43 protein-coding genes and 4 pseudogenes are annotated in these 46,773 nt (G+C 70.0%); 28 read left to right on the top strand and 19 right to left on the bottom strand.

The features are described 5' to 3' along the window. The first annotated feature begins 427 nt into the window (after window positions 1–427). From AB0Q99_RS31660 to AB0Q99_RS31630, 7 genes are all read left to right on the top strand, one after another. A complete protein-coding gene (locus AB0Q99_RS31660) occupies window positions 428–1,537 on the top strand; it encodes a hypothetical protein (protein ID WP_363577243.1) in 1,110 nt (369 codons plus the stop codon). A gap of 178 nt (window positions 1,538–1,715) precedes the next feature. Then, window positions 1,716–2,099, top strand: coding sequence for a hypothetical protein (locus AB0Q99_RS31655; protein ID WP_363577241.1), 384 nt, complete (start codon window positions 1,716–1,718; stop codon window positions 2,097–2,099). 20 nt (window positions 2,100–2,119) lie between these two features. Beyond that, entirely contained in the window at window positions 2,120–3,124 is a 1,005-nt protein-coding gene (locus tag AB0Q99_RS31650) for an IS3 family transposase (RefSeq protein ID WP_363577239.1), read from the top strand. A 22-nt stretch (window positions 3,125–3,146) separates the two neighbouring features. Then, window positions 3,147–6,482 carry a polymorphic toxin-type HINT domain-containing protein gene (locus AB0Q99_RS31645; protein WP_363577237.1) on the top strand — a complete coding sequence of 1,112 codons (3,336 nt, stop codon included), beginning with the start codon at window positions 3,147–3,149 and terminating at the stop codon, window positions 6,480–6,482. 543 nt (window positions 6,483–7,025) lie between these two features. After that, window positions 7,026–7,172, top strand: coding sequence for a hypothetical protein (locus tag AB0Q99_RS31640; protein ID WP_363577235.1), 147 nt, complete (start codon window positions 7,026–7,028; stop codon window positions 7,170–7,172). 220 nt (window positions 7,173–7,392) lie between these two features. Beyond that, on the top strand, window positions 7,393–7,776 hold the full coding sequence (locus AB0Q99_RS31635; RefSeq protein WP_363577233.1) for a GNAT family protein: 384 nt from the start codon (window positions 7,393–7,395) through the stop codon (window positions 7,774–7,776). Between the two features lie 119 nt (window positions 7,777–7,895). Beyond that, window positions 7,896–8,384: a GNAT family N-acetyltransferase gene (locus AB0Q99_RS31630; RefSeq protein ID WP_363577231.1), complete on the top strand. Its 489-nt coding sequence runs from the start codon at window positions 7,896–7,898 to the stop codon at window positions 8,382–8,384. A gap of 693 nt (window positions 8,385–9,077) precedes the next feature. Here the strand turns inward: AB0Q99_RS31630 and AB0Q99_RS31625 are convergent. Further along, window positions 9,078–9,566 (bottom strand): hypothetical protein, encoded by a 489-nt coding sequence (locus AB0Q99_RS31625; RefSeq protein ID WP_363577229.1) that lies wholly within the window; start codon window positions 9,564–9,566, stop codon window positions 9,078–9,080. A 268-nt stretch (window positions 9,567–9,834) separates the two neighbouring features. On the opposite strand from AB0Q99_RS31625, the gene AB0Q99_RS31620 reads away from it, so the two are divergent. Then, a complete protein-coding gene (locus AB0Q99_RS31620; RefSeq protein WP_363577227.1) occupies window positions 9,835–10,830 on the top strand; it encodes a winged helix-turn-helix domain-containing protein in 996 nt (331 codons plus the stop codon). Here AB0Q99_RS31620 and AB0Q99_RS31615 read toward each other — a convergent pair. Both AB0Q99_RS31615 and AB0Q99_RS31610 read right to left on the bottom strand, forming a co-directional pair. Then, window positions 10,776–11,981: an IS256 family transposase gene (locus tag AB0Q99_RS31615; RefSeq protein WP_363577225.1), complete on the bottom strand. Its 1,206-nt coding sequence runs from the start codon at window positions 11,979–11,981 to the stop codon at window positions 10,776–10,778. The two genes, AB0Q99_RS31620 and AB0Q99_RS31615, sit on opposite strands and share 55 nt — an antisense overlap. Window positions 11,982–12,212: 231 nt before the next feature. Further along, a complete protein-coding gene (locus AB0Q99_RS31610; protein ID WP_363577223.1) occupies window positions 12,213–12,350 on the bottom strand; it encodes a hypothetical protein in 138 nt (45 codons plus the stop codon). A 218-nt stretch (window positions 12,351–12,568) separates the two neighbouring features. Here AB0Q99_RS31610 and AB0Q99_RS31605 point away from each other — a divergent pair, with 218 nt between their 5' ends. After that, on the top strand, window positions 12,569–13,174 hold the full coding sequence (locus tag AB0Q99_RS31605; protein ID WP_363577221.1) for an Imm21 family immunity protein: 606 nt from the start codon (window positions 12,569–12,571) through the stop codon (window positions 13,172–13,174). A gap of 15 nt (window positions 13,175–13,189) precedes the next feature. Here AB0Q99_RS31605 and AB0Q99_RS31600 read toward each other — a convergent pair whose 3' ends face one another. After that, window positions 13,190–13,570 carry a hypothetical protein gene (locus tag AB0Q99_RS31600; RefSeq protein ID WP_363577219.1) on the bottom strand — a complete coding sequence of 127 codons (381 nt, stop codon included), beginning with the start codon at window positions 13,568–13,570 and terminating at the stop codon, window positions 13,190–13,192. Window positions 13,571–14,304: 734 nt separating this feature from the next. Between AB0Q99_RS31600 and AB0Q99_RS31595 the strand changes: the two genes are divergently transcribed. The 3 genes and pseudogenes from AB0Q99_RS31595 (at window position 14,305) to AB0Q99_RS31585 (ending at window position 15,772) form a co-directional block, all read left to right on the top strand. Next, on the top strand, window positions 14,305–14,694 hold the full coding sequence (locus AB0Q99_RS31595) for a hypothetical protein (RefSeq protein ID WP_363577217.1): 390 nt from the start codon (window positions 14,305–14,307) through the stop codon (window positions 14,692–14,694). A gap of 228 nt (window positions 14,695–14,922) precedes the next feature. Next, window positions 14,923–15,186, top strand: a pseudogene (locus AB0Q99_RS31590) (transposase); the annotation flags it as partial. Continuing rightward, complete coding sequence (locus tag AB0Q99_RS31585; RefSeq protein WP_363577247.1) at window positions 15,149–15,772, top strand: hypothetical protein; 624 nt, start codon at window positions 15,149–15,151, stop codon at window positions 15,770–15,772. The pseudogene AB0Q99_RS31590 and the gene AB0Q99_RS31585, both read left to right, overlap by 38 nt. Window positions 15,773–15,893: 121 nt before the next feature. Here the strand turns inward: AB0Q99_RS31585 and AB0Q99_RS31580 are convergent, their stop codons facing one another. The 3 genes from AB0Q99_RS31580 to AB0Q99_RS31570 form a co-directional block, all read right to left on the bottom strand. Next, entirely contained in the window at window positions 15,894–16,730 is an 837-nt protein-coding gene (locus tag AB0Q99_RS31580; protein WP_363577215.1) for a class E sortase, read from the bottom strand. Window positions 16,731–16,947: 217 nt separating this feature from the next. Next, entirely contained in the window at window positions 16,948–17,712 is a 765-nt protein-coding gene (locus AB0Q99_RS31575; protein WP_363577213.1) for a VOC family protein, read from the bottom strand. A 179-nt stretch (window positions 17,713–17,891) separates the two neighbouring features. Further along, on the bottom strand, window positions 17,892–18,716 hold the full coding sequence (locus AB0Q99_RS31570; RefSeq protein WP_363577211.1) for an SDR family oxidoreductase: 825 nt from the start codon (window positions 18,714–18,716) through the stop codon (window positions 17,892–17,894). Window positions 18,717–18,831: 115 nt separating this feature from the next. On the opposite strand from AB0Q99_RS31570, the gene AB0Q99_RS31565 reads away from it, so the two are divergent. The 3 genes from AB0Q99_RS31565 (at window position 18,832) to AB0Q99_RS31555 (ending at window position 21,310) form a co-directional block, all read left to right on the top strand. Then, window positions 18,832–19,251 carry a MarR family transcriptional regulator gene (locus tag AB0Q99_RS31565; protein ID WP_363577209.1) on the top strand — a complete coding sequence of 140 codons (420 nt, stop codon included), beginning with the start codon at window positions 18,832–18,834 and terminating at the stop codon, window positions 19,249–19,251. A gap of 77 nt (window positions 19,252–19,328) precedes the next feature. Further along, window positions 19,329–20,372: an SPFH domain-containing protein gene (locus AB0Q99_RS31560; protein ID WP_363577207.1), complete on the top strand. Its 1,044-nt coding sequence runs from the start codon at window positions 19,329–19,331 to the stop codon at window positions 20,370–20,372. Then, entirely contained in the window at window positions 20,369–21,310 is a 942-nt protein-coding gene (locus AB0Q99_RS31555; protein WP_363577205.1) for a hypothetical protein, read from the top strand. The genes AB0Q99_RS31560 and AB0Q99_RS31555 overlap by 4 nt, the downstream gene beginning before the upstream one ends. A gap of 93 nt (window positions 21,311–21,403) precedes the next feature. Here the strand turns inward: AB0Q99_RS31555 and AB0Q99_RS31550 are convergent, their stop codons facing one another. Then, window positions 21,404–21,820 carry a hypothetical protein gene (locus AB0Q99_RS31550; RefSeq protein ID WP_363577203.1) on the bottom strand — a complete coding sequence of 139 codons (417 nt, stop codon included), beginning with the start codon at window positions 21,818–21,820 and terminating at the stop codon, window positions 21,404–21,406. 184 nt (window positions 21,821–22,004) lie between these two features. On the opposite strand from AB0Q99_RS31550, the gene AB0Q99_RS31545 reads away from it, so the two are divergent. Beyond that, the gene (locus tag AB0Q99_RS31545; RefSeq protein WP_363577201.1) at window positions 22,005–22,658 is read left to right on the top strand and encodes a GPP34 family phosphoprotein; all 654 of its coding nucleotides are present in this window, start codon (window positions 22,005–22,007) and stop codon (window positions 22,656–22,658) included. Window positions 22,659–22,725: 67 nt separating this feature from the next. Here the strand turns inward: AB0Q99_RS31545 and AB0Q99_RS31540 are convergent, their stop codons facing one another. Further along, window positions 22,726–23,349, bottom strand: a complete 624-nt coding sequence (locus AB0Q99_RS31540; protein WP_363577199.1) for a DUF4328 domain-containing protein — start codon at window positions 23,347–23,349, stop codon at window positions 22,726–22,728. Between the two features lie 246 nt (window positions 23,350–23,595). Between AB0Q99_RS31540 and AB0Q99_RS31535 the strand changes: the two genes are divergently transcribed. After that, on the top strand, window positions 23,596–23,808 hold the full coding sequence (locus AB0Q99_RS31535; RefSeq protein ID WP_363577197.1) for a cold-shock protein: 213 nt from the start codon (window positions 23,596–23,598) through the stop codon (window positions 23,806–23,808). A 137-nt stretch (window positions 23,809–23,945) separates the two neighbouring features. On the opposite strand, the gene AB0Q99_RS31530 is transcribed toward AB0Q99_RS31535, so the two are convergent. Both AB0Q99_RS31530 and AB0Q99_RS31525 read right to left on the bottom strand, forming a co-directional pair. Next, on the bottom strand, window positions 23,946–24,677 hold the full coding sequence (locus AB0Q99_RS31530; RefSeq protein ID WP_363577196.1) for a VC0807 family protein: 732 nt from the start codon (window positions 24,675–24,677) through the stop codon (window positions 23,946–23,948). Window positions 24,678–24,774: 97 nt separating this feature from the next. After that, window positions 24,775–25,374 (bottom strand): TetR/AcrR family transcriptional regulator, encoded by a 600-nt coding sequence (locus AB0Q99_RS31525; protein ID WP_363577194.1) that lies wholly within the window; start codon window positions 25,372–25,374, stop codon window positions 24,775–24,777. 269 nt (window positions 25,375–25,643) lie between these two features. On the opposite strand from AB0Q99_RS31525, the gene AB0Q99_RS31520 reads away from it, so the two are divergent. Then, window positions 25,644–26,096: a DUF1801 domain-containing protein gene (locus tag AB0Q99_RS31520; RefSeq protein ID WP_363577192.1), complete on the top strand. Its 453-nt coding sequence runs from the start codon at window positions 25,644–25,646 to the stop codon at window positions 26,094–26,096. A gap of 102 nt (window positions 26,097–26,198) precedes the next feature. Here AB0Q99_RS31520 and AB0Q99_RS31515 read toward each other — a convergent pair whose 3' ends face one another. Then, window positions 26,199–27,146, bottom strand: a complete 948-nt coding sequence (locus AB0Q99_RS31515; protein ID WP_363577190.1) for a hypothetical protein — start codon at window positions 27,144–27,146, stop codon at window positions 26,199–26,201. Window positions 27,147–27,428: 282 nt separating this feature from the next. Here AB0Q99_RS31515 and AB0Q99_RS31510 point away from each other — a divergent pair, with 282 nt between their 5' ends. Then, window positions 27,429–28,133, top strand: a complete 705-nt coding sequence (locus AB0Q99_RS31510) for a glycoside hydrolase family 16 protein (RefSeq protein WP_363577188.1) — start codon at window positions 27,429–27,431, stop codon at window positions 28,131–28,133. Window positions 28,134–28,306: 173 nt separating this feature from the next. Here AB0Q99_RS31510 and secG read toward each other — a convergent pair whose 3' ends face one another. Continuing rightward, window positions 28,307–28,543 (bottom strand): preprotein translocase subunit SecG, encoded by a 237-nt coding sequence (secG, locus tag AB0Q99_RS31505; RefSeq protein ID WP_363577245.1) that lies wholly within the window; start codon window positions 28,541–28,543, stop codon window positions 28,307–28,309. A gap of 425 nt (window positions 28,544–28,968) precedes the next feature. Next, complete coding sequence (locus AB0Q99_RS31500) at window positions 28,969–30,210, bottom strand: hypothetical protein (protein WP_363577186.1); 1,242 nt, start codon at window positions 30,208–30,210, stop codon at window positions 28,969–28,971. 547 nt (window positions 30,211–30,757) lie between these two features. Here AB0Q99_RS31500 and AB0Q99_RS31495 point away from each other — a divergent pair. The 4 genes from AB0Q99_RS31495 (at window position 30,758) to secY (ending at window position 36,012) form a co-directional block, all read left to right on the top strand. Next, complete coding sequence (locus AB0Q99_RS31495) at window positions 30,758–31,516, top strand: class E sortase (protein WP_363577184.1); 759 nt, start codon at window positions 30,758–30,760, stop codon at window positions 31,514–31,516. A gap of 335 nt (window positions 31,517–31,851) precedes the next feature. Further along, window positions 31,852–33,564, top strand: coding sequence for a protein translocase subunit SecD (gene secD / locus AB0Q99_RS31490; RefSeq protein ID WP_363577182.1), 1,713 nt, complete (start codon window positions 31,852–31,854; stop codon window positions 33,562–33,564). A 3-nt stretch (window positions 33,565–33,567) separates the two neighbouring features. Next, window positions 33,568–34,569 carry a protein translocase subunit SecF gene (gene secF / locus AB0Q99_RS31485; protein ID WP_363577180.1) on the top strand — a complete coding sequence of 334 codons (1,002 nt, stop codon included), beginning with the start codon at window positions 33,568–33,570 and terminating at the stop codon, window positions 34,567–34,569. A gap of 132 nt (window positions 34,570–34,701) precedes the next feature. Then, window positions 34,702–36,012: a preprotein translocase subunit SecY gene (secY, locus tag AB0Q99_RS31480; RefSeq protein ID WP_363577178.1), complete on the top strand. Its 1,311-nt coding sequence runs from the start codon at window positions 34,702–34,704 to the stop codon at window positions 36,010–36,012. Window positions 36,013–36,326: 314 nt separating this feature from the next. Here secY and AB0Q99_RS31475 read toward each other — a convergent pair whose 3' ends face one another. Further along, the gene (locus AB0Q99_RS31475; protein ID WP_363577176.1) at window positions 36,327–36,920 is read right to left on the bottom strand and encodes a class F sortase; all 594 of its coding nucleotides are present in this window, start codon (window positions 36,918–36,920) and stop codon (window positions 36,327–36,329) included. A gap of 883 nt (window positions 36,921–37,803) precedes the next feature. Further along, window positions 37,804–38,619, bottom strand: a complete 816-nt coding sequence (locus AB0Q99_RS31470; RefSeq protein WP_363577174.1) for a sigma-70 family RNA polymerase sigma factor — start codon at window positions 38,617–38,619, stop codon at window positions 37,804–37,806. Between the two features lie 491 nt (window positions 38,620–39,110). On the opposite strand from AB0Q99_RS31470, the gene AB0Q99_RS31465 reads away from it, so the two are divergent. Both AB0Q99_RS31465 and AB0Q99_RS31460 read left to right on the top strand, forming a co-directional pair. After that, window positions 39,111–40,334, top strand: a complete 1,224-nt coding sequence (locus tag AB0Q99_RS31465; RefSeq protein ID WP_363577172.1) for a hypothetical protein — start codon at window positions 39,111–39,113, stop codon at window positions 40,332–40,334. Then, complete coding sequence (locus AB0Q99_RS31460) at window positions 40,331–40,939, top strand: NlpC/P60 family protein (protein WP_363577170.1); 609 nt, start codon at window positions 40,331–40,333, stop codon at window positions 40,937–40,939. The genes AB0Q99_RS31465 and AB0Q99_RS31460 overlap by 4 nt, the downstream gene beginning before the upstream one ends. A gap of 206 nt (window positions 40,940–41,145) precedes the next feature. Here AB0Q99_RS31460 and secE read toward each other — a convergent pair whose 3' ends face one another. Then, window positions 41,146–41,565 (bottom strand): preprotein translocase subunit SecE, encoded by a 420-nt coding sequence (secE, locus tag AB0Q99_RS31455; RefSeq protein WP_363577168.1) that lies wholly within the window; start codon window positions 41,563–41,565, stop codon window positions 41,146–41,148. A gap of 365 nt (window positions 41,566–41,930) precedes the next feature. Here secE and AB0Q99_RS31450 point away from each other — a divergent pair, with 365 nt between their 5' ends. Further along, window positions 41,931–42,923, top strand: a complete 993-nt coding sequence (locus AB0Q99_RS31450) for a PRC and DUF2382 domain-containing protein (protein WP_363577166.1) — start codon at window positions 41,931–41,933, stop codon at window positions 42,921–42,923. A 76-nt stretch (window positions 42,924–42,999) separates the two neighbouring features. Then, window positions 43,000–43,548: pseudogene (locus AB0Q99_RS31445) on the top strand (IS5 family transposase); the annotation flags it as partial. A 178-nt stretch (window positions 43,549–43,726) separates the two neighbouring features. Here AB0Q99_RS31445 and AB0Q99_RS31440 read toward each other — a convergent pair. Then, window positions 43,727–44,023: pseudogene (locus tag AB0Q99_RS31440) on the bottom strand (IS701 family transposase); the annotation flags it as partial. A gap of 481 nt (window positions 44,024–44,504) precedes the next feature. On the opposite strand from AB0Q99_RS31440, the gene AB0Q99_RS31435 reads away from it, so the two are divergent. After that, on the top strand, window positions 44,505–44,786 hold the full coding sequence (locus AB0Q99_RS31435) for a hypothetical protein (protein ID WP_363577164.1): 282 nt from the start codon (window positions 44,505–44,507) through the stop codon (window positions 44,784–44,786). Window positions 44,787–45,111: 325 nt separating this feature from the next. Here AB0Q99_RS31435 and AB0Q99_RS31430 read toward each other — a convergent pair. Beyond that, window positions 45,112–46,773: pseudogene (locus AB0Q99_RS31430) on the bottom strand (hypothetical protein); the annotation flags it as partial.

Here is a 46,773-nt window from a genome sequence, read left to right as displayed (position 1 = left end):
GGACTTCGAACGCCGGCACCGACAGGAGTCCGCTAGGCTCACGCTAGCCGCATGACAACCCCGAACGCGTGTCCACTTCCGCGGGGGAAGGCCCGGTGTCGTTGTCGGGGAAGTCGTCCACACCCGTCAGCCTAGTGCCGCGCAGTGAGACGAATCCCGAACGGTCAAACTTCGCTGAGACTCGTCTGGCTTTGTTCACGAGAATGGACAGCAGATGTTCACCACTTCGGGAGGCACCTCAGCGCACCGGGAATTCGAACACCGAGTGAGTCGCTTGCTTGCCGGGGTCTGCGGCGGCTGACATCTGCTCGCGCTGCGTTGACACTCCGCGACGGCGACAGGTGCCGTTCCCACAGCAGATGAGAAAACATGTTGGCCGCCCGCCGGCGAGCTGCGACGATGCGTCTGTTTCCCAGGCGGAGGAAGTTTGTTCGTTTTCGTGTGTGCGGGGTGCGGCGCCGAGCTGACCGTCCCGCTGTCCCAGGTCTCACTGCCGGTACACGCCCGTCAGCAGTACGGGAACGGGGCCCAGCTTCCGGTGCTCATGGAATCCGGGACGTTTGCCGTGGACCCGGACCCTTGGGGAGGGCCGTGGCGGCTGTGGGACGAGATTGATCCGAGCGAGGCTGAGGCACGCGGCATCTACGCGCCAGTCCGTGCCCTGTCCGACGGCACCCCCGGGGCCAGTGTCATTGCGCCCGGTGATATCCGTGGAACCCGATTGATTCCCGAGAAGCGTGGCGGTGCCTGCTGTGGCCTCGACGGGGCCGACGGGCCCAACATGGCCTGCGAGGTATGCGACCTCCCCGTGGCGACCAGGGTCGACGATTGCTCGCTCTGGCAGATGGTGAGACTCGGCTCAGACGTCGTGCACCGCGTCCCCGTAGACGGCATCCACGCCGTACCCCTGTCCTGGGCGGAGTTGGCAGAGAAGGGGGAGAAAACGCCCCCGTTCGAGCCGATCGCCACGTGGGGAGGAGGACGGCTGGGGCCGAACCACTACTGGTCGTGGAGTCCGCAGTGGGAGGCGGCAGCCGGCCAGGCGCTCGCCCACCTTCTGATTGCCTCCAAGGGGCAGCGGGTGAAGGTTCCGAACGGCCTGACCGCGGACGTGTTCCAACGCACGCTCGACGCCTTGCTTCCGGCAGGCACCCGGCAGCGGCATGCCGTCCTGGCCGGGCCGGGACAGCCCTCCCCGGACGCGGGCGTCGACATCCTCCTCGTCCCCGTCCATCCGACGACGGGCCGGACCTGGACCCCTGCAGACCCGACCACATCGGCATACCTGGTGCCTCTGCCGCTGGGGGTGTGGCTGTGGCTGGTCTCTCCCGAACCGAACTTGCCGGTTCCCGCGTCGGGCCGCATAGCCCAAGACGTCCTTCGCGACTACCCGCTTCCGCTGCTGCCCAACCACCTGTTCCGGGCCGACCGGGGAACGTTCCAACACACCTTGGTCCGGCTACCAGCCGTGCGCAGCCCGTGGCTGCGCACGATCCTCGAGAACCTCACGCAGAGCACCTCGGCTGGCCTCTTCTAGCCGTCCGGCAATCGAACAGCACCAGACTCTCGCGCCTCCCGAAGTGGTGAACATCTGCTGTTGTCGGCGGCGGCTGAACCGTGACCCACTTTGGGCCCCTCTCTGTCAGCCTTGGGTGAGACATCCCGTTTTGTCGGGTTAGCCTGAGAGGGCCCGAGTAGTAGGAGTTCCACCCCTGATGACCAGCACCAATCCGTCCGCTGCCAACCCAGCCCCCAAGCCGAAACGCCGCACGTTCACCCCCGAGTACAAGCTGCGGATCGTCGCCGAGTACGACGCCGCGCCCGAGGGCGAGAAGGGTGCGGTCCTGCGCCGCGAGCGCCTGTACCACTCGCACGTCACCGAGTGGCGGGCCGCGCGCGATGCCGGGGCCCTGGAAAACCTGGTCGACCGGCGCACGAGCCCGGCCCGCCCGAAGAAGTCCGCCGCCGAGGTCGAGAACGAGAAACTGCGCCGACAGGTGGAACGGCTGGAGAAGGAACTCGCCCGGAACAAGGCCGCGCTGGAGGTCCTGGGAAAAGCGTCGGCGCTCTTGGAAATGATCTCCGAGAGCGCGGACTGACGCACGCCGCCGACCCCGTCGTGGACGAAGCCTTCACCGCCGTCGAACACGCGCCGGGCACCACGGCCGCGTGCCGGCTGACCGGCCGCTCCCGGGCCACCCACTACCGCAGGCTGAAACCGCCGCCCCCGCGCGGGCCCAGGTCCCCGCAGGTCCAGCCGTCGGCCCTGACAGCCGAAGAGCGAGATGCGGTACTGGAGTTGATGAACAGCCCCGAGTACGCCGAACTGCCACCCGCGCAGATCTGGGCCCGCGAGCTGGACACCGGGCGCTACCACTGCTCGGTCTCCACGATGTACCGGATCCTGCGTGAGCGCGGGCAGTCCGGTGAGCGCCGCCGCCAGGCCACCCACCCGGCCAAGACGGTGCCCGAACTGGTCGCCGACGGCCCCTCCCAGGTGTTCACCTGGGACATCACCAAAGCAGCCGGCCCCAGCAAGGGCATCTGGTACCACGCCTACGTCATCATCGACATCTTCAGCCGCTACATCGTCGGCCACACCGTCGAGGCGGCCGAATCAGCCGTACGGGCAGAGGAGTTGATCCGCGAGACCATCGCGCGCAACGGCATCGTCCCCGAAACCGTGCACGCCGACCGCGGCACCTCCATGACGAGCAAGAAGGTCTCCCAACTGCTGATCGACCTCGGCGTCACCAGGAGCCACTCGCGCCCCAAGGTCTCCAACGACAACCCCTACAGCGAGGCCCAGTTCAAGACCACCAAGTACATGTCCGACTACCCCGAGCGGTTCGACTCCCTGGCCCACGCCCGCGAATGGTTCGACGCCTTCATCTCGTACTACAACCACGAGCACAGGCACTCGGGCATCGGACTCCACACGCCCGCCAGCGTCCACTTCGGCACCGCGGAGGAGATCCGTGACCAGCGGGCCGCCACCCTCGCCGAGGCCTACTCGCGCCACCCCGAACGCTTCGGCCGCCGCCCCAGACCACCCGAAATCCCGAAAGCGGCGTGGATCAACGACCCCGCCAAACGCAGGGAACCCACACCACAAACCTCATAGCGTCACGACCGTCTCACTGGACTTGAAATCTTCCGCCTCGGCCGGAGCGTTCGACAGCCTGCGGGTCAGCGTGCCCGAGGAGGGTGACTACATCCTCTCCGGCCAGCTGACCAAGTACACCGACCACGGGATCATCCACTGGGCGATCGACGGCAAGAACGTCGGCCAACCGATCGACACCTACACCGCCACGCCCAGCGTCGTCCCGTTCACGGTCGGCGAGTCGGTGCACCTGGTGCGCGGGGATCACGAGCTCAAGCTCACGGTCACCGGCACCAACACCGCCAGCGGCGGTGAGCGCTTCCACGCGGGCATCGACACCGTCACCCTGACCAAGACGACTGTCAACCCCACTCTCCCAGCAGGCACTTCGGTCGTCGCGCGGGACCACAACACCAACACCTACGACGAAGGGAAGCCCGACGGCCAGGCCTACCACCTGGTCACCACCGCCACCGACGGCGCCCGCATCGACGGCTACGCCGACGACGTCGAACTGCGCGTCACCAAGCACGGGTACGACGCGCCGATCGGCGGCACCTCCGGCTGGACACTGAAGACGGCAACCTCCGTCACCACCGACGCCCTCGGCGCCAAGCTGACCGCGTACGTCAAGTACGACACCTCCGGACACGCCCTGGAATCCCGCAAGCCGGGTTCGAACGGCAACGACGCCGGCACGGTCAAGTCCGTGTTCTACACGGCCACGTCCAACCCGGATGACGCCGCTTGCGGCAACCGGCCCGAGTGGGCCGGCCTGCCCTGCGTCACCATGCCGGGCGGGGCAGTAACCGGAGCGGACGCCACGCGGATGCCCACGACACTGCCCGTGAAGCGGATCACCCGCTACTCGCCTTTCAACGAACCCGAGGAGACGACCGAGACCAACGCGGGCAAATCTCGCAAGACCGTCACCACCTACGACAGCCTGGATCGGATCGTCTCGACCGAGATCACCTCGGATGAAGGCAAGCCGCTCCCGAAGGTCACTACCGAATACGACCCGGCTACCGGCGACGCGGTGAAAACCACCGCCGATGGCAAGTCCCTGACCAAGATCATGGACTCGCTGGGCCGGCTGATCTCCTACACGGACGCCGACGGCGCAACCACCACCACGGAGTTCGACAGGTTCGGCAAGCCCGTGAAGGTGAGCGACCCCACCGGGTCCACCGCCTACACCTACGACCGCGCGAAGGAACCGCGTGGCCTGGTCACCTCGATCAGCGACAGCGTGGGCGGAGAGTTCGCCGCCAAGTACGGCCCGGACGGCCAGCTCGTCGAGCAGACCTACCCCGGCGGCATCGTCCGCAAGGACACCTACAACGCAGTCGGCGAGGCCACCAGTCGCAGCTACACCCGCAGTTCCGACAGCATGGTGATCTGGGCCCAGACGACTGACATCTCCACCCAGGGCCAGGTGGCCAAGGACACCAGTTCCACCGCCACCCGCTCCTACCCGTCCTACCAGTACGACCGGCTCGGCCGACTGGTGAAGGCCGAGCAGACCACGGTCAGCACCGGCTGCGTCACCCGCCAGTACGCCTTCGACGCCCACTCCAACCGCCTGTCCAAGCAGACCTCCCCACGCGGATCGGCCGGCGAGTGCAGTACGGCCGGGGCGACAGCGGAGAACCACACCTACGACAACGCCGACCGGCTCACCGACGCCGGATACGTCTACGACGCCTTCGGACGCACGGTGAAGACCGCCACCGGCGCGACCAACACCTACTGGGCCAACGACCGCGTCGCCGCCCAGGAGAAGGGGGACACCAAGCAGGAGTGGGCCGTCGACGCCGCCCACCGCCTGACGGCGTTCACAACCAGCAAGAAGCAGGCAGATGGCACCTGGGCCAACGCCACCTCAAAGCTGAACCATTACGGGGACGATTCGGACGAGGTCCGTTGGGCGGTCGAGGACACCACCCAGGGAGCCGTGACACGGAACGTCTCCGGGCCCGACGGGGACCTCGTCGCCACGACCAGCAGGACCGGCGACGTCCAGCTGCAGCTGACGAACTTGTTCGGCTCGGTAGTGGTCACCACCGACACCGCGTTGACCAAGCCTGCCGTGCTGGACTTCGACGAGTTCGGCATACCCCAGGACGGCCAGGCTCAGGTCCGCTACGGCTGGCTCGGCGGCAAGCAGCGCTCCGCCGAGGCCCAAGACGGCGACATCCTCATGGGTGCCCGCCTCTACAGCCCGGCCCTCGGCCGCTTCCTCCAGGTCGATCCCGTTCCGGGCGGCAACGCCGGGCCGTACGACTACTGCACCGGCGACCCGATCAACTGCACCGACCTCGACGGCAACTGGGGCATGCCCAAGTGGCTCAAGAAGACGGTCGAAGTCGTCGCCAAGGTGGCAGAAGTCGCATCGGTCATCCCCGGCCCGATCGGAGCCATCGCCGCCACCGTCTCAGCCGTCTCCTACGCGGCGACCGGCAACTGGGAGAAGGCAGCCGAGATGGCGGTCACCGCCGTCGCTGCGACCGTGGGCGCCGGACCAGTAGTCAAGGCCGCCGTCACGGCGGTCAGAGCCACCAGGGCTGCTACCCGGGTCGAACGAGCGGCATCGGCGGCCAGGACCGCCTACCGCAGTACCGCAACTGCGGCGAAGCGGGTCTTCGCCAAGTGCAATTCCTTCGCGCCCGACACGCCTGTGCTCCTCGCCGACGGAAGCTACCGTCCGATCTCCGATATCGAGATCGGCGACCGAGTCGTCGCGAGCGACCCGACCACAGGCGAATCCTTGGCCGAACCCGTTCTCGATGTCATCGTCGGGTACGGAACCAAGCACCTCATCGGGATCGGAACCGGCAGCACCCCCGGCGCGCCAGGGCTGGTGGTCACCGATGAGCACCCGCTCTGGGTCGAGGGACGCGGGTGGACCCCCGCCGCACAGGTGGAACCGGGAGATCTCCTCGTCTCCCCCGAAGGTGTTCGCACCACGGTCACCGTTCGCGTTGACTACGGTCCCCGAACTGACGAGCTCGTCTACAACCTCACCGTCGGTGACCTCCACACCTTCACCGTGCTGAGCGGCGACGACGAGGTTCTGACGCACAACGATGGAGTGACCTGTCCCCACAACCGACCCCCGCATTCGAAATTCACCCGCGCCCAGAAGCTCAAGGTCTGGGCAGCCAATAAGCTGAAGTACGCGGGTTTCAACCGATGCGAGGCATGCAGGATTGTCGTCAAGAAGCCCAAGAAGTCCCAGAAGGGAGTCACTCCGCCCAGGAACGAAGGGCAGGTGGACCACGTATATCCCAAGTCCAAGGGCGGCGTAGGCTGTGGCAGGTGCAATGGTGAACTACTCTGCAGGGTCTGCAACCGCACGAAGAGCAACCACTAGCAGCCCCAGCGGCCGAACGCGGCTATGCCTTGGAGGAATAAGATGAGGTTCCTATTGAGTCGCCACGCCCGGCTGGAAGTGGAAAGCTTGAGCCAGGTAGAAGCGAAACGGAAGGTATACGTATCAGTTTCCGTGTCGCGCGGAAGAGAAGTGGTCAGCGTCTGCAGGGATAGGGACGGGTCATGGCAGTTCTTCTCCGAAGACGACAAATCCGGCCCCGAAGGTCCCGTCCTGATTCATTTCGAACACGTTCCCGGCAGGTCGGAACTAGCCGCGACAGTGCCTGGCCTGAGAAAGGGATACTGGGCGCTCCGCAATAAAGAGGATGATTCCTGGAACGTGGTGCAGGACGACTAACGGCGCCCCGCACGCCGAACGGCCCGCCGGTCAGTCCGACGGGCCGTTCGGCAAGTCCACCGCCCCTCCCAAACCGACTGACAGCCGCCCGCCTCCACGGCTGTCATCCATCACCCACTCGACACGTCCGGCAAGACGAACGCGGACCGCGCCCGCGACCTGGGCGAGCGCCTCGACCTCGCCCTCATGCCGAAGAACATCGAGAGCACCCGGCACAAGCTCAAGCGCCTGGTCAGCCTCGGCGTCCTCACCGAGCCCGAACCCGGCCTGTTCGCCCAGCACCGCCCGAGCAACTCCGCACCACCAGCGCACCCGACCCACGTCGACGGTTGAATCGGTGGCACAACCTGGAAATTGGATTGCCTGGCCACCGTGGAAGGACCGAGAGTCGGCGGATGCGTGATCTGAAGCTGACCGTCGGCGATCTCACCCTGTCGCCCCTGAGCCCGGCCGACGTCAACGCCCACCTGGCCGGCGAGGACGACCTCTTGGCGCGCTGGCTGAACGGGGGCCGGGCACTCGGGCCGGCACCGAGACATACATCCGCCACTGCATGGAACAGTGGGCCACCAAGGGACCGTTGTGTGCCTTCGGAATCCGAGTGGGCGCCGAGCAGACCCTCGCAGGAACGATCGACCTCCGGTTCGAGATGGCCGGCCTTGCCGCTGGGCAGGTGAACATCGCCTACGGGCTCTACCCCGCCTGGCGTGGACGGGGTCTGGCGACCCGCGCGGTCCTCCTGGTCTGCCGATACGCGGCAGGCGAAGGAGCAGATCAGGCGGTGATCCAGGTGGCTCCGGAGAACCCAGGCTCGGCCGCGGTCGCCCTCAGGGCGGGCTTCACCTACGTCAAGCAAGTCCTGGACGCGGACGGCAACCGGTTCGACTGGTACGTCCGCAACCTGCCCCGCGAACCAGCCCATGGTACTGACCACTGACAGCAAGCGGGGGGAACCGGCTCGGGACACACGGCCCTGAGCCGAAACCCCTTGGACGGCACGGGGACCGGCTTGCTGAAATGGCAGACGGCCGCTGTCGGAGTCGAAGGGATGCGGCGATGACCGAGATCAGACTGCACCTGTCGGTGCGTGGCCTTACCGACGCGGACCTGCCGTTCTGCGGCTGGGCCGGCTCCCCCAAGCACGTGCGCGAACTCGTCCACCAGATCCGCCGCGCCGAGGCGGGCGAGATCGACTACCTGGCCGTCTGCACGCCGGTCGGGCTCCCGGTGGCGGTCGGCGGCATCGACTACACGGTCAAACCCGGCGCCGGCACGCTCTGGCAACTCGGCGTCCACCCGGCCCTGCAGTCCTGTGGGATCGGCACACTGCTGATCCGCTCCGCCGAGCAGCGGATCAGCGCCCGGGGCCTGACCCGCGCCGAACTCGGCGTCGAGGAGAGCAACCTGCGCGCCCGCGCCCTCTACGAACGCCTGGGCTACCGGGCCTTCAGCCGCGAGCTCGACTCCTGGGACGTGGAGGCCAAGGATGGCTCGCTGCAGCGGTACGAGACGATATGCACGATGATGCGCAAGGACCTGGCATGACGCTGGATTTCGCGGCGTTCATCGGCGATGCGACGGCCGACCCAGCCGTCATCGGGCACCGCCCCGGGGTCGGCGCGGAGGGGACCGCGGCGCAGCTGGCGGCCTGCGCCGCCCTGTGGGAGCAGTCGGTCCCGGGCGGCCGGGGTCGGGCGTGGGAGCGGCGCTGGCGGTCCTTCCCGCGGCTGCTGGTGGTGCTGGTCGGCACGGCGGCCGCCGGGGTGCGCGGCGCGGTGGCGGATCTGCGGCTGGCCGCCGAGGAGAACCCGGCCGTTGCCGAGCTGCTGGCCGCCGTCCCGGCCGGCGCCGCCCGGATCGAGGACCTGGTCCAGCGCGGCCCGTCCGCACCGGTCTGGCGCCCGCTCAGCATGCGGGGCGGGCCGCCGCGGCGGGGTACGGGGCGGGCGCGGCGGGTGATGTCGGTCATCGCGCGGCGCCTCCGAGAGTCGGGAGCGAGGAGGAGGACGGCCGTTCCGGCCGCCCTCCTCCTCGCTCCTCCTCTTCCCGGCCGGTGGCGCCGCGCAGTGGCGCCACCGGTTCGCGTGGTTCGGTGGGGGGAGCCGTGCTTGCCGCCGATGGAGCTGTTGCAGGTGCAGCAGAGTGTATGGCCGAGCCCACGCCCGTCCTGCGAGATTCCCCGCGAGAGGCCGGCTCCGGCGGGGACGGCGAAGGCACACGCCGCCCCCGCCGATTTTGCTAGGAAATGTACAGGCCCTGTGACCAGGCCCACGGGGAGCCTTGGCCGTTGTTGGTGAGCCGGGCAATGCCCCAGTAGCCCTTGGCGCAGTACGGGGGGTTCACGTGGTAGCTCTCGGTGTAGCCGTAGGTCGGCCAGGCGTGGTTCTGGGTTGAGTCGCCGTTGATGCCGTATGTGACACCGTTGCAGTTGTCGTAGACGCCGGTGTAGAGGCGCACGTCGGTCTGGCCGCCGGACGCGGTGACGGTGCTGTACAGGTATCCGCTGGAGTCGATGTTGACGCAGGGCGTGAGCGTCCAGCCGTACCAGGGCGAGTTCAGGCCGCCGCCCTGCCCGGGTCCGCAGGTGCCGAGGCCGGTTCCGGCGTCGGTGGTGGCATTGGCCGTGCCCGCCCCGGCCACGCCGACCAATGCCACGCCGGCGAGTGCGACAGCGGCGACCTTCCTCCCGACGGCGCCGAGGCGGACGGCGGTGCGCTTCCTGATCATGGGTTGTCTCCTGGTGTTCGGTGGCTGTTTTCCTCGGCCCACCCGTGCGCAGGCCAGAACCGGCCCGGGTGCCTGGACCAGTGCGCGGCCCGGGGCGGTTGCTGACGGCTGGTGGGAGGGACGGGGCCGGTAGGCGCGATCGGCGTCGTGCCGCCCGGTCCGACTCAAGGGAACCGGATGACGGGGCCGCCCTCGAGTGATTCGATCAGGTTCGAACACTCATGACGTCGGCCGCTCGGACGGCCGAGGGCTGATCTCGGAGGGTGTCGTGCTCTACCTCGACATGGACCGCGCCGTACTGGCGAACACCCGGTTCGCGATCTCGCCGCTGAGCACCGCGATCGGCGCGCTGCGTCTCCTGCGCGACAACGAGCGGCCGTGCGGCGGCGGTTGGCGGAGCAGGGTCCAGGAGACCGTCCGTGACCGCAAGCTCGTGCTGCTGGGTTCGCTGTTCAGCGGTTCGTGGGACTACGTGCCGGACTTCCTGACACCGCAGCCGCAGGCCCCGGAGACGGGGTTGGAGGAGGAGCTGCACGCGGTCGCCACCGCGGATCGCGCCCGTCTGCGCTGGGAGTTGCGGGTCATGGCCGAGGGGGTCGACGAGGAGCGCCTGGCGGGGCGGGTGGTCCCCGTCGTCCTGCGCGACGCGCTGGAGCGGGGCGAGCAGGACTTCGCCGAGCGGGTGGCGGCGGAGTTGCAGCGGCTGTGGGAGGGGACCGTCGCCCCGCAGTGGACGGCCCTGCGCACCCGCATGGAGGAGGACATCACCCACCGGGCCCAGACCAGCGCCCGCCACGGCCTGTCCGGCATGCTGGCCACCCTGCATCCCAAGGTGCTGTGGAGCGACGACCGACTGAGTCTGGTCAGCCGGTTCCAGGGCCGGATCGGCGGCAGTGCGGGCCTGGTCCTGACTCCTTCGGTGTTCACCACGGACCTGCGGGTGGTCATCGACTCGATACCGGGGCCCGCCGCGCGCGAGCCCATGTTCGCCTACCCATGCGGACCCGGACCGCAGGTCCGCTCCGGGCCGTCGGTCCACGCCCTGCTCGGGGTGACCCGGGCGCGCCTGCTCTCCGACCTGCACACCGCCCGCACCACCGGGGAGTTGGGCGAGCGGCACTTCCTCTCCACCAGCACCGTCTCCTACCACCTGGGCATCCTGCACCGCAGCGGACTGATCACCCGCACCCGCATCGGACAACACGTCCTCTACCAGCAGACCCCCCGCGCCACCGACCTCCTGGCCACCCCTCGCCCCCACTGACACCGGGGCGGCGGGCCGGACGTCAAGCCACACGTCGCGCTCCGCGGCAGATCCGCGAAGGACCGTTCCGAGCCGTGGATCTGGCGCCATGACGGCGATGCAGGCCGATATGGTGCCGTGGCTTTGTTCACGAGTCGTGAAGTCAGCTCGTCACGGATCTTCTTCCAGTGTCGCTCGGGGAAGGCGGCGAAGGCGGTGAGGTCGTCCTTGGCCTCCAGGAGCATCTGGCTGACCTTGGGGAACTGCTTGCCGAGCATCTCGGCGACGGTGTCCAGCTGGGCCCGGACTGCGGCCTCGGCCGGCTGGGCGAAGATCGTGCGGATCGTCGCGGCGACCGTCTCGGCCGCGTCCTTCGGAATGATCGCGAAGGTGTTGCGCAGGAAGTGGACGCGGCAGCGCTGGTAGGCGGCGCCGAGCATGACCTTGCGGATCGCCTTGACCAGGCCGCTGTGGTGGTCGCCGATGACCAGCCGGACGCCGGCCAAGCCGCGTTCGCGCAGGGAGCGCAGGAACTCGGCCCAGAACACCTCGGTCTCGCTGTCCCCGACCACGAGTCCGAGCACCTCGCGGCCGCCGTCCTCGGTGATGCCGGTGGCGACGACCACGGCCCGGGAGACGATCTGGTGGTTCACCCGCGCCCTGCAGTAGGTGGCGTCGAGGTAGACGTAGGGGAAGCGGGTGTGGCCCAGCGTCCGGGTGCGGAAGGCGGTGAGCTGGCCGTCCAGGTCGGCGCAGATCCTGGAGACCTCGCTCTTGGAGATGCCGGTGTCCGCGCCGAGGGCCTTGACGAGGTCGTCGACGGAGCGGGTGGACACCCCCAGGACGTAGGCCTCCATGATGACCGCGTAGAGCGCCCGGTCGATGCGGCGCCGGCGTTCCAGGAGGCCGGGGAAGAAGCTGCCGGTGCGGACCTTGGGGATGGCCAGGTCCAGGTCGCCGGCCTGCGTGGTGAGCGTCTTGTCGCGGTGGCCGTTGCGCCAGGTGGTGCGGGCCTCGGTTCGCTCGCCCGGCTCGGCTCCGATCCGAGCGGTCGCCTCGGCCTCGATCAGCTCTTGCAGGATCCGCTGGGCCAGGGTCCTGATCAACTCGATTCCGTCTGCCGTACGCAGTGACTCCATGAGGCGGAGAAGGTGAGACTGGGACAAGGCCATCGCGCACCTCTCACTCGACGAGCCTTCCTACTCGGAGAGTTGCGCGATGGCTGCTTCATGAGCAGGGGTTGCACCAAGATCTCTGCCACACCACTCAGCGGGATGCCATCCGACTGCCAGCACAGCCCGGAGGGATGTTGTCCGCGGACAACATCCGCAGCCCCAAAGCGCAAAGGGGCCTGTCTCCCCGGTATCAACACCGGGGGGACAGGCCCTCAGTTGTGCTGTGGATCAGGCCGGAATGGGGAGGTCCGCGCGATCGAGGCCGACCACTCGGCTGACAGTGACGAGAGTGGCGTCCCAGTCGCCGGCGTGGTGAACGGCACGGTCGTCGATGTAGCAGGCCGCGCCGAGCTTGGTGCTGGTCACGAGTGCCGGCCCGCGGGCGGTCCAGTAGGCCCTACCTCCGGCAGGGTCGACGAATGCCTCCAGACCCGAGTACCAGGTGACCCAGTCAGCGATCTCGGGCAGCCAGCGCTCGGGTCGGGCGGTGAAGTTATGGGGGTCTTTCAGTTCGGTCCGTTGCCCGCCGTGCAGGTACTCACCCAGGTTCCCTGCTTGTCACTGATCAGCGGCACACTGCGCACATGAGTACTGATCCACATGCCGTCCGGATGACCCTCGATCTGACCTGGGTCGAATCCATGGGTGGTCCTCTGATCGTCGTCCCGGTGTCCGCACTGCAGTACTGGGGTGGCTGCACTGAGGACGGCGTGATCATCGGTGACAGCGACCAGCCGGACGACTACGACCGGGCCTGCGCGGTCGAGGGCCTGGCCGAGGTGATCGGCCTGCGCGGCCGCAGCGACGTCTCCGCGCTGGTGCTGGGCGACGAGCCCGCCACCACCTGCTACCTGCCCGAGCAGAGGGCCTTCATGCGCTGGCTCGCCGCCGACTCCGACGCTGAGCTGCTCGCCGTTGCCGAAGCGGCGCTGAACGACCCGGCGACGCCGTGGGAGGAGTGCGGTCTCTGGGAGACCGACGGACCGGCGGTCCTCATGGACTCCGCCGAGGCCGGCAAGAACCTCGGCGTGCCATACCCGGACGGCAGAGGCGAGCCGGACCAAGCCCCCGTCCACCTGCCCGCAGAGCGCTGGAGGGTCCGCGCGTTCCAGGAGACCGGCGACTCCCCTTGGATCAGCGTGGTTCAGCTCCTTCCACAGGTCGACGGCCAGTCGACAACGGCTCCTTGACTCGCGCGCCGGTCCTCACGGGTTCGACCTGCGTGCGGTCCGGAAGTCCTGGTACTCGTCGCAGACGATGCTGTCGTTGACCCAGCGTTGCGGGTCTGCCGCGAGTTCACGCTCGGACAGATGCAGGGCCTCCTCGGGGGTGGGCAGGACAGCGATTTCCCGCCCCCAGGTCTCGTCCTCGGGGTCCAGGGACGGGAACTCGGTGATGTCGAGGAAGGCGTCGGTGCCGACGTCTTCGACCTCGCTCAGGTAGATGGTGATGCCCGCACGGCCGGGGCTGAGGACGATCCAGCGGAGCCCGGGCCGGCCGTCGATTTCGATGGCGCCGAGGAACTGCTCGATCTGCTTCCCGCATTGGAGGGCGCTGAGGGCGAAGGCGGGGGTGAGGTGCCGCATGTCAGTTCCTCTGATGGTGCTGGCCGGACAGGCGTTCCGGGCGGTCAGCCTGAAAGGATCCCCACGTTCACCACACAATCGATCGGTCAGGGAGGTGCCCAGCTCTACTCCGGCAGCATCGCCACGCCTACGCCGCAGGCTTTCAACGTGGCCTCCCCACCGGAACAGGAAATCCGGCTTCGGAGTTGACCCACCCGCCCGAAGACGGCCGTGTCACGCACTGCACACCGGCCCGTATCCACCAGATTTGAGCCGGCCACCTGCTTACGGAGCTTCAACCACTGGTTCGCTCTCGCTACACCTTCTGACCTCGCTAGACGGACCCGCACCGTCCGGTAGTCCCGGCACGTCCCGCCGTTGTCGGGGCTGCTTGCCGCCCTCCCCGGCGTTCCCCGGATCAGGCTGCCCCCAGCTTCACCAGACCGCTGCGACGGCCCGGCGGAGAAGGTCTTTCACCTCCACTCGATCGTGTGGTACTTCGTGGCGCACTCCTCTGACAGGCGACCTTGACCGATTGCCAAGCGACTTTGACCGCCCAGCGCCGGGGCGAGATGCACTGCCAAGGTCCGACCGTCAGGCCAGCGGACCCGCCAGCGATTGGATGCCAGGCTGCGCAGTTCGGCCACCAACTCGCAACCGCCCTGTCGCACCGACCAGCAGGCGGGGTGTGGGTCCCGGCTAATGCCTCGCCCCACTCCGCACTAAGTGGCACGTGTCAGCTACTCTCTGCCATCATGCAGAAGATCACACAGCTCGCCGCATCCATATCCGTCATCGGCCTGGCTGTCCTGTCGGCAGGATGTTCATCCGCCCAGCCTGAGGCCACCCGGCCTGCTCCGTCGATGTCCGCACCGGTTTCATCGTCACCCTCCGTGGCAGCCACGCCGGTGGTGGCGGACTGGGTTCAGTCCGCCTACGCTGGCGCCGCCGCTTTCACGGCCATCACCCACCGCGGCCGCCAGCCGTCCGCGGAGACCTGCGCCGCAGAGTGGAACGAACTGTCGCCGTCGAAGCAGGCAAGCCTGGACCGGGCCGGCTTCGACGCGGGCTGCTACGGGGATTCCAAGCCGGAGACCATCACCTTCGGCGCCGGCAGCACCCCCAGCCCCAGCACCACTCCCTGACCTCCATGCCCGGCGCACCAGTCGCAACAGCAGGCGGGCACAGGTCGGCCACACTGCCTCCCCACCCGCCAGTCAAGATCAAGTGACAGAAACCCCTCATCAGCTTGTTGTTTAACCTCGCTGGTCACTCGACCTGCTGATCTGCGGTTCTTTCCGGGACAGCAGAGGCGGCCGTTCTCCACGCTTCGAGATGTCGAGTCAGGAAGCACGAGAGAACGGCCGCTGCCCATGAGTCTTCCCGTCGACGCGCCCGTAGGTGACGCGTTGGGCATCTTGTCCCGCTTTCGGGTTGAGTTCTACGAGTGTCTGTACAAGCGAGCGGATGTGCTCTTCGAGCTGACCGACGCACTGTTGTGCACGGACGGGCCGGTCAGGACACTGGTGGAGTTGTCGCTGGCGGCCGAGCACCGGCGCGGGCACGGTGCGATGTACGCGGCGCTGGACCGGGGCTGGCTTGAGCCGGCCCGGCTTCGTCGCGCGCTGGCGGCCCTCGCTGTCGGTGTCCGACGTGGCCCCCGGCTCCCCGCAGGTGACCTGCCCGGCGACCACGCTCGACCTGGGTGCGTCCACCGTCTGCACCGCCACCTACGTCACCACCGAGGCCGACGTGAAGGCCGGGAAGATCACCGACACGGCGACCGTGACCGGCAAGGGCCCCGACGGCAGCGCCGTCACCGCCACCAGCAACACGGTCACCATCGTGGCCTGCACGCCGTGCGAGGACCACGACCACGGTGGCTGCAACGGCGATCACCCGGAGGGCAAGCCCCAGGGTGAGCACGGTGAGCACAACCCGCCGAAGGGCGAGTCCGGCAACCACGGTCTCCCGAACGGCGAGCACGGCGAGTCCGGCAACCACGGCTTCCCGAACGGCGGGCTCAAGCCCGAGCCGCAGGCTCCCGGTCTTGAGATCAACGCTCCCGCGACCCACCACAACGGCGGGCACAGCGGCGGCAGCCTGGCGGAGACCGGTGCGGACGTCGTCCTGGCCGGTACGGCCACGGGCGGGCTGCTCGGCCTCGGCAGCCTGGCGCTGTTCCTGCGTCGGGCGTACCGCCGGCGCAGTCAGGAGGGCTGAGCGACGGCGCTGAGCGCCTGAACCGGCTGCGTGCACGAGGCGGCTCGGGAACCCCTGGTGGGTTTCCGGGCCGCCTCGGCGTGTGTCCCTCGCGGGGCGGGCGGGCTCGGGTGGGGGCGGCTCAGGTGTGGCGCAGCTCGGGTGGAGGGGTGCGGCGCTGGTTCATGGGGTCGATCCGGGCGAGGCTTCCCCGGACGGCCATCCGGTACCGGGAGGTGTAGACGGGGGTGCAGGTGGTGAGTGTGATGTACCGCCCGGGGGATCCGTAGCCGGATTCCTTGGGGACGGGGGCGGTGATGTCGGTGTCGTACTTGGAGGTCTGGGGCAGGAGGCTGTCCACCCGGTAGACGTACCAGTTGTTCCGGGTCTCGACGACGATGGCGTCGCCGCGTGTGAGGGCGTCGAGGTCGTGGAACTTGGCGCCGTGGCCGTCCCGGTGGGCGGCGAGGGCGAAGTTCCCGTGTTCGTCCCAGGGCATGGCCGATCGGTAGGGTCGTTCGTAGACGCCTGCCACGCCTTGCGAGAGTGTCTCGTTGTCGGTGCCCATGCGGATGAGGACTTGGAAGTCGCGTCCCATGGCCGGGATGTGGAGGAAGCCGATGCCGTCCGGGTCCGCCGGGTCGTTCGTGGTGCCGTCGGCGGCTGTCGCGGTGCCCGGTGTGTCGGTGGGGCCGGCTGTCCATGTTCGGCGGAGTCGGGTGGCGGCTTGGGCGGCCGAGGTGTCGGCCACGATGCCGGTCCACCAGAGGGAGTAGACGATGAACAGGGCGAAGACCAGTCCCAGGGTGAGGAGTAGTTCGCCGGTGATGCCGAGGGCTGCCGATGTGCAGCCGCGCGGGCTGGGTCGGGGGGTGAGGGTGCGGGGGCGTCGGCCGGGGCCGGGCCGGGGGTCTCCTGCGGGTGCTCCGCGGTCGTGGGCCTCACCCGCGGGGTCCGTTCCGTACGCAGCGTGGTCCACACCTGTCTCCTTCCGCCCGGTCACCGGGCATCGTGCGGTGCTGGTTCGGGGTCAGTCCGGCTGGAACCGGGGGTGCGGAATCACAGTCACCCGGAAGCCGGGGTGGCGGCCGGACCGGGGGCGGGTGGGGGTGGGGGGCGGACGAAGGCCGGGACTTCGGGGCGGGGTGCCCCGAGGTCCCGGCCGTGGGAGGCGCCCGGCGGGTGGGCGGGGCGGGTCAGGCGTCGGTGCGGGGGGCGAAGACGCCGAAGGTGGCGCCCTGCGGGTCGCGGATCACCGCGAGCCTCGGGCCGTTCTCCATCTCCGCGTCGACGGGCCCGTGCAGGACCTCGGCGCCCAGGCGGGTCGCGGTCGCGGCGGCCGCGTCCACGTCGGTGACGGTGAAGAACGGGTTCCAGTGGGACGGGACCTCCGGCGGGAAGGAGGCGTCCATCGTCATCACGCCGCCGAACATCCGGCCGGCCAGGCCGACCATCGGGTAGGTGTCGTGCGGCTGGACCTGCCAGCCGAAGACGCCCTGGTAGAAGGTGAGTGCGGCGTCCTTGTCCCGGGTCGACAGGTCGGCCCAGCCGAAGGCGTTCGGCTCGTCCACCACGCCGAAGCCGGCGAACCCGCGGGCCTGCCAGAGGGCGAACGGCGCGCCGGTCGGGTCGCTGAGCAGCGCCCAGCGGCCGAGGTCGCCGATCTCCATCGGCCCCATCCACACCTGGGCGCCGGCTCCCTTGGCGGCCTCGCAGGTGCCGTCGACGTCGTCGGCGGCGAAGGACAGCAGCCACATCACCGGCTGCTGGGGGTTCATCAGCGGGGCCACGGCCGCGGCGGGCGCGCCGTCGTGGGAGAAGGTCGTGTAGCCGCCGTACTGCGGGTCCGGGTCGGTCTCGGCGGTCCAGCCGAACAGTCCGCCGTAGAACTGCTGGGCTGCGGGGAGGTCGTGGGCGCTCAGCTGGGCCCAGCACGGGGAACCCGGGATGGTCTCGGTCACCTTCAACGCACTGCCTTTCGACGCGGTGTCCTGCTGCTGCGGGGGTAGCCGTTCGTTGTTTTCGCTGGTCAGGCGGCTGATGGTGGGCGAGTCTAATCGGCCGGCGGTCCGTCGGGCGGGCGCCTCGCGGGGCGTGGCGCCCGATCGGGCCGGTCGGCCCCGGGGGCCGGGGCGGGGCGTTACCCGGCGACCCACGCGGTGGTCAGGGCCTGGACGGCCGAGCCGTCGAGGTCCGTGAGCTTGGTGGCGGCGAAGGCGCGCGCGGCGTCGGAGGTGAGCAGCCGGAAGGCGGGCCGGTCGGCGGTGAGCTGGTCGACGATCCGGGCCGCGACGTCCTGGGCCGTCTGGGCGTTGGCGAAGGCGCCGCGGGTGCGGTCCAGGTAGGCGGACAGGGCCGGGGCGTAGGGGCCGGCCTGTTCCAGGGCGTCGTCCGGGAGGCCCACGTTGGCGACGAACTCGCTGGCGACCGCGCCCGGTTCGATGACGCCGACGGACACGCCGGTGGTGGCGGCGACCGGGGCGAGGGACTCCATGAAGCCCTCGACGGCGAACTTGGCGGCGCAGTAGGCCTCGTTGAAGGGCTGGCCGATGACGCCGCCGACGCTGGTCACGGTGAGCAGGCGGCCCTTGCTCGCGCGCAGGAGGGGCAGGGCGGCCTTCGTGACGTGCAGGACGCCGAAGAAGTTGACCTCCATGACGGCGCGCACGTCCTCGACGCTCTCCTGTTCGAGGGTGCCGACGTGGCCCGCGCCGGCGTTGTTGACCAGGGCGTCGAGCCGGTCGAGGCCGGCGAGGCAGGTTTCGACCGAGGCGGGGTCGGTCACGTCCAGGGTGCGGACGTCGACGGTGACGGCGGCTTCCTCGGCCGCTGCCAGCAGGGCGCCGGCCTTGGCGGTGTCGCGCATCGTGGCGATCACGTGCCAGCCCGCGCGGGCGGCCGCGACGGCGGTGGCCAGGCCGATGCCGGAGGACGTGCCGGTGATCAGGACGGTCTTGGTGCTCATCGGATGGACCCCTCACATGCTTACGGTTCATGACCCTTATGGTCCATAACCAATATGAACCATAACTATGTGGGCTGACATTCAACCCTGTCAAGCACCTGGTTACGCTGGACCCATGCCCGACCCATCAGATGAGCTCACCAGGGAGGTCGTCGGCCTCTTCGCGGCCGTCAACCGCCGCTACACCCAGGAGTCCGAGGCCGCCGCCGCGGCCCACGACCTGACCCCGCTGCAGGCCAAGGCGCTGCTCGCCGCCGAGAGCCCGGTCCCCACCCGGCGCATCGCCGAGCGGCTGCACGCGGAGCCGTCCAACGTGACCGTGATCATCGACCGGCTGGAGTCGCGCGGCCTGGTCGAGCGCAGCCTCGACGAGACCGACCGCCGGGTCAAGCGCGTCGCCGCCACGGCGGCCGGGCGCGGCGTGGCCGCCGACCTGCGCGCCCGGATGCCCTTCGCGGCCGAGCCGCTGGCCGGACTCACGGCGGGGCAGCGCGAGGCGCTGCGGGAGCTGTTGCGGCTGGTCCTGGAGGCCTGAGGGGATTCGTTTTCGTCATCTTGACGAAAATCGGGGCGACCCAATATCGTCGGCATGACGAGAAGGGGGTCTCTCCGATGGCCGACATCACCAGACGATTCGGGCTGCGCCACCTGCGCGCCGTTCCCACCGCGCACATCCGCCACCTGCGGCGCGGCCGGGTCGCCCACGACGGGACCGGGCTGGCGTTCTGGTTCCGGCCGCTGACCGCGGCGATCTCCGAGGTGCCGGTGGACGACCGGGAACTCGCCATGCTCTTCCACGCCCGCACCTCGGACTTCCAGGACGTCAGCGTCCAGGCGACGCTCACCTACCGGATCACCGACCCGGCCACCGCCGCCACCCGCGTCGACTTCGGGATCGACCCCGACACGGGCGCCTGGCGCGCGGCCCCGCTCGACCAGCTCGCCACGCTGCTCACCGAGACCGCCCAGCAGCACGCGCTCGGCCTGCTCGCCCGAACCCCGCTCGCCGGCGCCCTCGCGGACGGGGTGGCGGCGGTGCGCCGGCGGATGACCGAGGGCCTCGCCGACGAGCCCCGGATCACCGAGACCGGACTCGCCGTGATCGCCGTCCGGGTGGTGGCGCTGCGGCCCGAGCCCGAGGTCGAGCGGGCGCTGCGCACCCCGGCCCGCGAGCTGGTGCAGCAGGAGGCCGACCGGGCGACCTTCGAACGCCGCGCGGTGGCCGTCGAGCACGAGCGCGGCATCGCCGAGAACGAGCTCGCCAACCGCATCGAACTCGCCCGGCGCGAGGAGCAGTTGCTCGCCCAGCAGGGTGCCAACCGCCGGCTCCAGGCGGAGGAGGAGGCCGCCGCCGACCGGGTCCGCACCGATGCCGAGGCGCAGCGCCGCACCCGGCTGGCCGCCGCCGAGGCGCAGGCCGCCCGTGAGCTCGGCGAGGCCCGGGCGGCGGCGGAGGCGGCCTGGCTGGCGGCCCACCAGCAGGCCGATCCGGCGGTGCTGCGGGCGCTGGCGCTGATGCGGCTGGCGGAGCACCTGCCGCGGATCGACAGCGTGACGCTCACCCCGGACGTGCTCACCGGGTTGCTGGCCCGGCTCGGGGCGGCCGGCTCGGCCGGGGCGGCAGGAGCGGCTGAGGCGGCCGGGGCGCAGCGGTGAGTCTCGCCCCGCGGGTGGTGCTGGTGCACCGGCGCACCGAGTACGAGGAGTTGGTGGCCCGGCACGGCACGCCCGGGCAGGCCGCGTTCTTCCTCGCCTCCCGGGGCCGCTCGGCCCAGGAGGTGGAGCGGCGTCACCGGCGGCAGGCGCAGGCGCTCGCCGAGGCGGCGGCGGCCGTGCCGCTGGACTGGCGGCGCAGCCGGGTCGAGCGGGCGGACCTGCCGCGCTTCCTGTTCGAGCCGGGGGACGTGGTGGCCGTGGTCGGCCAGGACGGTCTGGTGGCCAACGTGGCCAAGTACCTGGACGGTCAGCCGGTGGTCGGCGTGGACGCGGACCCGGGCCGCAACCCCGGTGTGCTGGTGCGTCACCGGGTGGCGGGCCTGCCCGGGTTGCTGCGGGCGGCGGCGCGCGGCGAGGGGGTGCTGGAGGAGCGGACGATGGTCGAGGCCGTCGCGGACGACGGGCAGCGGCTGCTCGCGCTGAACGAGGTGTACGTCGGGCAGCCGGGCCACCAGACGGCGCGCTACCGGCTGGGGACGGCGGACGGCGGGACGGACGGGGGCGGCGGGGGCGGGGCTGGGGACGGGGGCGGGGGCGGCGGGGAGGCTCAGGCGTCCTCGGGTGTCCTGGTCGGCACCGGCACGGGCGCCACCGGCTGGTGCCGTTCGGCCTGGCTGGAGCGCGGCGGCCCCCTGGTCCTGCCCGCCCCGGGCGCCCCGGCGCTGGCCTGGTTCGTCCGCGAGGCGTGGCCCTCCCCCACCACGGGCACCGGTCACGTGCACGGCCTGCTGGAGGACGGGCGCCGGTTGGTGCTCACCGTCGAGTCCGAGCACCTGGTGGCCTTCGGCGACGGGATCGAGGCGGACGCCCTGGAGCTCACCTGGGGCCAGAGCGTGCGGCTCGGCGTCGCCACGACCCGCCTGCGGCTGCTCGGCTGACGGGCGGGTACGCGCACGCTGGTACGGGTGCGGCCGTGGAGCAGGTGAACGGGGGGCCGGTTCCGCCCGCCGGAGGGGCGGCGGACCGGGACGTCAGGGGGTTTCGCGGACGATCCAGAAGGGGGACCGGCGGTACAGCGGGCCGTGGGGGTCGTCGGCCGCGACGCGGACCGGGGTGTGGAGGCACAGGACCCGGCCGCCCAGCCGCCGCTCCTCGGCCGCCAGCCGGCGGGACTGCCAGAGCATCGCGGCCGCCATGCCCGCCACGAACATGCCGACCGGGATCCCCGTCGCGTAGCCGAGGGCGAGGCCGATCAGCAGCACCAGGAGCAGGGGCGTGGTGAGACCGCGGGAGAACAGGTCGAAGGTCTCGTCCGACGCGACCAGCTCCGCGGCCGGCGGCGGAGGGCTCAGCCGTTCCAGCCGCTCCCGGTACCAGGGCCCGCGGGCCCGCAGGAGTCCGTAGCAGGTCACGGCGAAGAGGAGCAGACCGGTTCCCACGCTCTTCACCGGGTCGGGTTCCCGGGCTCCCCCGAGGAAGGCCGGCACGCAGCTCACCAGGCTCACGGCGAGCAGCAGCGCCCCTGGATCCGTACCGAGCGGACGGCGGACGGCGGTACTTCCGCAGGTGGGGGCGGGTCCGTCCCGGAGCCGACGGCGGGCGGGCGGACGGACGCGCCGTATCGTCGGTGGCATGAGCCGAGGACTGCATCTGGACGCCTACCTGCTGGCCTTCGACACCCGGGCCCAGGCGTTGCAGGACCGCACCCGCGCCGGTTTCCTGGTGCGTGCGGCCGCCCTGGCCGAGCTCGCCCACCGGGGCGCCGTCGAGGAGGACGGGGCGGGCCGGGCGCGGATCGTCTCCGCCGCCGCCACCGGGGACCCGGTCCTGGACTCGCTGCTCGCCGAGCTGGGCGGCCGGCCGCACACCTGGAAGTCGTGGATCAGGCGCGGCCGTGAGGAGACCCTGGAGGCCGTCGAGGAACGGCTCGCAGTGCTCGGTGCGGTGACCGTCGCGGACCGGGACCCCTACGGCCCGGTCGCGCCGCGGCGGCCGGTGACGATGGACGATCCGCGCGAGGCCCTGGACCTCCAGGCGCGGGTGGCCGGGCTCGTCCGCGGCGACACCCCGGCCGCCGGGGCGCCGTTCGCCGACGCCGTCCTCGCGGCGCTGGCCGCCCACGGGCACCTGCGGCTGGTGCTCTCCCGGAAGGACCGCCGGACCCACGCCGGGCGGATCGCCGCGTTCACCGAGCGGCTCGCCGAGCCGGCCCCGGGCCTGGCCCGAGCGGTGGGCGGGCTGCACCTGACCATGGTCGCCGCCCAGGGCGGGATGGGCGGCGGCTGAGCGGCGGCCGGCCGGTGGTCGACTGGTGGCCGGCCGGAGGGTGGTCGGAGGGTGGTCGGTGGTTCGGTCAGTGGGACGAAGTCCGGCCGTAGCGAACGGACTTGAGGTCGGCGCGGATCCTGGCGGTCTGACCGGCCGTGATCTGCCGGATCACCAGGATCGCCAGAACCGCGGCGACGACGCCGACCACCTCGTCGTAGAGCGAGTACGGGTACGGGCGGGGCGCCCCGAGCCGGATGGCGATCACGGCGCCGATCGTCTTGCCGAGCCACGCCACCCACCACGCGTTGATCAGCCACTCCCCGCCCGCGGGCGGGTTCGCGCCCGCAGGGCGGTTCGCACGCCGGATGTCCAGCGCCACGCGGAGCGGGACCCACCACATCACGACCGGGATGAACCACGCGCCGACGGCGAGTCCCGCCGAGTGCCGCTGCGTTCCGGGGGCGAAGTGTCCGGCGTTGAGCCGGCAGCGCCGGAACCAGCACAAGAACACCACGACGGTGGTGACGAACAGCGGCAGCGAGAGCGGCACGAACCGTGCGAAGAGCTCCGACCGGGTACCTCCGGCCACCCCCACCGCCACCTGCGCGGCGGTCTGCAGGGCGATCAGCACCTGTGCGGCCACGGCCAGCGCCCCCGGGTCGGCGACCGGACCGGGGCCGCCGGCCCGGGTGCGCGACCTGTCGCGCATGGCTGCGGCGCTCGCCGCGGCTTCGGAATTCACTGCGGCGCCCCCACCGAACACGTCTGCGGTGCCGGTCACCGCAGAGATCGCCAGAAGGATAGGGCTCCGTGTTCGAACCGCCAAACGCGGCCGGGGCGGCCCGCGACGGTGGCGCGGGCCGGAACCGGGACGCACGTGACGTTTGGCACTCGTTCCCTCACCGAACGTGAAAGGATCGCGGTCGGCAATGATTCACATCGGCTAGGGGAAGACATGGCGGAGCGTCAGAACGGCACGGTCAAGTGGTTCAACGACGAGAAGGGGTACGGGTTCATCACCCCGGAGTCCGGGCCTGACCTGTTCGTTCACTTCCGTGCGGTCGAGGGGAGCGGCTTCAAGTCCCTGGTGGAAGGGCAGAAGGTCAGCTTCGAGGCCGTCCAGGGGCAGAAGGGGATGCAGGCCGACAAGGTCCGCGTCGAGCAGTAGGCCCCGGCCCCGGGCGGGCGGGCCGGGCTGGGCTGGGCGCAGCGGCCCGGGTCGGCCGCCCGTCCGCCCGAGGGGCGGCGGTGCTCCCGGTCGGCCCGCCTCCCGGCCAGGGCCGCCCGTGGACTGACGGCCCGGCGTCAGACCTTCAGGCCGTGGCGGTTGACGTACCGGAAGTGGAAGCCGAACAGCCCGCCCAGCACCGCCGGCCACTGCAGCGAGTTCACCAGCGGCACCACGTCCACCGGCAGGGTGCAGGCCAGTGCCACCCGGATCCCGGCGTCCACGGCGAACCCCAGGCCCCAGACCGCGGTGAGCGTGCGCAGGTGCCGGCGGAAGACCGCGTCGTGGTCCCAGCGCCCCGCCCACTCCTGGGCGCCCGCCTCGCCGAGCTTGGCGGCGACGACCGGACGCGCCGCGGTCAGGATGAACGGACGCCGCGTCGCCAGGGTGCCCAGCACCCAGAGCCCGAGCAGGCCGAACAGCCAGCTGTCGCGCACCAGCAGCACCCGGGGGCTGCCGCTGACCATCGACATCAACGCGCCGACCGCGATCAGCAGCAGGGTGAAGACCGGCATCGCCTCGACCCGGCGGCTGCGCACCATCCCGAGCACCAGCCACGGCACCAGCAGCAGACCGCTGATCAGGAGCGCGGCCCACTGGCTGAGCCCGATGCCGTGCAGCAGGTAGAACCCGCCGAGCGGCAGCGCCAGTTCGAAGACCAGCGACCTGGCCAGCGCCCGCCTGGCGGCGCCCGTCTTCCGGTCCGCGCCCGGCGCGGCGCCCGGCCGGCCGGCTTCCGCTCCGGTCTCCTGCTCGGTGTGCTCGGCCTGCTCCGCCTGTTCGGCCTGCTCGTTCACGGTCTCCCCCATCACGCTCGCCCCTCCCATGACTGCCGCTCCCCTGTCCCGTGCCGTGCTGTCCTGTTGCTGTGTGTGACCTGCCGGGCCCGCCGAGCCGGGCGTCCCGCTACGGCTCGGCGCGGGTGGCCCGGTCGAAGATGTCCGCCAGCTCGCGGCCGGCCCCGGCGACGTCGAAGTCCTGGTCGCCCACCCAGCGCATCACCACGGCGTCGATCGCCCCGCGCAGCGCGACGAGCATCAGCCGGGCGTCGAACTCCCGGAACTCGCCCGCCTCCTGGGCCGCCCGGACCGCCTGTTCCTGCTGTTCCATCAGCAGGTGCATGGAGGCCTGGTAGCCCACCGTGGCCGGGTCGTCCCCGCCGAGGTTGGGCAGCACCTCGATCAGCGCCTTCAGGTGCCCGGGCCAGAGCGCGAGCAGCTCGACGTTGGACTCGATGAACGCCCGCAGCCGGGCGCGCGCGCCTTCGGCCGCCTCGATCCTGGGCGCCATGAACGCACCGGTCACCCGGGTCACCTCGGCGACGACCTCGTGCATCAGGTCGTCCTTGCCGGCGAAGTGGTACGAGATCATGCCGGTGCTGCTCAGCCCGGCCTGCTTCGCGATCCGGCTGAACGACGCCTTCGCGTAGCCCAGTTCGGCGACCACCTCGATGGCGGCCCGCACGATCTGCGCCCGGCGCCCCGACTCGGTGAACGTCCGCCCCATCCCCACACCCCCTTTGCCTGTGCAAGCAGATTCTTGCTTGCCCAAGCAAGACTGTAGGGCAGTTGGCTCAGCCGAGCAAGGAATTGTGCGGGCCGGCAGCAACAGGAGGAGGTGGCCCGGAAGGGCGGGGTCGGCCCTCCGTGGTGCTATCCGTGGCCACGTACGGATGCGGCACGTGAGGCGGACGGGCGACGATGTGACCACGGCGATCGGGCGCGACCGGGCAGGTCCACCGATCGGGACTCGGACTCATGACAACAGGGGTGGGCATGACCAGCATCGAGAACGGCCAGCACGAGGGCTTCTCCGCCGAGGAGCGGGCCGCGATGAAGGACCACGCGCAGGAGCTGAAGAAGGCCGCGCGCAACGCCTCCAAGGCCGAGAAGGCCGCCGAGGCCGAACGCGACGTCCTCGCGAAGATCGCCGACATGCGGGAGGACGACCGGGTGATGGCCGAGCGCGTGCACGCCGTCGTCACCGCCACCGCCCCCGGGCTCGCCCCCAAGCTCTGGTACGGCATGCCCGCCTACGCGCTGGACGGCAAGGTGGTCTGCTTCTTCCAGAGCGCCGAGAAGTTCAAGTCCCGCTACGCCACGCTCGGTTTCAGCGACCAGGCGCAGCTGGACGACGGCCCGATGTGGCCCGCCTACTTCGCGCTGGCCGAGGTCACGGCGGAGGTGGAGGAGCGGATCGCCGCGCTGGTCAAGCGCGCGGTCGCCTGAGCGGGTGGGCGCGGCGGGTGCGGCGGGTGCGGCGGGTGGGCGCGAGCTGATGCGCGACGGCCGCCGGCTGGTCCGAGGGGCGGGTGGGGCGGCGCAGGGGGACTACCGCGTCCACCGCGTCCTGCGGAGCGCCGCCCTGAAGGACATGCCTCGGTCGTGCCACATCATGCCCATGGACGCGCCCAGGATGATCACCACGCCGATCGCGATGAAGAACGACATCAGGGTGAACACCACCCCGATCGGCCCGTACTCCTGCTCGTTGCCGACGACCATGCCCGAGAAGGTGAAGTGGAAGACGACCAGCATGCCGGTCCAGAACGCGCCGGTGGCGACCGCGCAGGGCACCAGCCTGCGCCAGGCGATGCGCCCGCCCAGCAGGAACCACATCGTGAACCACCAGAAGCCGACGCACGCGACGACGCTGATGATCCACCACAGCACCGGCTGCTTCGCATGGAACGTGCGGCCCACCAGGGTGGCCAGCGCGAGCGAGCCCACCACCGCGGCCAGCCAGACCAGCGCGCGCAGCCTGTCCCAGGCCTGCCTGGGCAACTGGAACACCCGCTGGTACAGCTGCTGGATCGAGACGGCGACGGCGAGCCCGCCCAGGATGCAGAAGACCCAGGACAGGCCGGTGACCGACGAGGACGTGGCCGAGGAGGAGGCGAACAGGTGGCCGACGTCGGCGGAGGCCTGCGGGCTCAGGCCCAGCCGCGACGTCAGCCCGGCCACCGCCGACCGCCCCGCCAGGGCGGACACCACGAGCAGGAACGGGACCGCGCACAGCAGCAGCGTGGCGGCCAGCACCATGGCCTGGCTGAGGAAGTCCACCGCGTCCAGCCGCCCCCACAGGCTCTCGGCCCAGGACCCGATGTACTTCGCCCTGCCCCACTCGGCCGCCCTCCGGGCCTGCCGGGTCTGCCGGGCTTTTCCGGCACCCGCCTTCCCGGGCGTCTGCGGGCCCGGTGACGGCGCCGGGGGCTCGTCGCCGTGCGCGTTCCGGTGCTCGTCCCCCGGGTCTTCCGGTGTCCTGTCCCTCGCACGCATGATGCATCCTCCGGCGGCCGCGCGGACCGTGGCCTGCCGGGACCCGTCACGCGGTGGCGTCACGCGGTGGCGCCACGTGTGCCCGGAGCCGCGGTCCTCTCCTCACCGTCGCACGGCGGCCTCCGCCCCGCCCAGGGCCCGGCGCACCCGGCCGGACGCGGCAGGCGTCCCGGTGTCGGCGTCAGCGGAGCACTGGGCGGGTAGGGCCCGGCGGGGCGGGACGGTACGGCCTTCGACGACCTGGGTGCGCCCCGGCCGTCGAGCAGTCCGAGGATCGTGCGGATGCCGTCTTCAGCGGGTGGGGTGGCCGACGGCATCCTGGACATCATCGCCAAGCCGGACGATGTCACCAGCGGGACCGGAAAGAGGTACCACTGGTCGAGCTGCATGATCAACACGTCGCCGTCCTACTCCTTCCGCTACGGGTCCACCGAGGTACGAGCCAAGTTCCCTGCCGCCAAGGGGTTCTGGCCGGCGCTGTGGACCTGGGAGGCACCCGGCGTGTCCCTTCCCGGGAACGGCGAGACCGATATCTTCGAGTTCTACTCCAACGACCACTCTCGTGTGCACCTCAGCCAGCGCGCCTCAGGCAGGAACGGTGTCGCGCACCGTCTTCCGTTCGATCCCACGGCAGGTTTCCACGTGTACGGTGTCGACATCGAGCCGGGGGGGAACGGACTGGTGGATCGACGGCAAGATGGTGCATCACAGTACCGGGACCTCGTACGGGCCTACGCATGTTCTCCTCGACAACTTCGTCTACTCCGTGATCCCGCCGGCCCCTGGCAGCCAGGGACATCTGCTCGTCGACTATGCGAAGTCCTGGCAGAGGGCGAACTCGTTCCTGAGGAAATGAACCACACAGGGGACTGTACGCCGTTGGCAGCCGCGCCACGCGGACCGCTCTCCTCGGCGTGCTCGCCCAGGAGGCTCGGACCAAGGGAGTCGGCCTTCTCCGATCCGAACGTCTCTCGACATCCGACCTGAGGGCCCGTCGGCGCAACTCGGTCCTCCTGTGGTGGCGGGCGACCGGTGCTTGGTGAGCCGGCAGAACGATGCCGTGCTCGCGGCAGATCCACTCACCACACCTCGACGGGCCGGGTCGTGAAGGTCCGGGGTCGCAGATCCAGGTTCACGCGGCCGCACCTCGGCGAGGGCCATCACGCACCAGCGGTGGCCATCACCATCAGGGCGACCATGCAGCCGAACCAGGCGAGCGCGACGGCAACCGTGAGATGGGTGAGGTTGCGTTCCACGACCACGGAGTCGCTGTCCCCGGGCTGGAGGCGCCCCCCGAACATTCCCGCCACGCCACCACCACTGCTCTTGTGCGCCAGCACAAGAGCGACGAGCAGCAGGCTGAGAACCATCAAAGCGATCAAGAGTACGAGAACCACGCCGAACAGGCCTTCCCGTTGCTGTACAGCGCCGGCCGGCGCTCCGCTCGCGGTCACAGTACAAGCGGCGTCGCAATTCCCGGACGAGGCCGCACCGTCCCATACCCGGAAGGCATCTCACGTGCCTGACGAGTCGAACCGCGACGGCTGGATCAGCCGATGAGAAAAGGTCCGTACGATATTCGGCTCTGCCTCACATGCGGTGGTGGAGCAGCGTGACAAACCGTCCCGACAAGTCATGCCTTCCGAGTCGGAGCACATCGACGCCGCCGGACCACGGCCTCGGCCGCCGGACCTTCACGATGCGCATGCTGAAGAAGTGACAGGGACCGCGCGGGGACGCGCCGGTGTCCTGACGTAGGCCCGGATGCTCTCGGACCCACGTCAGGTTGCCCGGTCTTTCGGGACTCTCACCCGAGGCGCCGTCAGCCCTTCCTGGGAGATGGCTTGCCGGTTGCGGGGAACATCAGGGTCTCCTCGACCACGGACAGGGGCGGGCTCTTCTCGGCCACCGACAGCACCGTGTTCTCTTCGGTGGGATGTCCGGGGACGTCGACCCCCCGGGTCGGCCGGGCTCCCCCGTACCCCGCGTACTCGTGCTCGGTGCCGTCGTGGCGGAAATGTCGGCGGACACCGTGGTCGGGCGTGGCACCGGCCGGGTCTGCGGGCGGGCGCCACCACGCGAGGACGCCCGTTTCCGTCCGGTCCGGGACCCGCCGCTCCGCAACACGCGGATATGTGGGATCCGGCTCTCCACTCTTGGCCGGCTCGCGTCGTACGTGTGGTGGTTCCGGCATCAGCACCGCGCTCTCGCGCGGGACCGTGGCTGCCCGGGTGAGCCCGGATCTCGGTCTGCACTGCCTTCGGCGCTGGATCACGTGTGCCACGACCGAGCCTGCGGCGAGCAGGACTGCAGCGACCGCCGCGGCCACAGGCCACCACGGCGCCCTGCCTTCGGGTGCGGCGGCCTGCTGCGCCTGCGTGTGGGTGGCACACAGGAACGGTTGGCTCTCACCGGCTGCGTAGGCACACGCCAGTGTCCATGCCCCCGTGGGCTGGCTCTCCGGGACACTGCCGCTCGTAGTGATCTTCGTCTGGGCTCCCGGATCGAGGTCGACGGTCCAGGCGGCCTGGGACCCCGCGATCTGCCCGCCCCGGTCGGTGACGGCATTGACGAAGGTGTCAGGCAGGGTCTGCACCACCCTGAGCCCTGTGACCGGCGCGGTGCCACGGTTGGCCAGGGTGATGGTGTAGGTGGTCAGGTCGCGGCCGTCCGGGCCTGGCTGAATGCCGCTGGTCACGTTCATGGCGACCAGACGCGCCGCCGGCTGCGGTGCGGGCGGGACGGACGGGAGCGCGGCGGGTCCGGGAACTGTCGCCGGATTCGGCACCGCCGCACCGGGCACCTGGGCATTGCCGGGCCCTGTCGCGACCGGAGCCGTGGCACCCGACGCGGCGGACGGCAGAGGAACGGCGCCCAACGCGGAAGGGTCTGGCACTGCAGGACCGCTCGCCGCTGCTGCCGGATTCGGGGTGGCCTCGGCGGGCCGGCCGGCGACTCCCGGCGGACCGGGCACCGGATCGGCAAAGGCAGGCACGATCGACACCGTCAGCAAGGCGCAGGACACGGCGACGGCGTGGACGAGACGTTTGGACGGAGCGGACACTGGTGCTCCCGAGGCTTGGTGATGCTGCCGAGGACGGTGGTGCGGTCTTCGCCGGAGCGTGGGCGCGGGGCAGGAACCGCCACCGGTTCTCGTTCCGCTGTTCTCGTGGAGGCTGGTGGGCACGGCCGGTCCTCCGTGTTCGGTGATTCCTGGGTTGTGCTGGCTTACTCCGCCATCGTGTTCGGGAGCTCGGCCGCCTCGCCACCGGAGTGCCCCCAAATCGGGGATCTCCTGTAGGGCATTCGATTGCCGGAAAAGCTATATGACGGCCTGTCGACCAGGCCGGGCCCACCCGCCCCGTGGCGGGATGTCACCCGCACCGAAAGGCCGCTCCCCGAGGGCCACGATCGGCCGTACCCGAAACAGGCCATGGTTCGTCAGATAGTTTCCTGGTACAGGTGGAAAGCAAAGCTGCGCGGCCGCTGCCCGTGCGGACGAGCGGTTGGTCGGCCTCGGCACTGCGCGGGTGCTTTCCGAGAACGCCCCGCGATACGTCGCGGTTACCGTCCGCCAAGGCGCGCGAGAGCGCCACTAAGGAGTACGAGTCGTGCCCGCCACCGCCGTCTCAGCCCACGGTTGCCGTCCCGTGCGGCAGCCCGCACGGGACGTTGCACACGCCCTACTGGCCGGTACCGCCGAGCTGATCCTCACCATCGGATTGCTGGTCTGTCTCTTCGTGGCCTACGAGCTCTGGTGGACCGATCTGAGAGCCCATCATGCGCAGCTGGATACCACAGGCCGGCTTCTCCGGCAGTGGGAGCGACAGCCGCACACCGACGACGGCGGCATCGCCTCGGTGGTGCCGTGGTCCCGGGCGGCTCCGGGCGATGCGGTCGGAATCCTCTACATTCCAAGGCTGGGGAAGGACTGGAGCGGGGTCATCGCCGAGGGCATCGGCCGGGACGACGTTCTCAACCGCGGCTTGATCGGGCACTACCGGGTCAACCCGTCCTCGGCCGAGCCGGGCCAGGAGGGCAATGTCGCACTGGCGGCTCACAGCATCACCTACGGAGCCCCGTTCGCCGATCTGGACCTGCTGCGCGTCGGCGATCACCTCTACGTCGAAACGGCCGGCTCCTGGTACACGTACACCATCGACGCGGGGCCATATCTGACGGACCCTTCGAGTGTGGGGGTGGTCGCCCCGATCCCCGAGCACTCGGGGTTCACCGCTCCCGGTCGGTACGTCACTCTCACGACGTGCTGGCCACCCGTCACATCGGCCAAACGCATGATCTATTGGGGCCACCAGATCGCTTGGCAGCCTCGCCGCGACGGCATGTCCGGGCCGGATCGGAGGATGTGATTCGCGCGCTGCGGACGTAGACGGGCATCCGAACCGCACGGTTGCGGCCGGGAATTGCCCAGCCCTACCGCTCGCCCGTCCCGCGGCACGTATGCGCCCATTGCCCGTGCCAGGCGACGCGCCGGTGCGGGACAGATGAGCCTCCTGCCCTCGGAGGGCCCTGACAATGCGACGGCGGGCCTGAAACATCGAGGCAGGCGATTTTCCAGTGGGTCCCGTGCCACCGCGCCGCCGAGCAGGCCTCAGGACCGTTTCGCGCGGCAGGGCCGGGCTGACTGCACAGGGAGAACCAGAACGTGGCCTCATCCACCTCACGCTCGACTGACGGCAGCCCCGTGGCCACGCTGGTCGCCGTCGCGGTTGTCACGGCAGCTCTCATTCTTCTCATGCTCGTTACCGGGCACGGCACTCCGCGGCTCGGCATCGACCTGGCGGGGGGCACCAGTGTCACCCTCACCGCCCGGTCCGACGACCGCGCGGCGGTCACCCGGACGAACATGGACACCGCGGTCGGGATCATCCAGCAACGCGTCAACGGCCTGGGAGTATCCGAGGCCGAAGTCCAGACCCAGGGCGATGACACGATCGTCGTCACCATCCCCAACGGCGCCGGGCGCCAGGCCGCGATCGACCAGGTCGGAACCACCGCCAAGCTCTACTTCCGTCCGGTCCTGGCTATCGCTCCCTCGGGTAGCAAGCCGGTCCCTGCACCGTCCCCCACCGCTTCCACCCCGACCGCCGCCCCCGTGTCAGCCGCTTCGGTGACGCCCGCTGGCACCGGCAGCGCGGGTCCCGCCGGACGGGCACTCGCCCAGGCGCTCATGGAGCCGGCGCCCTCAGCCGCCGCATCGGCTCCCCTGCCACCGTCCGGCGCAGCGACTCCCCCCGCACCTGCATCAGCCAGACCGGCCGCGTCCGAGGCGGCAGTCGTCCAGGACGGCGTCCCCGCCGAACTGCGGGCGCAGTTCGACGGCCTCGACTGCGAGGATCCCGCACAGCGCAAGGACTACCAGCGGGACCCTGCCAAGCCCGCGGTGGCGTGTAGCTCCGGTGCGCAGGGCGGGGTGTGGTTCAAGTCCATCCTCGGCCCAGTGGCCGTCGACGGCACGAACATCTCCAGCGCCACTGTCGGCTTCGACGTGCAGCAGGGCGCCATGTGGCAGGTCCAGCTCGCCTTCGACGACTCCGGAAGCAAGCGCTTCGCCGAGGTCACCGGCAAGCTCGCCGCCAATTCCGCGCCCAAGAACCAGTTCGCGATCGTACTCGACGGCCAGGTCGTGTCCGAGCCGTCGGTGAACGGCCCCATCCCTGGTGGGCGGGCCTCCATCTCCGGCAACTTCACGCAGAAGACGGCCGAGGGCCTGGCGAACGTACTCAGCTACGGCGCCTTGCCGCTGACGTTCGTCAAGAGCGACGTCACCATGATCTCCCCGCATCTGGGCTCCGACCAATTGCGGGCCGGCCTCATCGCCGGAGCCATTGGCCTCGCACTCGTCGTGGTCTACTCCCTGGTCTACTACCGGGGCCTCGCGGTGGTCAGCGTCATCGGGCTGGCCCTGGCCGCCCTGCTGACGTACGTGCTCATGTGCCTGCTCGGCGCGGCCATCGGCTTCGCGCTGACGCTGCCGGCGATCTGCGGGGCGATCGTGGCCGTCGGTATCACCACCGACTCGTTCATCGTCTACTTCGAACGTATCCGCGACGAGGTCCGCGAAGGCGTCCCGCTGCCACTGGCCGTGCGGCGCGCGTGGCCGCGCGCCCGGCGCACCGTTCTGATCTCGGACTTCGTCTCGGTGTTGGCCGCCGGCGTGCTCTACGTCCTGACCGTGGGCCGAATCCAGGGCTTCGCCTTCGCCCTGGGCCTGACGACGCTGTTGGATGTCGCGGTGGTCTTCCTGTTCGCCAAGCCGTTGGTCACCCTGCTGGCGCGGACGGCGTTCTTCTCGCAGGGACACCGGCTTTCCGGGCTCGACCCCCAGCGGCTGGGCGCCCGCGCGCCGCTCCACCGCGTGCGCCACCGCCGCCCCGTCACCCCTAAGGAGGCCTAGCCGATGTCACGGTTCAGCGAGATGGGACGCCGTCTGCACCAGGGCGAGATCGCCTTCGACTTCGTCGGTCGGCGCAGACTCTGGTACCGCATCTCCGTGCTGATCCTGCTGGCCGCCCTGGCCGGCCTGGGCGTGCGGGGCCTGCACCTGGGCATCGAGTTCCAGGGCGGTACCGTCTACACCCTCGCCAAGCCCGGGCTGACCGTCTCCCAGGCCCAGGGCGCGGTTGACGGGATCGCCGGCGGCGCCGGCCCGCTGGTGCAGTCCACCGGTGACGGCCGGATCCGGATCCAGATGAGCTCGGCCGAGGAGGTTCCCGCAGCGGAGTTCACCGGCGCCCTCTCGAGCCGACTCGACGTTCCCAAGGACAGCATCGACGTCCAGATGATCGGCCCGAGCTGGGGCAAGCAGATCTCCGAGCGGGCGCTGCTGGGCCTGTTCGCCTTCCTGGCGCTGGTCACCGTCTACCTCGCCGTCGCCTTCGAATGGCGCATGGCCGCGGCCGCACTCGCCGCCCTGCTCCACGACGTGTTCATCACCGTCGGCTTGTACGCCTTGGTCGGCTTCGAGGTCACGCCGGGAACCGTCATCGGCTTCCTGACCATCCTGGGGTACTCGCTGTACGACACCGTCGTGGTCTTCGACGGTGTGAAGGACAAGGCCAAGGGCATTACCAGGCAGACCCGCATGACCTTCGGCGAGGCTGCGAACCAGGCGCTGAACCAAACCCTCGTTCGTTCGCTCAACACCACCGTGGTGGCCCTGCTACCCGTGGCCGCACTCCTGTTCGTCGGCGGCGGACTTCTCGGAGCCGGCTCCTTGAACGACATCTCGCTGGCCCTGTTCCTCGGCCTGGCCACCGGCGCCTACTCCTCGATCTGCGTGGCCACCCCGCTGCTCGCCCAGCTCAAGGAGCGCCAGCCCGAGATGAAGCAGCTCGCCTCCCGCGTCGCCAAGCAACGCGCTCGGGCCGAAGCCGCCGCCGCGCCGGCGCTGGCCGGCTGACCGCGCCGCAAAGCGGGTCCTCTGCCCAGTCGGCGCCCCGGCGCAGGCCGGCATGCGAAGCCCGCGACACCGGAACCGACCTTGAGACCGGCCCCTGCCCGCGCAGTCAGGGCCCAAGATGTAGGAGGCACTGTGCTCCGCGCGTTCGCCCAGGCGTTCCGCACGCCTGATCTGCGCAGAAAGCTGCTGTTCACCCTTGGCATCGTCGCGCTCTTCCGGTTGGGCACACGTTTCCCCGTCCCCGGTGTGAGTTTCGCGGCCGTCCAGGAATGCCTCAGGCAGTCCGACACCGACAACGCGTTCGGGCTGGTCAACCTCTTCAGTGGCGGTGCGCTGCTGCAGCTCTCGGTCTTCTCCCTCGGCATCATGCCGTACATCACCGCGAGCATCATCCTGCAGTTGCTGGCCACCGTGATGCCGCGGCTGGCAGCGTTGAAGGACGACGGCCAGGCCGGCGCCGCCAAAATCACGGCGTACACCCGCTACCTGACGATGGCACTGGCTGCTCTTCAAGGTGCCGGCGTGACCTCGACCGCCATCTCCGGAACTCTGTTTCCGTCCTGCAACACGCGCGACCGCGTCGTGCCGAACACCTCTGCCCTGTGGATCAGCGGCATGGTGCTGGCTCTGATCGCCGGTACCGTCCTCATCATGTGGTTCGGCGAACTGATCACCGAACGCGGCATCGGCAGCGGCATGTCGATCCTGATGTTCGCCTCGGTCGCCGCAGGCCTTCCCGGAGCACTGTGGGCGATCTGGTCGCAGGGCACCATCGCATCCGGGTGGGGAGAACTCGCGTCGGTTCTCGCCATGGGGATGACCGTGATCGTCCTGGCCGTCTTCGTCGAGCAGGCGCAGCGCAGGATCCCGGTGCGGTACGTCAAGCCGGCCGGGCGATCGTTGATCAACCACAGCACCTCCACCTATCTGCCGATGAGGCTGAACCAGGCGGGTGTGGTCCCGGTGATCTTCGCCGCCTCCATGCTCTACCTGCCGGTGCTGGCGGTGGAGTTCTCCGGGAGCAGTTCGCCCTGGGCCGTGTGGGTCCAGAGCAACCTCGTCAAGGGGGACAGCTCGCTCTACATGTCCTCCTACTTCGCCTTGGTCGTCTTCTTCGCCTTCTTCTACGCGCCGACCGCCTTCGACCCGGAGAGGGTCGGTGACGACCTCAAGCGCGGCGGGGGCTGCATCCCCGGCATCAGGATCGGACGACCCACTGTCGAGTACCTCCGCCATGTCCTGACCCGTCTCACCTGGCCCGGCTCCCTCTACCTGGCCACCGTCGCCCTGCTCCCGCTGATCGTCTTGACCGCGTTCCGCACCGGCAGCAGCTTCCCGTTCGGCGGGACCAGCATCCTCATCATCGTCGGCGTCGGACTCGAGACCCTGAAGCGGCTCGAGAGCCAGCTCCAGCAGCACAATTACGAGGGATTCCTGCGATGAGAGCCGGTGGCCTTGCGGCTACCCGTGGGACCGTCCGTGGCGGTAGCAGGATCATCGCCGGCACCTCGGCATCGGAGCAGTCGGTGGCCGGACGAGGTCGGTCAGCGGCGCCGTTCGTCGTCCCGCGGCTCGGCGTCGACGCCGAGCCGGTCCCTGAACGGCCGGTAGAACCGCTCGGAGATCTGCGAGTCGACGCACAACGGCGTCATGGGGGGCGACAACAGCGGAGGTCCCGGCGTCCGGGCGGGTGGCGATGGGACGGCAAGTGAATCCCGGGCCCTGCAACGAGGACGGGCGCTCTCCGCCCCCGGGGTTCACTCGTGTTTCAACGACAGCAGGTGTGCGAACACGACGATGTTGCCGGTGTATTCGTCGCGTTCCGTGTCGTAGGAGCCGCCGCACGTGATCAGGCGCAACTGGGCGTCGGAGGTCTGGCCGTAGACCTGTTTATCCGGGAAATTCTTCCGGGTGAACACGTCGACGGAGTCGATGGAGAATTCTGCCACCATATGGTCGTCGCGCGTGATCGCGACATGGTTCTCCGCCTTGAGGGATCCCAGGCCCCAGAACACGGCAGTGGTCTTCTTGGTGTCGAGGTGTCCGACCACGATCGCCGCGCCGCGGTCTCCCGGGATCGGGCCGTTCCGGTACCAGCCGACCAGGTTGCGGTCTTCGGAGGGCGGGACATCGATTTCCCCGGAGGGGGTCAGCGATACCTCGGTGAACGGTGCATCGACGCCGATCTCCGGGATCCTGATCCGGGTGGGCCGGGGCGCGGATGCGGCGGGCTGTGCGGGAAGTGCGGCGCCGGCGGCAGACGGCCGGGGGGGAGGGCCGTCGGGTGCTTGGATCGTCGGCTGCACCATCATGCCGAGGCCGAGCGCGGCCGTGCAGAGTGCTGCGACCATGGCAATCGGGCCGGCCTTTCTCCGTCTGCGCAGCGATGCTGCGGACCGGGACACGGAGGCCGCGTGACAACCCATGGACGTTTTGCCTTTCGCATGAGAGCCGGGATGTGCCGCCCCGGAAACGGGGCGGGCCCCACCGTGGCCGCTACGGTTCAACGGCCACGGCGAGGCACTGGGAGCGACCGCGTCAAGCCGCCCCGATCCCTCTGCCGCGCCGCCGGAGGGCAGCGGCGGCGCCGAGGCCGGTCACCAGGAGGGCACCGCCGATCGCCAGGTCCGTGTTGGTGTGGGTTCCGGCTCCTCCCCCGGTGTGGGGGCCTCCGTGTGGCTCCTTGTCGGTGCCGGGAGCCTCCTTGTGCTCGTTGGGTGCCTGGTGCGACGGTGCGGCGGGAGCCTGACCGGTGGCACCACCCTGGTGGGGCTGGGGTGCCTGCGGTTGGGTTGCGACCTGGTTCTGAGCCTGGCCAGCCCCCGGCGGCTTGGCACCGTCAGTCATGTGGTGCGTGGCCTGGCCGCCCTGCGGCGCGGCTGCGGGATTTGCCTGCTGGCCATCCGCGGCATAGGCCGCGTGGCCTCCCACGGTCAGAGCCGCTGCGGCGACGAGTGTGGCTCCGGCAACGAGGTTGCGTACACGACGCATGATCACGAATCCTTTCGGCACCCAAATCGGTGTTGGGACTGTCACCTGACGCGACTTCAGAGCGGGGTGCGTGTCAACCACCGTGGACCACTGCATCGCGGCCCGCCACCGGCACCACGCCGAATGCCCTGCGGGGTCCTCCTTCGGGTGAGATCGGAGAATTGCCCGTCAGCCCTCGTCGCCATCGGCCGGTTCCTCCCACGCGCAGCGACAGGGACGCCCGGCACCAGCCGGTGCATCGGGTCACGCAGGAACGGGGCGGCCGGGAGCGCGCTGGTCGACCACCTGCAGAAGGCGCTCCACGTAGCGCACTTCGGTGAACGCGTTCCTACAGGACGGACATTCACGCATGTGGTGTTCCTGGAGCCGCGTCGCCTGAGCACCCAGCCCGCCCCGGGCGTGGGCCCCGAACCTGGCGATGTACTTGTGGCAGGCGGCACGGTCGGTGCGAGCGTGCCCGGTGAGGTAGGCGCGTCGCAGCCCCTCTCGCGCGCGGTAGGCCAGGGCGGAAGCGCCTGAGGGAGTCAGACCGAGCAGGTCGGCGGCCTGGGCGGGGGAGGTGCCTTCGATCGCTGTGTGCCACAGGATCAGGCGCCAACGTGCGGGCAGGCTCGAGAATGCCTGGGCCACCGTCGTGTGCTCGAAGCGGGCCAGTGCGTGGCTGTCGGCCTCGGGAATCAAGTCGCGCTCGAATTCGCTCAGATCGGCGACCGGATAGGCCTTTGCCGCCGCCCGGCCCCACTCGCCCGCCGTGCGCCGCAGGGTGGTCAGGACGTAGCCGAGGAAAGAAGTCGAGGGCCCGACGCCGGCCTGGACGGCGTGCAGGACGCGGGTGAACGCCTCGGCGGTCAGGTCGCTGGCGCCGTCGTGCGAGCGGGCGAACCCAGCCGCATAGCGGTGGACGGCGCCACGGTGGCGGCGGAAGAGAGCGCCGTATGCATTCATGTCGCCCTGGCGCACACGCTGAAGGAGTTCGGCGTCGGTTGGGTCCTGACCACGCGTCTGGTCGACCTCTCCCGGGCTGCGGGCGGGGCTCTTCGGGAACGGCGGAGCGGACATGGGACCTCCAGAGCGGCGGGGACATCCGAGGGCAAGGCGCCAGAAGGTGATAGGCCGCGAGATCCGCTACAAGGGGGCAGGGAACCTGCTGAACTCTCTCGTTGCCAAGAACGTCGAAGAGGCGCAGTTCTTACTAACACGCTGCGTAGCCGGTCGCAGACGGCGGATTCCCACCGTCTGCCCCACCACTTCGGGAACGGCTTCGTCACCGGTGGGCAAGGCGGCGCGTCGCGGACCCACCGGTTCAGCGGAGGCGTTTCACACGTCGGGAGGGTGCCTGCGGGCGCGTCGCGGAGCGGCCCTGGACACGTGTGGCCGACTCTCCTGCCCGGGTACGGGCGACCGGCAGAAGGACACCCCGATGACCCAAATGTGTTATCAGATGATCTATATCGGTGATGTGGCGTCAGCTCAGGGGGCGAAGTCCCCTCATATCTCGTGCGACCCGCTGCGGGCCGTACCGCCTCCGCTGTGATCACCGAGGTCATGCCATGGGTTCATCCGTCCTGTTCCGTAGCCGCCGCCGCGCTTCTGTGGCTTCCTACCGCGCGATGCGCAAAGCGCGGCGCGGTCTCGTCCTGGGCCTGGGCACGTCGGCCGCCGTGCTGGCCAGTGCCGCGCTCATGGGACGCACCGCCTGGTCGGCGCCCATGGAACCGATCGGATCGACTGCCGCCGCACCCAGGACACTCCGGCCTTCCGACGCGCCCTGGGTGGAGGCATCAGTGCCATCAGTGCCGGTCGCCCAAGCTGCACCGCCGATGAACCCAGCCCCTGTCCCCTCACCTGCGGTCATGCCGGTGGTGCGGCCCGCTCCACCGGACCCGCTGCTCTCCGAAGCGCCGATCCCGGATGCCGACGAACCGGCGCCGGCGCCGATCGAGGAGGCGGCGGAGAGCCAGCTGGTCGACCTGCGTCCCCGACATGGCGTGAGCGCGGAGATCCCCGTGACGGCGTACGCGGCCTACCAGCGTGCCGCTGTGAACCGCGCCCGTACCGACCCCTCCTGCCACCTGCCCTGGTCCCTGTTGGCGGCGATCGGAAAGGTGGAATCGGACCACGGCCTGGGCGGTCGGCTCGATGCGGACGGCACCACCCTCGCCCCGATTCTCGGTCCGCCGCTCGACGGTCGCGCCGACGTCGCCAAAGTGCCCGCCACCGATGACGGAAAGCTGACCCAGGATCCCGTGTGGGACCACGCGGTCGGACCGATGCAGTTCATCCCGTCGACCTGGAAGCGGTGGGCCCAAGCCGGACGGCCCAATGCGGAGGCCAGCCCCCACAACATCTTCGACGCCGCGGCCACCGCGGGGGCCTACCTGTGCGCCGACCACCGCGACCTCTCCAGCCCTCAGCAGCTGAAGAAGGCGATCAACGCCTACAACCGCTCGAACGACTACTTGCGTGAGGTCCTCACCTGGACGCTGCGCTACTCGACGGACGACGTCCAGCTCGCCGCAGCCACCCCGACGACGGCCGAGACCGCGTCCACCGGACCCGCCCCTTCCACGGCGCAGGAACCGGCTGATCAGAACGAGCCGGCGAGTGCGACCGTTCCGCTCACCATGACCCAGGACAGCCCCGCCACAGCACCACCCTTCCCGGACGGCCCCGCCGCCGAGCAGCCCGAGCCGCCTGCAGCGGCCCCGGCCGACTCCACCGGGGCGTCGGCACCGTCCAGCACCGTCCCGAGCGCGCTCGGGAGGCGACCGTGAGTTCCATCCGCACCGCCGACTCCCACCGCTGGCGCCGCTCGGCCTGCCTTGCCCTGGCCCTCGCGATCGCCTCACTGACCGGGGCTACCTCCAGCACAGCGCAACCGACCCCCGTGCCCGGCGACACCGTCATCGACCCGGCCTGGAACCTCGACCAACTGGCTGCCGCCGCGGCCGCAGCCGCAGCACGGTCCCAGGAACGGCTGATGATGCTGCTGGACGACGTAGTGTCCCCGGTCACCCAGTCGCCCTTCGTCTCCCGCGCCTCCATCGCCGTGGAGTTCGCCAAGCGCCAGCTCGGCAAGCCCTATGTCTGGGGCGGGGTCGGGCCCGAGGCGTTCGACTGTTCCGGGCTGACCCTGCAGGCATGGCGCGCTGCGGGCATCAAGATCCCGCGCACCTCACAGCAGCAGTGGCACGACCTGACACACGTCAGGAAGAGCGACGTGCGCCCGGGCGACCTGGTCGTCTACTTCCAGGACGCCAGTCACATCGGGATCTACATCGGTGACGGCCAGATCATCCAGGCCCCCAAGCCCGGGAAAGTGATCAAGCGCTCCCCCATCGACGCCATGCCCGTACTCGGCGTAGTCCGCCCGGAGTGAGAGACAGACGGGCGGGAGCGGGACGCAGCCGACGAGGGCTTGTGAGCGATCCGTCGAAGTCGCCCCTCACAGCTCGTCGGCTGCCACGAGGCTGCGCCCGTACGACCGCCGGCGAACGGCGCGAGCTCCGCTGTCCCCCGGTCGGCTTCCTGCTCGGAAGCCCTGGCCGTCCCGGGAGCGAGAATCCCTGCCGAACTGCGTCGCCGTCAGCCGAACGCCAGGACAAGCAGTCTGGTCCAGGCCCAGTCCAGGGCTGCCACGACGGTGACGGTGACCGCCACGAACACGGTCACGCCCCTGGTATAGCCCAGCAGCTCAGCCCGGCCGGGCCAAACCACCTTGCCCAGCTCGGCGACGACCTGACGGTAGAACCTGCCACTTCTGGCCGGCAGGCTCTGCCTGGACCGCCGCGAGGTTCGTCCGGACCTGCGCCTGGCACCAGGCCGCCCGCGTCGACCACTGCCGGGGACCGACACCTCACCCACCAGGGTGGCGTCCTCGACTGCCGCACCATCCCGAACCACTCGGGAGTCCCCGGCGACCACAGCCGCCGAGGGGTCCGTGCTCTGCGTCACGCGTCTCACCTGGATCCGTTTCCGAGGCGACGACCTGCACCAGAGCGGCATGGCAGCGGGCGAGGTCTCGCTGTTTCAAGAGACTGACTGTCGTACCCGCACACGCGGGGCAGAAGGAGGAGCGGCTTCCCGAGTGCCCTGCGGTGTGCCCGCGCCGAGACGGTCAACCGGTGCTCGACAGTAGGCCCCTACGGTACGTCCTCCGGACGTCCGTAACCGCGCGCCACGTCGACGATCACACGAGATCCTCGAGACAGCAGGCAGACGACGGCAGGTCGTACCGCCCGCACTCGCCGGATGGCCGCGCAAGGAGGGCCACCATATATCCTTTTGTGTGAATTAAGTGTTGACGTACCGTCAGTCAGTCTATTTCCGGAGAAACATAGCGGGCTGTCGGCACCTCAACCCCGGAGAACATGGTGAAGACTCTGACCAACGCTGCGGACCTGCTCGGGATCCGCGTGCTGGACTGCACCGGCAAGAACGTTGGCACGATCGATGAAATCTACCTCGACGACGCCACCCACGCACCCGAGTGGGCGACCGTCCGCCTGCGCAACACCAGGAAGAAAGCCTTCGTTCCGCTGACCACCTGCGAAACCAACGGAACAGAGCTACAGGTCCCCTACAGCCGATCCCTGGTCGAACAAGCTCCCGCGATCGCCGAAGGAGAACACCTGTCGCCCGCCGAGGAGGAAATCCTCTACCAGCACTACCGAGGGCAGACGCGGCGCACCAACCCGCCCGATGGCGACGCCGCCGCGCACGATCTCCCCAGGCCTGCCTCCGCACCCACCTCCACCGACGACCGGTCTCCACTACCTCACGCCCTCGGCCCCCTCCTCGGGGCAACCACGGCCCAGACCGCCCCGGACACCGGCCGGCTGCCCCGTCCGCCACAGGACCCCACGCCTGACCAGCCGTACCCCACCGCCGGCCCCAGCCCCGATACCGCTGCACACGCCGACACGGCGTCCCCCACGACCGACCAGTTCGCCGATCCCTCCCGTCCGATCGAGATCACCCGCCACGAGGAGAAGATCGACATCAGCACCCGATGGCAACCGCGGGGCACGGTCAGCGTGCGGCGCTCCGTCGTAAGCGAGCCCGTGAACCATGTCATCCCGCTCACACGTGAACGCGTCCACGTGGAGCGGATCCCCATCGCCGCCGGGGAGACGTCCTACCCACGCGAGTGGCTGGACCTGTCCGACACGAACAACACCCTCGTCCACGAGGTCGCTCTGCACGAGGAGCACGTTGTCGTCAACAAGCGCGTCGTCGGCGTGGAGCGAATCCGTCTGACGGTCGAACAGGACACTGTCCAGCACACGGTCCAGGACGAGCTGCGCAAGGAGCAGGTCGAGATCCGCGACACCACCGCCGCGAACGTCCCCCCGGAACAGTAACCCACCGGCCCTGCGCACACCGGGTGTCTCCAGCCACGACTCCGTGCCGCAACCTGCGATAGCACTGCGTGGTGGTCACGCCGCCGACGCCAGCAAAAGGGGGGACTCAGACGGGGACGAACTGGCAGATCCGAGCCGCTCACAGACCAGCCGGGCCCTCGGGCGGCCCCCGGGAGGGCTGACCACCAAGGTCCACCGCGCCGTAGACGGCCGCGGCCTGCCGCTGTCGGTCGTGCTCACCCCGGGCAACGTCAACGACGCCACCGCGTTCGGCCGGGTCCTCGACGGGATCCGTGTCCCGCGCCGCCACGGGCCGTCCGCGTGCGAGACCGTAGCGCGCGCTGGGCGACAAGGCATACTTCGGCAGGGCGATCCGCCACCTGCTGCGGCGCCAAGGCATCGCCGCCACGAACCCCGAGCGCCGCGACCAGACGGCCAACCGCCGACGCCCGAGGGCGCTTCGGCGGCCCGGCCGCCCGCCTTCGACAAGGTCGTCCACCGCAACCGAAACGTGGTCGAACCATACTTCGCCCACCTCAAGCAGTTCCGCGCGATCGCCGCCGGCTTCGACGAACTCGCCGACCGATACCGCGCCGGATTCGTCCCGGCCTCCGTGATCCTCTGACTCCGCGAACGGACCAGATGGTCATTCGTTCAGACAGACCCTGGTAGTGCTTCGTCAGGTCTGAAGTGATCGAGAGTGCCCTGGCCGGCGTGTCGTGGGTTACTCACGGTGGCAGGTGGGGCATTCGCCGGTCCGGCCCGTATCAAGTCCTGGATGGTGTGGAGGACTTGGTGGAAGGTCAGGCCGGCGTCTCGACTTCTGGGGTCGCGGCGCCGGGGGTGAGGAAGGCGTGGGCGGCGGCGACCAGGGTGACGTGGTGGTGCCGGCCTCATCAGGTACGGCCCTCGAGGTGGTCCAGGCCCGGGCCGTGCTTCATCTCGCGGTAGTCGTGCTCGATGCGCCGGCGGATCCCGGCCAGGCGCACGAGGCGGCGCATCGCGGTGTCGGACGGCAGACTGCTGAGCCGGTAGTCGGTGGGCGTGTCCGCGCCGGGAGGCCATTCGACGAGCAGGGTCTCGGCCGGCAGCACGCCGTCCCGCGCGGCGGCGCCGCCCGCATCGGCGGCGGCCCGCGGTGCCAGTCCCCGGACATCAGGACCAGGTGCTCGGGCGTCACGGACCAAGAGGTGGCACTCGGCGCGGCGCCTACCGGCCGTTCGCCGACCGCATCGAATTCCATAGCCTCTACGACCAACACCGTCATCGCCACCCCTTACCGCAGCGCAGGCCTCCAGGGCTGCTTCGCGATGGAGCGGACATCGATGCCATCGCCCGTCACCTACGCCTGGACCGCGCCGCCAACCTCGACCCGGACACCGGCGAACCGCTCTCCGACGCCGAGGGCGCCGAGAGCGCCGGCCAGTACACCGCGTTGACCGGCCTCAGGAAGGCCGAACAGGTCACTGCCCGACTCATCGTGCGCCGAGTACGCCTTCTGAACACAGCAGCCACGGCCGGACAGCGCGAGTTGTTCACCGCCTGGCGCTACCATGCCGTGTTCACCGACAGCCGTCCACCATGCTTCAGAGCGAGCTCCGGCACCGTCGGCACGCCCTGGTCAAGCAGGAGATCGCGGACGGCAAGTCCGGGCCGCTCGCCCACCTGCCCTCCGGCAGCTTCCAGGCCAACAACGCCTGGCTGACCCTCTTCTACCTGCTGCGGGCCGCCGGCAGCCTCGCCGGCGCCTTCCACGCCCGGGCGACCACCGCCACCCTACGCGCCCACCTGGTCAACGTCCCCGCCCGCATCGCCCGTTCGGCCCGGCGGCTGACGCTCCGCGTCCCCGACCGCTGGCCTTGACAACACGCCTTCACAGACCTGTTCGACATCGCCCACACACAGCCGAGCCGATCACGACCCACCCACCCCACCCGACAGGGCCGGACCACACGTGGAAGAGCTGGACAGACCAGCGGACACCCCACGCCCTGCAGCCGACCATCCCGACAAGACCACCGAAGCGATCACTCCGGAACCGACTCGCTGGATCCGGGTTCTGCAAGTCTGGTGCGCCCGGGGAGCTGGTTTCGGGTTGTGGACGCAACGGTGGCCCGGGAGGGGTACTCCCGAGCCACCGTTTGTCGCCTCTATTCGGTTGTTGGTTGTTTAGTCGATGGCGTTCTCCTTAGCGGCGGGCTCGGCGGGAGCGGGTGTAGAGGGCGAGGACGGTACCGAAGGCGATCAGGATGGTGCCGATGAGGACCCAAGACATGATCTGCGCACCGGTGTGGGCCAGACCGCCGGCCGTGTGGTGTTCAGCGGGCTGGGGCTGGGGGTGGTGCCCCTCCTCGTGTCCGGGTTGCTGGGGGTGGTGCCCCTCCTCATGTCCGGGTTGCTGGGGGTGGTGCCCCTCCTCATGTCCGGGTTGCTGGGGGTGGTGCCCCTCCTCATGTCCGGGGGTGGCGCCGGGGGTGCAGGTGTTGCACGGGGGCGGGCACTTGGCGGTCGCGGAGGAGGGAGCGGTGGTGATGGGCTGGGTGCCGACCGGGGAGCCGGGGGGCACGAAGCTGGCCGTCACCGTGTTGGTGGTGTCCGAGGCGATCGTGCTGGAGCAGAAGAAGCTCTTCGACTGTCCGGCCGCGAGATCGAACGTTCCGGAGGCCACCAGGCAGGAAGCTTCCTGCTGGTCGTTCAGGGTGATACCGGTGATGTTGGTGCCACTGGTGTTGGTCACCGTGATCTTCCAGAAGGCGGTGCACTTGTCCTGGTCGCAGGGATTCGTGCCGGGGCACGTGGTCTGGTTGCAGGGGCTGGTGCTGGGGCACGCGTTCTGGGAGCAAGGGCTGCTGGTGGCGTTGCCGGGCCCGCCGCGCTGAAGGGTGACGGTCTTGCCCCAGGGACCGGGACCGTCCTGAGCGCAGTTGGTGGTGTTGCTGGAGAGACAGACCTCCTTGTTGACAATCAGGGCCGCGACGGTGGCGGTGGCCTGAGAAGGGGGTGTGATGACGGGCTTGGTCGAGCCGGGGGGCGTGAACTGGGCCGTCACGGTGTTGGTGGTGTCCTGGGTGATGTTGCTGCTGGAGCAGAAGAACTGCTTGCTGGCTCCGGCCGCGAGGTCGAACGAACCAGCCGCGTTCACACAGGAGTTGGCGACGTTGTCGTTCAGGGTGATACCGGCGATGTCAGTGGTGCCGGTGTTGGTGACGGTGATGCGCCAGTACGCGGTGCCACCCATGGGGACGGCTGCGATGTCAGACCACGGGCCGTTGCCAGCCTGGGTGCAGTCGGACGCCTTGGTGGACTGGCAGACCTCCTTCTTCACCGCGAGCGAGGGCACCGTTGCGGTGGCCTGCGCGGGCGGTGTGGTGGTCGGCTGCGTGCCGGGAGGAGAACCCGGAGGCACGAAGCTGGCGGTGACCACGTTGGTGGTGTCCCTGGTGACGTTGCTGTTCGAGCAGAAGAACTGCTTGCTCGCACCGACAGCCAGGTCGAACGTGCCTGCGGCGGTCACACAGGACGGAGCCACAGTGTCCTTCAGCGTGATGCCTGTGATCGCCACCCCGTCAGTGTTGGTCACCGTGATCCGCCAGTAGGCGGTACCACCCGACGGAACACTGGCGGTCTGGACCCACGGGCCCGCACCGCCGGCCTGGCAGTCGGTGGCGTTGGAGGACTCACAGACCTCCTTCTTCACGACCAGCGACCCGACGTTCGCGGTCGCCTGCGACGGCGGCGTGGTGGTCGGCGGAGTCCCGGGAGGCGAACCCGGCGGGACGAACGTCGCGGTCACCACGTTCGTCGTGGACTGCGTGAGGTTGGAGCTGGAGCAGAAGAACTGCTTGCTCTG

The organism is Kitasatospora sp. NPDC086791 (assembly GCF_040685975.1).
Lineage (GTDB): Bacteria > Actinomycetota > Actinomycetes > Streptomycetales > Streptomycetaceae > Kitasatospora.
This window is presented reverse-complemented; position numbering and strand designations above follow the sequence as displayed.

Excerpts from the sequence above, each read along its gene's own strand:
- AB0Q99_RS31655 (WP_363577241.1), top strand. The coding sequence starts at position 1,716 with ATGACCAGCACCAATCCGTCCGCTGCCAACCCAGCCCCCAAGCCGAAA.
- AB0Q99_RS31640 (WP_363577235.1), top strand. The coding sequence starts at position 7,026 with ATGCCGAAGAACATCGAGAGCACCCGGCACAAGCTCAAGCGCCTGGTC.
- AB0Q99_RS31635 (WP_363577233.1), top strand. The coding sequence starts at position 7,393 with ATGGAACAGTGGGCCACCAAGGGACCGTTGTGTGCCTTCGGAATCCGA.
- AB0Q99_RS31630 (WP_363577231.1), top strand. The coding sequence starts at position 7,896 with ATGACCGAGATCAGACTGCACCTGTCGGTGCGTGGCCTTACCGACGCG.
- AB0Q99_RS31625 (WP_363577229.1), bottom strand. The coding sequence starts at position 9,566 with ATGATCAGGAAGCGCACCGCCGTCCGCCTCGGCGCCGTCGGGAGGAAG.
- AB0Q99_RS31615 (WP_363577225.1), bottom strand. The coding sequence starts at position 11,981 with ATGGCCTTGTCCCAGTCTCACCTTCTCCGCCTCATGGAGTCACTGCGT.
- AB0Q99_RS31605 (WP_363577221.1), top strand. The coding sequence starts at position 12,569 with ATGAGTACTGATCCACATGCCGTCCGGATGACCCTCGATCTGACCTGG.
- AB0Q99_RS31600 (WP_363577219.1), bottom strand. The coding sequence starts at position 13,570 with ATGCGGCACCTCACCCCCGCCTTCGCCCTCAGCGCCCTCCAATGCGGG.
- AB0Q99_RS31595 (WP_363577217.1), top strand. The coding sequence starts at position 14,305 with ATGCAGAAGATCACACAGCTCGCCGCATCCATATCCGTCATCGGCCTG.
- AB0Q99_RS31570 (WP_363577211.1), bottom strand. The coding sequence starts at position 18,716 with ATGAGCACCAAGACCGTCCTGATCACCGGCACGTCCTCCGGCATCGGC.
- AB0Q99_RS31565 (WP_363577209.1), top strand. The coding sequence starts at position 18,832 with ATGCCCGACCCATCAGATGAGCTCACCAGGGAGGTCGTCGGCCTCTTC.
- AB0Q99_RS31560 (WP_363577207.1), top strand. The coding sequence starts at position 19,329 with ATGGCCGACATCACCAGACGATTCGGGCTGCGCCACCTGCGCGCCGTT.
- AB0Q99_RS31545 (WP_363577201.1), top strand. The coding sequence starts at position 22,005 with ATGAGCCGAGGACTGCATCTGGACGCCTACCTGCTGGCCTTCGACACC.
- AB0Q99_RS31540 (WP_363577199.1), bottom strand. The coding sequence starts at position 23,349 with ATGCGCGACAGGTCGCGCACCCGGGCCGGCGGCCCCGGTCCGGTCGCC.
- AB0Q99_RS31535 (WP_363577197.1), top strand. The coding sequence starts at position 23,596 with ATGGCGGAGCGTCAGAACGGCACGGTCAAGTGGTTCAACGACGAGAAG.
- AB0Q99_RS31530 (WP_363577196.1), bottom strand. The coding sequence starts at position 24,677 with ATGGGGGAGACCGTGAACGAGCAGGCCGAACAGGCGGAGCAGGCCGAG.
- AB0Q99_RS31525 (WP_363577194.1), bottom strand. The coding sequence starts at position 25,374 with ATGGGGCGGACGTTCACCGAGTCGGGGCGCCGGGCGCAGATCGTGCGG.
- AB0Q99_RS31520 (WP_363577192.1), top strand. The coding sequence starts at position 25,644 with ATGACCAGCATCGAGAACGGCCAGCACGAGGGCTTCTCCGCCGAGGAG.
- AB0Q99_RS31515 (WP_363577190.1), bottom strand. The coding sequence starts at position 27,146 with ATGCGTGCGAGGGACAGGACACCGGAAGACCCGGGGGACGAGCACCGG.
- AB0Q99_RS31510 (WP_363577188.1), top strand. The coding sequence starts at position 27,429 with ATGCCGTCTTCAGCGGGTGGGGTGGCCGACGGCATCCTGGACATCATC.
- secF (WP_363577180.1), top strand. The coding sequence starts at position 33,568 with ATGTCACGGTTCAGCGAGATGGGACGCCGTCTGCACCAGGGCGAGATC.
- AB0Q99_RS31475 (WP_363577176.1), bottom strand. The coding sequence starts at position 36,920 with ATGGTCGCAGCACTCTGCACGGCCGCGCTCGGCCTCGGCATGATGGTG.
- AB0Q99_RS31470 (WP_363577174.1), bottom strand. The coding sequence starts at position 38,619 with ATGTCCGCTCCGCCGTTCCCGAAGAGCCCCGCCCGCAGCCCGGGAGAG.
- AB0Q99_RS31465 (WP_363577172.1), top strand. The coding sequence starts at position 39,111 with ATGGGTTCATCCGTCCTGTTCCGTAGCCGCCGCCGCGCTTCTGTGGCT.
- secE (WP_363577168.1), bottom strand. The coding sequence starts at position 41,565 with ATGCCGCTCTGGTGCAGGTCGTCGCCTCGGAAACGGATCCAGGTGAGA.
- AB0Q99_RS31450 (WP_363577166.1), top strand. The coding sequence starts at position 41,931 with ATGGTGAAGACTCTGACCAACGCTGCGGACCTGCTCGGGATCCGCGTG.
- AB0Q99_RS31435 (WP_363577164.1), top strand. The coding sequence starts at position 44,505 with ATGCTTCAGAGCGAGCTCCGGCACCGTCGGCACGCCCTGGTCAAGCAG.